This window comes from Neolewinella persica DSM 23188 (assembly GCF_000373105.1).
GTDB classification, from domain to species: Bacteria; Bacteroidota; Bacteroidia; order Chitinophagales; family Saprospiraceae; genus Neolewinella; species Neolewinella persica.
On the sequence record NZ_KB890420.1, the window covers coordinates 1 to 57671 of the forward strand.

Consider the following 57671-nt stretch of genomic DNA (forward strand, 5'->3'; position numbering starts at 1 on the left):
CTGACTTACACGCTGACGGCGGGTGAGTTCACCGCTTCTAAGAAGATGGTGGTGGTTAAGTAAACTGCACATACCGGACGCTCAAAGGTCCCCTCGGGCCGCTTTGAGCGTCCTTGTACCGAAGCCCCGCTGCTCCTTGATGGAGCGGCGGGGCTTTTTTGTTTAGCTTATTGACCTTTACCGGATTCTTCAGCACTCGGGCTGAAGAACGAAGCCCCGTTACTCTGGAGAAGTAACGGGGCTTTATTCAGTATTGTACAGGTCAATGCATATCACATGCTATCAACCGTACTGGCCTGGACTTTATTAACGTAATCCCAGAAGGCGGCAACAGTAACGATTTTCCAGTGGCCGTCCACTTTTTCCATCAGTCTGACTTCCTGACTGATTTGGTAGGTCTCTTCTTTTTCATCGCTGTTATACTGCTCCCAGGTTAGGTGAGCTACCTGATTGCCGTAAAAGCGTTTTCGCAGGTTAAGGCGATTAACCTTAGGGTGTCCTTGAGTGCCTCCCAAGGTACTGGTGTTTTCCTTAATGTAGTTTCCGACGCGCCGGTCCACTTCACTCCAGCCAACTTTAGCGTCATAAGTTCCGTCCTGGTTGTTCCAAGCCTGAAAGGCGTAGTCTTCGTCCACCCAATTTTCCTTCCAGCAGTCGTAATCTCGGGCAAAGAAACAGGCAGTTTCGTTTTCGATTACTTTCATGATCGCCTCCAGCTCTGCTTCTTCATCGAAGGAAGCGTCGGCGGTCAGTTCTCCGGAAGCGGTCTTCGTGTCCTGGCAGGATGGGAAGCACAGGAAACAGAAGAGGGGGAGTAAATAAAATAATCTTCTCATGATACAGGATTTATTTTACTACGAAAAAATGTCAGATATGCAAGCGAGTTAGCGTTTAATATAGTCGGTTAATCGCATAATTGCAAATTAGTGCGTGGTTAAGGTTCCAAACTTTGGAAGTCTCCACCAGAGGCAATTCAGGGAAGGTGCATACCCGGGGGGAGGTCTTTGAACCATATGTACCCTAAAACCAGTCTGTACCCGAATTCTGCACCTGCGGTCGCGCCACTATAAATTGGAGCTGATGCTGAATGGAAAGCAGTAAGTTGATCTTCTGAACTATTGGGGGTGTCGAAAGATATTTAAAATTGGTTAACCAAAGCTTGGTTAACCAATTTTTAAATGTTAGATTTGTTTCGTGTTCAGGCACTTGGACGCCTTATGTCGATCGTTATGCTAGAAAATTTCAGTGAAATTAAAGTTGAGAGTCCGGTAGATGTGATCATCCGACAAGTTCGGGCACTGATTACTTCTGGGCAATTGGCCCCTGGCGACAAGCTACCGGCAGAACGTAAAATGGCGGAACGACTTGGAGTAAGCCGTGGCCATGTTAGGGACGCTTTACAGAAACTGGAATTTTATGGCATTCTTCGGACCCTCCCGCAAAGCGGTACCGTTGTTGCGGGAATGGGTATCACTGCGCTTGAGGGGCTGATAACGGATGTCTTGCAACTGGAAGAAAGTGACTTTGGTTCTTTGGTAGAAACCCGGGTGATGCTGGAGGTGCAGTGTGTTAAGCTAGCTGCTGAACGCCGTACGTCTGTCGATCTGGTTGAAATCCAGAGTGCTTTAGCTGCATATGAGGATAAAATCAAAGGTGGAGAATCTGCCGTTGAGGAAGATCTTATGTTCCACCTAAGTCTTGCAGATGCGAGTAAGAACGGGGTACTGAAATCCCTGATGATGGTCATTGCACCTGATATCATAGCAAGTCACACAAAATATAAGGTCTGTGACGAAAGAACTGAGTTAAAGGCCTTTTATGAGCACGAAGAAATACTTCGCTGCATCCGCAACCAAGACGTTGCTGCTGCAGAGAAAGCGGTGCTTCGGCATTTGAGAAATGTTACGGAATTCAGCGAAACGCTCCGTAATTCATAAGTTTTAAATCCGATCAACTTTTAAAATGAATTTCCTGATTCTCTGCAAAGGAGTCGAGTTCAAAAGACTGTCCGTAAAGCACAAGTGAATTCAAAGCTCCGGACTACAACTTTAAACAACTAATCAAATTTTTAAGTAAATGCAAAAAGCGATTATTATGCAAAACATGACAACTACGGTCAGCAAGCACATCATTCTGATGATGTCCCTTTTCTTGTCAATCACCATGATTTCATCTTGCGGTGAGGATGATGAAATGCCTGTAACGCCGACTCCTGACCCTTCAAGCGTGGTCGCTAATTTCACCTCGCAGGTTGATGCTGACAATTCATTGACGTACGCTTTCACGAATAACTCTGTGGTCAACGGAATTACCAATACCTCTTACACGTCTTCCTGGGACTTTGGTGGAGATGGAACTTCTTCTGAAGCCAGCCCTTCCTACACCTTCTCAGGAGAGGGTACTTATACGGTTACATTGACGGTAACCGCAACAGATGGAGAAACGGGTATGACGAGTGAAACAATTGAGGTTACCGCACCTAAGAACAGGTACGCTGTTATAGCTGACTTAGCCGACGATGATACTGGTGAGCTTCGGTATGTAGCGATGGATTCAATTCGCACAGGTAGAATCACATTCGACTATAGAGTAGCCCTAGGTGCTGCGGACGGTTTTATTAATGTTTCCGGCCCTTCAACAACTGGTGATTTTGCCCTTGTAGAAGTAAGGATCAAGGACGATGCCCCGCATGAATACCGAGAAGGAGCATCTGACGCTACTATTGCAAGTGCCACCTTTCCTGATCCAGTAGTTGATGTATGGGTTCCCGTTGAAGTAAGTTGGGTTGCCTCTGCTGATGGCTTGACCCCGCCAACGTTTAGCCTTTCAATGAACGGTCAGGTGGTGTCCACCGATGCGCTAAGTACTACTAACGGTGGTGCCGATGATGTAGCTCCTCATTTAGAGGCCACCAAAGATGGTGGTTACAACTTCCAGTGGAAATACAATTCGACTTCATCCACCTCTGATCAAGTTTTTCACGTTGATAATATCGTAATCTATTCTTCTGATTCAGGAACTGAGCAGGTAGCTTTCAGTGATGACTTCCAGGGCTATTCAGCAGGTGATAATTTGGATCCTGCGGATGCTGATGGAAATGTAATAAATGCTGAGTCCGTATACCATCCTAATTGTTCAGAAGTCACAGTGGGTGAAGATGATTAAGCTCTAATTAGCAGAATGAGCTATTTATGAGCTATTAGTTCATACAGTAAAGTGAGGAGCGTCTGGAAAGACGCTCCTTATTTTACACTGTGCTCAATGCCTTTTTCATATTGAAAGCTATCATTCGAACTAAGGGGTTGGTCCCAGTTATTAAAAGAAGTTTTACTGAGGCGATTATGCAATCGAAAACCCAGTCACTATTTTTTAAAAAAATATTTTATGAATTACTTTTCACAAAATTTTGCTGGGCGCACCAACAGGGTGCTATGCCTCCTTTTCATGTTCATGTGCTTGGCTACAACTGGTACTTATGCACAAGGAACCGTTAGTGGTACAGTTACCGATCAGGATGGTGAAACTCTAATTGGAGTTACTGTAGTGGTGCAGGGAACATCCACTGGTACAGTTACTGATTTCGATGGAACTTTCAGCTTAGAGGTTCCGTCCAATGCGGTTTTGGTATTTTCGTATACCGGATTTGAATCGCAAATTGTTCCTGTTAGCGGACAAACTCGCTTCGATATTACACTAAGTACAAGTTCAACGGTATTAGACGAAATTGTAGTAGTTGGTTATGGAAGTGTTCAAAAGAGTGACATTACGGGTAGTGTTGCTTCCGTAAAGGCTGAAGACATACAAGCTTTTCCCGTATTAAATGCCGGTCAGGCACTTCAAGGCCGTGCAGCCGGGGTGTCTGTTCAAACACAGAATGGTGGAGAGCCTGGAGCGGGTATTTCAATTCGAGTACGTGGTGGCTCATCACTCAATGCAAGCAGTGACCCACTTGTTGTGGTGGACGGTTTTGTTGGTGCTTCATTTCCACAACAAAACGATATAGAATCCATAGAGATATTGAAAGATGCATCTGCAACTGCAATCTATGGCTCAAGAGGGTCTGGAGGAGTTATCCTGGTTACTACCAAGAAAGGTAAGTCCGGAAAAGTAACCCTTGAACTCAATTCTAATTATTCCTTTCAGGAAACGACAAACAGGCTGGATTTGCTGGATGCCAGAGGATTTGCTCAATACCAAAACATGATCCGTACCAATGCGGGTGATGTCCCTTATTCTCAGGGATTAGCTGATACAGATTGGCAAGACGAAATTTACAGAAATGGAAGTACACAAAACCACCAGTTTTCTGTTTCCGGAGGAGGTGATAATGTTAATTACTACGTGTCTGGTACTTATTTTGATCAGGAGGGAATCGTTGTTAACTCTGACTTTCAAAAGATTCAGTTTTTAGCTAATGTAGATGCAAAAGTCAGTGATAGGTTGAAAATTGGATTGAACACTGTTTCTAGTCGAAGTGAGCAAAATGGTGTATCAACCCAATCGACGGGAAGTGATGCTATTGGTTCTGTAAACGGAGGAGGAGATGATGTTGTAGCCCTGGCTTTCAGGTTCTCACCGGATGTGGGAAGGTTCGATGAGAATGGAAACTTTTCTCAAAATACGGTGGGAGATGATATAGAAAACCCATGGGCGGTTGCTACACAAATAACCAATGAAACCAAAACAGATAACGTAAGAACCAACCTGTATGCTGATCTTCAGATATTTGATGGCCTGAGTTTTAAAACTACCTTTGGTTACAGAACTCAAAATAGTACGGAAGGATATTTCAAGCCACAATCTTTTCAGCTTTCTGCTGGTGGAGCGTTTTTGGAATCCGTAAAAAGAACAAGTATTCTTAACGAGAACTACTTAACGTATACCAAACCAGTCGGGAAAGGTAATTTAACCTTATTGGCTGGGCATTCCTATCAAAAAAATACTACAGAGGGACTTGAGGCCGGTGCCCGAGAACTACTGAGTGATGTGTTCTCATTCTACAACCTGGAAGCAGGTCAGATTGATCAGCGTACCGTTGATTCTCGTTTCTCAGAGTCTGAAATTGAGTCGGTTTTTGGACGATTTAACTTTGACTGGGATAACAAATATTTGCTTACCGCTACCGTTCGTAGAGATGGTGCATCAAACTTTGCTGCAAACAATAAGTATGCAATTTTTCCATCTGTCGCTTTAGGCTGGAAGATTTCGCAAGAAAGCTTTTTGGTTGACAACCCAACGATATCCAACCTCAAATTAAGAGCTAGTTACGGACTAACGGGTAACCAAGCCATCGGGCCTTACGAGTCACTTGCTATCTATCGTGTTCAGCCACCCACGGAAGTTGACGGTGCTTTTGGTGTAGATCTCGCTCGTGAAGCCAATCCGGATTTAAAATGGGAAACTTCATACCAGACAAATATTGGATTGGATCTAGGCCTGTTTCAAGGCAGGATAGCGATTAGTGCAGATTATTACAACATTGATACGGAAGACCTTTTAGCCGTAGACAGAGCTTCAAGTTTTTACTTAGGAACATCTGACCTGGACGTCCTTAGAAATGTGGGTTCCATCAATAATAATGGGTTTGAGTTTTCTTTGACTTCAACCAATATCAACACGGCAAACTTTAACTGGAAGAGTAATTTTAACGTGTCGATAAACAGGAGCGAGGTGGTGGAATTATCTTCCGGAACGGAAATCCTGGGCACCGGTGCTCCGGGTTACTTTGCTGGTGGTAACACTTACATACTGAGAGAAGGAGACCCCATCGGCCTTTTCTGGGGATTGGATTACCAAGGGGTATACCAGGGAGGGGATATTCCCGCAGGAACGGCTTTAGAAGGCAGGTCTTTCGACGGAAACGGGAACCCAATTCCCGGAGAACCATTATTCGCGGAGGTAGCGGATGAAGATGGCAATTTTGACGGTGTCATTAATGACAATGACAGACAGGCTATCGGTGATCCAAATCCTGATTTCACCCTTGGCCTTAGCAATAGCTTCTCTTACAAAGGCTTCGATTTGAACATCTTCTTCCAGGGGTCCTTAGGTGGGGATATTTATAACCTTACCGCTGTTCAATTGTACAATGGTGACAGTAATGCATTGACCGATATATTGAACTCCTGGACGCCAGAGAACACGAATACAGACATTCCTCGGGCCGCGGTCAGAGGTAGAGAGCGTTCCTCTCGCTTTGTAGAGGATGGAAGCTATTTAAGACTCAAGAACGTTGCCCTGGGCTATAATTTGCCATTGGCGGCTATCCAAAAGCTGGGATTCAGTTCTGCTAGACTTTCGGTAAGTGCACAAAACCTATTAACCTTCACCGGTTATTCTGGATTGGACCCTGAAGTAAGCTATTTTGGAAGCGGTGGCGAAAGCAGCGGAGATGATAACATCATTCAAGGGCACGATTATGGGAATTACCCCAATTTGAGGTCAGTAACGGTTGGTGTTAACTTGAAATTCTAAGGGACGTGAAATAAGCAAAACGTGTTCTTGATAAGACACTTTTTATCCTCACCGTTCTTAGGTTTTTTGCGGAGCACCGCTACGGAAAAAATTTTAAGGACGGTGAGGGCAAGACAGGACAGTCAAAAATGACGTTTTGTTTGTTTCGCGTTCACAAGTCAGATCAGTAATTAAAAGATAATTAAGATGAAAAATACTATAATTTTATTCGCACTGATATTTGGTCTATCAATTACGGCGTGTTCAGATCTAGAAGAAAACGCAATAAGTCAACTGGAACCGAGCGAACGGAGTATTGATTTAGCGACGGTAGAGACTACCATTAATGGTGCCTATGGCAATCAATCGGCTAGGGCACTCGAGTCGCGAGGAATGGGCTTGACGCTCATGTTACGTTCAGACATGGTAGCTATAGGAAACCCCACTACAGCAGCCGAAAGAATTGAGCATGATCAATTCACAGTCTCAGCTACTAATCCGTTGATATTAAATCCTGCGAACCCTGAAAGAAGTTTCTGGCCACGCCTCTATCAGATAATCCGGGGAGCCAACGAAACCCTTAGGGAGTTGGAGTTTGTTGAGGGAGAAGATCCTGTTGTTTTGGATGAGGTTGCTGGTCGGGCACGCTTCCTCAGAGGTTATGCATACTACCATTTGGTAAGACTCTTTGGAGATGTCCCTTACCTGGATGAGCAAACTACTACCGTTGAAGCATCAGTTGCGCCAAGAACACCTGTGGATGAAGTGTACGCAGGCATCATTGCGGACTTTGAATTTGCTAAATCGACTTTGCCGAATGTGCGAGTGGATAAATCGCGTCCCAGCAAATCGACGGCAGGTGCCTTTCTTGCCAGTGTTCACTTAACTCGTGGAGAATACCAATTGGCCTATGATGAAGCGACTGACGTCATTAATAATGCAGGTACATACGACTTGGCACTGGAGCCCGATTACCGTAATATTTTCCATGGCGTTAATTCCGATTTTTCGAAAGAGCCAATGTTTATCATTGATTTTGTAGCCACCAATATTAATGACGAATCAAGAGATTATATCGCCGCTTTTACCGGTTTTTATGGCCAGGCGACTTACTACGCCACGGGTGGATGGTCCGTTATGGTACCGTCTCAGGCGGTTTATGATACCTGGGAGGCGGGAGACTACCGGAGAGATGTTAATCTCGATGCAGAAGCTATTACTAACAATGGTACCGTGATTCCTTTCACAAGTTTTTCTAGCTTGGATCCTCGTAATACGAACCGCCCACATATTTCTAAATACACGGCTATGGCGGGTGATACGCCTCCGGCAAATACCAGCGGCCGGGATTCTGATTCTAACTACCAGCTAATGCGTTACGCCGAGGTGCTTTTGATCGCAGCTGAAGCTGCCATTGAACTTGGTAGAACCTCAGAAGCAGATGCATGGATCAACATGGTCAGAGAAAGAGCACGGAATGGCGACGGATCTAGTGCGCCTAGTGCGCAACCCGCAAACATTAGTGGGGCTACTATTGATGATGTGCTGGAAGAAAGAAGGTTAGAACTTGCCTTTGAGTTCAAACGCTGGTATGACATTGTCAGAAGACAATTAGGTGGCGAAGCGTTTGGCCCGAATGGTCTTGAATCTGAACTTATCGGTGCGCGGAACTTTGACCCATCCAGGGATTACTTGCTGCCAATTCCTCCCCTGGAAATTACGAATAACCCTAGCTTGACACAGAATCCTGGTTATTAGTCAAAACATTAATCAACCCCACTAGCGGTCAAGTTCATAAGCCTTCGAAGATTTAACGCTGGCAGCGTGGTGCTGGATCACTAACTAAAAGCCGATCATAGCCCCATAGCTACGTGAGGTTTTTAGTTGGGAAGTACAGCGCCGCGACGGCAAGTTAAATGGATGAATATTTATGAACTCGACCACCAGACATTCATTTGTCGAACTCCCCTAATACCGAAGGGGAGCCGCCCGTAATAAGCGGTCCCCTTCAGGGGTTAGCTGCGTTACTGCCTATGGCGGTCAGGCGAGTTAATCGTATTTTGTCTAGTAGCATAAATTATAAAATTTCCATTTATGAAAGCGCCATCTAACTATCGATTTCTAGGCTTTGAGTTAAAAGGTTGTTTTTTTAAACCTTTTTATTCTCGATGCATACTGCTGTTTTTTGCCTTGACTACATTCAGTTATTCCGCTACGGCACAAGATTTAGATCCTAACCTGCCACCAAGTGGAAATTTTGATCTTTCTTATTGGAAACTCACCCGACCGAATCAACAAGAAATAGGTGAGGACAACTTGTCAAACGGATTTGTAAGAGATGGTGAGTTTTACACTGACCCTATTACCGGAGCCATGGTGTTTTGGTGTCCTAACAATGGTAGTACTGGTGGCAGCACATATCCGAGGAATGAGCTAAGAGAAATGATTCGGGCTGGAAATACCAGCATTGCCACACAAGGAATAAATGGAAATAACTGGGTATTCTCTTCTTCCTCCATGGCAAATCAAGAAGCTGCCGGAGGGGTAGATGGAGTTATGACTGCCACTGTGGCGGTGGATTACGTGTCTGAAACTTCTGACGAAAGCCGCAAAATAGGCCGGGTTATAGTCGGACAAATACACGCTTCTAATGACGAACCCTGTCGAATATATTACCGCAAATTACCCGGGAATACAAAGGGTTCCATATACTTTGCACATGAGCCCACCACGGGAGCTGAGCAATGGTACGAAATGATTGGCAGCAGGGCTGACGGTGCGTCCGATCCGGAAGATGGAATTGCCTTGGGGGAAAAGTTTAGTTACGAAATTAAGGTGGTTTTCAATACCCTCACGGTAACGATAATGAGAGAGGGTAAGCCAGACGTTGTGCAGGAAGTGGACATGACAAATAGTGGATTTGCTGATGATTGGATGTATTTCAAAGCCGGAAACTACAATCAAAACAATGCTGGAGACCCTGATGAATACGCCCAAGTGTCGTTTTTTGCTTTAGATGTTTCGCACTCAGGTCCCGTCCCGCCAACGGGATATGATGCTCCAACTGACATTCCGAGGTTCCAACCTTTCTTAGCGGAATGTAAACTACAAGCTCCAAACAGTTCAACACTTCGTGCTCAAGATGCACTTGATGGCTACACACACCCTGATTGGTTCTACGTAGTTGATGGTGATAAGATACGATTCAATCAAACTGGTGAGAGCATGCGAACAGAACTCCGGTACGAAGAAAATTATGACGTCAACGAGGCCAATCGTTCTATGCATGCGAGACTTGATATTGCAGAGCAGACGTGTGAGCAGGTTACCGTATTGCAAATACACGACGATGCAAATGCAGGCCCCGGACCTAATAAGCCACTGCTAAGAATTTACAAGCACCAGGGTAGAATACCGACCAACCATTTATGGGCGGCCATCAAAACAGATGCCGCAGGAATAAATACGACCCATGTCGATCTTGGTGAGGATCCGGGAGGATATTTCACCTGTGCTATCCGATTGGTTGATGGAAGGATGATCATCGATTACCAGGGCGAGGAAAAGGCGAATGTGGATGTCTCATTCTGGACTTACCCCAGTTATTGGAAAGCAGGTGTTTACCTTCAGGATAATGGGGAGGCAACCGCTCATTTTGATGAATTGTTTGAGGGCGATGGTTCGCCACAAAACTATGTCCCATCGGTTAGTATTACATCTCCCGCTAATGGCACAAACTTTACACCAGGAAGTGATGTCGATATTTCCGTAGATGCAACTGATTCAGATGGTACAATTACAAAGGTTGAGTTCTTTGAAGGTAATACGTTATTAGGAGAAGACGCTACGGCTCCTTATTCATTTACCTGGTCAGGTGCAGCTGAAGGCGCGTATTCCTTAACGGCTAAGGCAACCGATAACGAAGGAGGGGCAAGGACAACCTTGAGTACCGAAATTACAATTAGTGAACAGGTCGATGTAACCGGAGTAGACCTGGTTGGGTCTTCTTCCGCAGTTATAGTTGGTAGTTTCCTGCAGTTGGAAGCAGTCGTTTCTCCCGCAAATGCAACAAACCAAAATGTTGTGTTTATCTCTGATGATCCGAATATAGCTACAGTGGACGAAAACGGCTTGTTGACCGGAGTTTCAGAAGGCGTAGTGACGGTCACGGTGACGACTGCGGAAGGAGGATTCGTCGATTCAGGTTTGGTGTACGTTGTGACTCCTTCAACGGAGTTTAACTGGGCACTGAATCAGCCAATTGCGGGTACAGGTACTCCCGACGGAGCAAATACTCCTGATAAACTTGTGGATGATAATACCAATTCTAGATGGTCCGTACAGGACTTTCCGCAATCAGCCACAGTTGATTTATGGCAAGATATTACGATAACTCAAATTGAAGTTACCTGCCATGAAAGCAGAGCGTACCAGTTCATTGTTGAAGGAGCTTTAACTGCAGATGGGCCTTTTACCACCATCGTTGACCGGTCAAATAATACCACACCAGGTGCTCCCACCGCACCAATTATTAATATCGTTGACAGCATTGAGGCCAGGTTTGTAAGAATAACCGTATTGGGTGCAGATGTGTACATGGGTCCGTGGGTTAGCCTTACTGAGCTGAGAGTATTTGGTGAAGGCGATGAGCGTATTGTAAATACAACAGAACCGTTGCTCAATCCGATGCAATTAATTCCTAATCCTGCAACGTCCATCGTGACGATCAATGGAGCGGAAGAATACCAAACCGTGTCGGTTTATGATCAAACCGGAAGAATAGTCATTCATCGAAGCATTGATAATGAAACATCACTAGATGTAAGTGGTCTTAAAGCTGGTATGTATTTCATCAAACTTGAGGGTAATAGCAGACCTCAGGTCTCCAAGCTTATCAAGCACTAGTGCGAAAGATTTTACCATTTCTTAGGCTTGAGCTACCTGCAGGCTGTTGCAGGAGGCTTTTTCCAAAGTGAAATACTACGAATTAGAGGTAAGCCATTAACATCGGCTCCCTGCTCTTACACCTTTCCCCTTCGGGGACCCACGCCTGCGGCGTGGGCAGGGCCCTTGCACCTGCGGCCGCGCCCACCCAGGAAGAGACCGCCGGAGGCAACCACGAAGTGCACCAGCGAAGCTAAAAAGACTAACGAGTTTAGTATATACATTTCAGGAGGGGTACCCAATGTTAATCCTGCCGGTACCTGCTCCTGCTTTAAACTTTACCACCTAACTATGTTGAGATACACCACCTTCCTGATACTGTCCTTGTTTCTAACCGGCTGCGGTGAAGAAGGAGGTACCGTAAACGACGCCGAATCACTGGCCGCTGCCATTAAAGCCGCCCAGCCCGGTGACGTGATCAAATTGGCCAACGGTACCTACAACGGCCTGGAAGTGATTTTCACGGGCGTAGGCACGACGGATGCACCAATTACACTTACGGTGGAGGAAAAAGGCCAGGTCTTTCTGGAGGGCCAGTCTTTCCTCCAGATGTCAGGCGAGCACCTTAAAGTTGAGGGCCTCGTTTTCCGTAACGGTTTTACGCCCGTCAGCGAAGTGATCTCCTTTCGTACCGGTAAAGAGGACATTTGCAATAATTGCCGGGTAACGGAATGTGTCATTGATAACTACAACCCCGCTGAACGTTTCGACTCCGATCTTTGGGTGGCCCTTTACGGTAAAAACAACCGTTTCGACCATAACCTGCTGACCGGCAAGCGTAACCAGGGCGTTACCCTGGCCGTACGGCTGGATACGGAGGCAAGCCGGGAGAATTTTCACCAGATTGACCACAACTATTTTGGCCACCGGCCGGTACTTGGCTCGAACGGCGGCGAATCACTCCGGATCGGTACCAGTCATTACTGCGAGAGTAACTCCAATACCCTGGTGACCTCCAACTACTTCTATCGTTGTGACGGGGAGGTGGAGATTATCTCCAATAAGTCCGGCCAGAATATCTATCAGGGAAATACCTTTTTTGAATCCAAGGGCACCCTCACCATTCGTCACGGCAACGAGGTAACCATTAAAAACAACTTCTTCTTCGGCAACGGCGTAGAAAATACCGGAGGTATTCGCATCATCAACGCCAAACAGACGGTAGTAAACAACTACGCCGAAGGCCTGACGGGTTACCGTTTCCGAAGTGCGCTGACGGTGATGAATGGCGTACCCAATTCTCCGCTTAACCGTTATGTTCAAGTGACGGATTCGGAGGCCAGCAATAATGTATTCATCGATTGTGACAACATCCAGTTCTGTGTCGGCAGTGATGAAGAGCGGTCCGCCGTACCGGAAAACTGTAAGGTGGCAGATAACGTATTCGTGAACCGGAAGCCAGGAAAGATTTTCTCCGTGTTTGATGACATCAGCGGCATCACCTTTACCGGTAACCTCCTCAGCCCGGGCATCGAGCCGCTACAGACGGAAGGGTTTACCACCCGGGAAATTGAATTGGAAGAGGCGGCTAACAGCGTTGAGATTCCATTGAATACAACCGCAGGAGACAGCGTTCGTGCGGGCATCCCCGCTATGGCTACCCCTGAGAATACCGGTGTAAGTTGGTATCCCCGCCCACAGGAAGAATTGTTCTTTGGTGGCGGTAAAGTGATTGAAGTACAGGCCGGAACCAACACCCTCTGGGAGGCGGCTAAAAACGCAGGTACCGGCGACATTATTCGTTTGACCGAAAGCGGTGAATACCTGCAAACCAAAAGTCTCGACCTGACGCACCCGATTATTGTGGAAGCGGCACCCGGCCTTACCGAAAAGCCAGTGCTGCTGTTCGAAAAAACAACCCTCTTTAACATCGAAAATGGCGGTGGCCTTACCCTACGCGGCGTTAAGGTCGATGGGCGCGAATGCAACGACCGCCCGCTCAACGCCGTGGTACGCACAAGTCGCTATTCGATGATCCGGAACTATAAGCTTTTTATCGAGGATTGCGACTTCGTCGACCTTAACATCAACCATAGTTTCAACGTGCTCCAGGTGTTTAAAAATACCATGGCAGACTCGATCGTGTTACGCAACTCCAGCTTCCGCAACATCACTGGCAGCGTATTGGCGCTGGATAAGGAAACGGACGACATTGGCGTTTACAACGCCGAAAATGTTGTGGTAGAAAACTGCCTGTTCGATGACATCGGCCAGGCTGCCATCGTCCTGCACCGTGGCGGTAGTGACGAGAGTACGCTTGGCCCGAGAATAACCGTCGATCACTGCACCTTCGATGAGATCGGTAGTGATAAAAAGTGGAACAAGAGCGGAGCCGCCATCCGCCTACATGGCGTACAACTTGCACAGATCCATAACTCAATTTTTGACGACTCCGCGCCCTTTCAGCTGCATCTTGTAGTAGGCGAACCAGTGGTGATGTTAAAAAACACCGTATTCTCCGGAGGAACAAAGCTGGAAGATAATGGGGAACCTTACCGCACCGAAAATCTGCTGCTGGGCGCACCGGAACCGCTGACTAAAATGGCCGATGGTACGGCTATCGGAACCAAATTAAGCGAGTAAACTAATGCGGAAATACCTCCTGCTTTTCTTTGTGGTTATTGGTATGTGGTCTTGTACTGGCAAGTCGGCAGAATCGGTACATCCCCCGCTGTTTGCGGAGGAGTTGGCGCGCACGCAGGTGCAGATCGACGGTTTTATGGAGCAGGGTTTTGAAGTCCCGACGCCAAAGGATATGGCCGGAGGCTACACCCACGAAGTCCACAAACAAAACTGGAAGACGCTACAGGGAGCAGCAGCCCTTTACCGACATACGGGGGAAGAACGCTACGCTGAGTTCGTTCGGGATATTCTGTTGGAATACGCTGCTGTCTACCGTTCCTGGCCGATCCATCCTACCGATCGTTCTTACGCCACGGGCAAAATCTTTTGGCAATGCCTCAATGACGCCAACTGGCTGGTATACGTCAGTCTTGCTTACAACGATATCTACGATTGGCTGGATGAAGCCACCCGGAAGAAGCTTAACGAAGAACTCTTCCGACCCATGGCGGACTTCCTCTCCGTCGAGAACCCGCAGTTCTTCAACCGTATCCATAACCATAGCACCTGGGGGAACGCTGCCGTAGGGATGATCGGGTTGGTGATGGATGACGATGAGTTGGTCCAACGTGCTTTGTACGGCATCCCCGTTGATCAATTACCTGATGATCTGCGCGACGACGATGCAGGGCTGATTAAATCCGAAACCGGCCGCGCTGGGTTCCTCGCTCAACTGGACTTATCCTTCTCGCCAGACGGCTACTTTACCGAAGGGCCATACTACCTGCGTTACGCGCTGTCGCCCTTCCTGCTTTTCGGCCGGTTGCTGGCCGATAAACGGCCCGACATAAACGTGTTGGAATACCGCGACGGTATCCTCGGCAAAGCCATCTACGGTATGCTTTCTCAGGCAGGCCCTCAGGGAGATTTCTTTCCGCTGAACGATTCCCAAAAGGGGATGTCTGTTTATGCTCCTGAGGTGGTAAAGGCAGTAGACTACGGTTACTTCTATTACGGTAAGGACCCGGAGTTGCTCTCCATTGCTGCCCGGCAGGGCAGTGTAACGCTTGATGCCGCCGGTCTGGCAGTAGCCGCTGCCATCGATGCAGATAAGGCCCAACCTTTTCGCCCCGCTTCAGTAGCTTATACTGATGGCCCGGAGGGTACCGAAGGTGGTGTTGGCGTACTTCGGGCCGACGGCGTGGATGGTCAAACCTCTACCTTGGTCATGAAGTACTCTGCGCAGGGGATGGGACACGGCCATTTTGATAAATTGGCGTACTCTTTCTACAATGAAACTGGTGAGGTCATTCAGGATTACGGCGCGGCGCGATGGGTCAACATCGACCAAAAAGGCGGTGGCCGCTACCTGGAGGAAAACAACAGCTGGGCCAAACAGAGCGTGGCGCACAATACGCTGGTCATCGGAGGAACCTCTCATTACAACGGAGACATTCGTATCGGAGAGAAATTCCACCCGGATCGATACGCTTTTGTTGCGGATGATGCAGGTTTACAGCTGATCAGCGCAAAGGCTAACAACGTTTACCCCGGGCGCGAGCTACACCGTAGCCAATGGCTGCTGGCCGATCCGGCCTTTGCTCAACCGCTACTGATCGATGTTTTCCGGTCTAAGGGTTCTGTTGCTGCCACTCATGATCTGCCTACCTGGTACCATGGGCAGCTGCTGCAAACGAATTTCCCCTACGTCACCAGAAATACCCTGGTTTCGCTGGGCGAGAAACATGGTTACCAGCACCTTTGGACGGAAGCTTCCGCACGGCCGGATACCAATGTATTACGGATAAATTTCTTCAACGAAGGTGTTTTCTACACCCAAAGCTCCGTTGCCCGGCCGGGGGATGAAATGCTGTTCGTCAGGCTTGGTGCCAACGATCCGGAATTCAACCTGCGCAGGGACCAGGCATTTATCCACCGACGGCCAGGCGTAAGTACTACAACCTTCGTTTCCGTACTGGAAACCCACGGTGACTATGATCCCCGGGAGGAGGTAGCCAGAGATCCTTACGGTCACGTCACGGAGGTAAGCCTGCTGGTCGACTCCGAAGCCTACACGGCAATCTCCTTTAAGCATGAAAATGGGACGACGTGGCGTCTCCTCCTGGCGAACCAGGATGCTACTGGTAACGCAAACCACGAACTTACCATTAATGGAACGGCCTACCGCTGGTCGGGCGTTCATCACCTGATAAAAATCGATTAATGCAAGCAAGTAAAGAATTCATCTTTGGCCAGGACATTCCCTGGGAAGAAGTTGGCCCTGGCCTGAAACGGCAGATTATGGGATATGACGATAAGATCATGCTGGTTAAAGTGGACTTCCAGCCGGGGGCCGTTGGGCAGCTGCACGAGCACTACCATAGTCAGGTAACTTATGTTGAAAGCGGTGCTTTTGAGATGACGATTGGCGACGAAACGAAAATCATCCGTGGCGGTGATTCCTATTATATCCCCCCTCACGTGATGCACGGCTGTGTATGCGTGGAAGCAGGTGTACTGATCGATGTATTCAGCCCACACCGGGAAGACTTCATGGATGCAATTCCGAAAACATGAAATTAAGCGGACTCAGATGGTGGGTAGTAGGGCTAATCGCTCTGGCCACCGTCATTAACTACATTGACCGACAGTCACTTAATGTGCTCTGGCCGGAAATATCCGTTGATCTTTTTCCGGATAAAACGGACGATCAGCGCAAAGAGATATACGCTTTCATCTCAGTGGTTTTTGTGTTTTCCTATGCCTTCGGACAAGCGCTGTTTGGTAAGATCTTCGACTGGATAGGTACGAGATTTGGCTTCGTCTTGTCTATCGGGGTCTGGTCATTAGCTACGGCCCTGCATGCAGTTGCGTCTAGCGTAGCGAGTTTTGCCTTCTTCCGATCTATTCTCGGCATAGCCGAGGCTGGTAACTGGCCGGGAGCCACCAAGGGGAATGCGGAATGGTTTCCGACTAAGGAGCGTGCGCTTGCTCAGGGGATTTTTAATTCCGGGGCGGCCATTGGAGGCATTATTTCCATTCCACTTATCGCCTACCTCTCCATCCACTTCGGCTGGAAGACCATTTTCGTCCTCGTAGGACTTGCAGGTTTATTGTGGCTGATCCCGTGGATGGTACTGGTGAAATCGCCGCCAAAGTCACATCCCTGGATAACGGAAGAGGAGCGGCAATATATTCTCACCGGGCAGCAAAACCAGGACCTTGACGAGGATGGCGACTTCGACGAAGGGTACAACCCCGATACGATCACCATGCTCTCTCACAAGGAAAGCTGGGGTGTCATTATTGCTTCGGCGGTAATTGATCCTATCTGGTGGTTATTCGTTTTCTGGATCCCCATTTATCTCTCTGAGGTATACGGTATGGATGTTAAGACCATTGGTATTTACGGATGGGTTCCTTACGTGGGAGCTATGTTCGGTGCCTGGTTCGGGGGGCTTTTGGCCCAAAACCGGCTTAGAGCTGGTTGGAACGTAGACCGAACCCGTAAACTTGTCATCACTCTGGGGTGCGTCATTATGCTGCCAGCCCTGCTGGCGATGTCGAATCCAGGCGCTCCGGTTACCGCCGTATTGCTTATGGCCACCATTCTTTTTGGTTTCCAAACGGCGATTGGTAACGTACAAACTTTGCCCAGCGATCTATTCGGTGGCAAAACAGTGGGAACCTTGGCCGGGCTGGCAGGTATGGCTGCTAAGCTGGCTGTTGCCGCACTGACTTCATTAGTTCCCTGGTTAACTTCTGGAGGAAACTATACCCCTGCTTTCATTATCGGTGCGGCCCTGGCCTCCATCGCCATTGCAAGCGTCTGGATTCTATGTCCTAGAATAGAACCTTTAAAACCATTGAATACTTAAAAATAGGATTATGGATTTTTCAGGAAAAACAGCCATTGTAACCGGTGGCGCCCGTGACATTGGTCGCGCAATCTCTCTCAAACTAGCCAGCCACGGTGCCAATGTGGTTGTCAACTTTTTTAACAAATCCTCTGATGCTGATGAAACCATTCGGCTTATCGAAGCGGCTGGTGGCAAAGCCATTGCTGTGAAAGCAGACATGACTAAGTGGGAAGACTGCCAACAACTGGTAGCTGCTGCCCGCAAAGCTTTCGGTGAAGAGATTCATTACCTGGTCAATAACGCCGGTGGGCTCGTCGCCCGGAAGAAACTTATGGAAATGGACCTGGAGTTTTGGGATACGGTGATGGACCTCAATTTGAAGTCTACCTTCATGATGCATAAGGCAACGGTGCCGTACATGCCACAGGGTAGTGCTATTGTCAACCTCGCCTCTCAGGCGGGTCGTGATGGTGGAGGCGGCGGGTCTGCCGCTTACTCTACTTCGAAAGGAGGAGTGATGACTTTCACCCGGGCCATGTCTAAAGAATTGGGCCCTGATGGCATTCGCGTCAACGCCGTTTGCCCGGGAATGATCGATACTACTTTCCACGATACCTTTACCACAGACGCCGTCCGGACCATGGTAGCTGGTAATGTGCCACTGCGGCGGGAAGGAGCTGCCAGCGAAGTAGCTGGTGCTGTTGCCTCCCTGCTGTCTGAAGATACCTCCTACATCAACGGTGCAAACGTGGACATTAACGGAGGTCTGGCTTTCTCATAAACCTCAACTATCCACCTCAAAATAAAAATTATGCCACGTATTGTCACCTTCGGCGAAATCATGCTTCGTCTAAGCCCTCCCGGTTGGAAACGATTTTCTCAGGCCGACACTTTCGACGTCATTTATGGCGGTGGAGAAAGTAACGTAGCCGTAACCCTCGCTAATTACGGAATGGACGCCCGGTTCGTCACCCGGATACCAAAAAACGACATCGGCGACTGCGCCATGAATGCACTTCGGGGCCGTGGCGTTGATTGCAGTCATGTTGTACGCGGCGGCGACCGTCTGGGGATATACTTCCTGGAAACCGGTGCGATGCAACGTGGTTCTAAGGTCGTCTATGACCGGGATCATTCGGGGATGGCTACTATCGAGCCAGGGGAGATTGATTGGGACGCCGTATTCGAAGGGGTTGACTGGTTTCACTGGACGGGGATCACCCCGGCGCTGAGCCAGACAGCTGCCGACGCTTGCCTGGAGGCTTGCCAGGTTGCAGCAGCCAAAGGGATCACCATCTCTACCGATCTGAACTACCGCAAGAAATTGTGGAACTATGGTAAATCACCACAAGAGGTTATGCCCGCCCTGGTGGAACACTGCGACATTATCCTGGGGAACGAGGAAGACGCCGAAAAGCATTTCGATATCCATCCGGAGAGCGTCGATGTCACCAAAGGAGATACCATGGATCCGGAAGCCTACCTACCGGTTTGTAAGGCCCTGATGGCAAGGTTTCCGAAAGCGAAAAAAGTTATTACCACACTACGTGGTTCCGTCTCCGCCAGCCACAATACCTGGTCGGGCGTGATGTGGGACGGAGAAAAAATGTATACCGCACCAACGTACCAACTGAGCCACATCGTGGATCGGGTAGGGGGAGGCGACAGCTTCATGGGCGGCCTTATTTACAGCCTCCAGACCTGGCCAGACGATGACGCTACGGCCCTGCGTTTTGCCGTGGCTGCCTCAGCTCTTAAGCACTCTATCTTCGGAGATGCCAACCTCGCTACTGTAGAGGAGGTGTTGGCGCTGATGGACGGAGATGGATCTGGGCGGGTGAGCAGATAATGTGGTTCTCCCGGTATCTCAAAGAGGCCCCGTTGCTCCCGAATGGAGTTGCGGGGCTTCTTATGTGGCAAAAAATGACCTATCCCCGTCGCGCCGTTCTGGTCATAAGTTACCTCCCTTCCCGTATCTTTCCCACCTTCCGACAACCCGGAAAGCTTACATGGAGACCTGTGAGAAACCTGATTTTATTGCTGCTGCTGATTGGTGCCGGACAGCTTACTGGCCAGAATTATTATGTGATGATTATTAAAGGTAAGGTAACCTACGAGGGCAAAGAGTTGCGACCCAAGAGTAAGATTACCACAAAGGGGCAGTCGCGCTTGATCGCTTTAGGTTCCCAATCGTAGCCGCTCCGTCTTATGAGGCGTTTGCCGATTTATCACAGCCGCCCATTGATTTGCCGCGGAGAATGGCGATGTAGTTGAGTGTAGACAATAATTCTGTAAAAGTAATACGGCGCGTGGTATTCCGTAAAGCGTTGGGACTGGGGGAGGAGTATAGAAGGTGGGCGAGGCCGCAGGTGCAATGAAAAGGATAAAATAGCATTCGGTCCATTGTCAAATCCCCGGTTGAGGGCTGGAAGATGCTTAACGGGACATATTCAGGAGGGGATAGCTTCAACTGGATTTTGCAACCTAAAACCCCCTAAGTAACATTACCTTTGCACCCGCAAAGATTGATACCCCATGAAGTTCGACGTTAACACCATTGATAAGAAGTGGCAACAGTACTGGAAGGAACATAAAACCTACCGTACCTCCACAGAGACCACGAAGCCTAAGTTCTATGTGCTTGATATGTTCCCGTATCCTTCCGGAGCGGGGCTGCACGTAGGGCATCCGCTGGGGTACATTGGTTCTGACATCGTGAGCCGCGTGAAGCGGCAACAGGGCTTTAATGTATTGCATCCGATGGGCTTTGACTCGTTCGGCCTGCCGGCCGAACAGTACGCCATCGATACTGGCGTACACCCAAGTGTGTCTACGGCGGTGAATACCAAAAGGTACCAGGAGCAGATGGAATCCCTGGCCCTGAGTTTTGATTGGGACCGTGCCGTTAATACCTCCGATCCGAACTACTACAAATGGACACAGTGGATCATCACCCAGGTATTTGAAAGCTGGTACGATCAGGCGGCGGATAAGGCCCGTCCAATTGCTGAACTCATTGCTCATTTAACCTCCCATGGCACCCGCGATCTCGCCGCCGCACAAACTGAAGCACTTGACCTGACGGCTGAACAGTACAAGGCGATGTCTGCCAAAGAACAGTCAGACGTACTGATGAACTACCGCATGGCGTACCGCGGTGTCAGCTTCGTGAACTGGTGTGAAGCGCTGGGAACAGTACTCGCTAACGACGAGGTAAAAGACGGTCGCTCAGAACGCGGTAACCATCCCGTGGTCCAAAAGCCGATGGTGCAGTGGAAACTCCGCATCACGGCCTACGCCGACCGGCTGCTCGCCGGCCTCGATACCGTTGATTATTCCGATGGACTGAAAGCTCAGCAACGTAACTGGATCGGCCGTTCTACCGGTGCCCAGGCGTTCTTCGATATCGAAGGCACGGATAAGAAACTGGAGGTCTTCACCACCCGTCCGGACACCATCTTCGGAACTACCTTCATGGTTGTTGCGCCAGAGCACGATCTGGTGCCGGAGTTGACTACCACCGAACAGGAAAAAGATATTGCTGACTACCAGGCCTACGTCGGTGCACGAAGTGAGATCGACCGGCAGGCGGAAACCAAGGTGACCGGTGCTTTTACCGGCAGCTACTGTATCAACCCCTTCACCATGAAACGGGTGCCGATCTACATTTCTGAGTACGTACTGAAAGACTACGGTACCGGCGCCATCATGGCCGTGCCGAGCGACGACGACCGGGATGAGCGCTTTGCCAATAAGTTTGGCATCGAGATCATCGACGTGATCGATAAAAGTAAGTACCCGGGGGCGACCAATAAGGATAAAGTCGGCATCATGATCAACTCCGATTTTCTCAACGGAATGGAGGTGCCGGATGCGATTAAAGCAGCTACCGACAAGCTGGTTGAAATGGGCCGCGGAGAAGGACAGGTTAATTTCCGCATTCGTGACCTCCTCTTTAGCCGCCAACGCTACTGGGGGGAGCCCTGGCCCATCATTTACGATGTCAACGACATCCCCCACGTTGTAGCTACTGAAGACCTCCCGGTGGAACTGCCACCAATGGAAGACTTCCGTGCGGAATCCGGCGTATCCCCTCTGGAACGCGCTACGGAATGGAACGTGACTCCGGCCGGCCGCCGGGAAACCGACACCATGCCAGCTACCGCCGGCTCCAACTGGTACTACCTCCGCTATATGGACCCGACCAACGATAAAGAATTCGTTGCCGGTGAGGTGGTGGACTACTGGCAAGACGTTGACCTCTACGTAGGAGGTGCCGAGCACGCCGTCAGTCACATCCTTTACAGCCGGCTGATCCATAAGTTCCTTTTTGACCTGGGCAAAGTGCCTACGCGCGAGCCCTACAAGAAACTGTTGAACCAGGGGATGATTGGGGCGCCGATTGTAAGCATCCACCTGGGCATCATGCTGACCGAAGATGGACAGCGGCACCCCGTTTGGGTCGGTGACCATATTGCTGAGAATACACCGCTGGAAGTGGATGGCCTGGGCAAGGGCCATCTGGTGCTTGATGAATCTTCGGGTACGCGGAAAGTTCCGTTACGGATGGTCGAAGAGACCAGCGTGGACAACGAGCCCAGCTACCGTATTTACAAAGAAGCTATTGACGCCCTGTCGGCTGATGAGGCCCAGGATGCCGCTTACTTTCGTACCATTCTCCAACAGGCAGATACCTTCCTTTGGGAAACCGATAAGGAGGGGAAACAGTACCTGGAGCTTAGTTTCCAGATGGGGAAGATGTCGAAGTCGAAGTATAACGTTATTACTCCCGACGACATCTGTGCCCGCTACGGTACCGACTGTTTCCGGATGTACGAGATGTTCCTCGGCCCCATCGACCAGGCGAAGCCCTGGAGTGTGAGTGGCATCGATGGTGTTTACCGTTTCTTGCGCCGGTTCTGGAACCTGTTTGTGGACGATAACGACACACTGAACGTCTCCAACGACACAGCCACCAAGGAAGAGATGAAGGTGCTGCACACCCTGATCAAGAAAGTGACCGAAGACATCGAGAAGCTGAGCTTCAATACCTGTGTTTCTGCCTTTATGGTGGCTGCCAACGACCTGAGCAAAGGAAAGGGCAAATGCGATAAGCGGGCAGTCCTCGAACCGATGGTTCGGCTGATCGCGCCTTTCGCGCCGCACATTGCTGATGAGCTTTTTGCTGCGCTTGGCGGAGTAGGAAGCGTTCATCTTGCACCGTTCCCCGAAGTGGAAGAGAAGTGGTTGGTAGAAGACAGTTTCACTTACCCGATTGCCTTCAACGGCAAGACCCGGTTGACGCTGGATTTTCCCGCCGGAGCTTCTAAAGCAGACATCGAGGCGGAAGCTAAGGCACATCCCGACGTGGCTAAGCACCTGGATGGAAAGACCATTCGCAAGGTGATTGTGGTGCCTAAGCGGATGGTGAACTTTGTGGTAGGATAGAGAGGTAGACGAAAACTTGCTTCGCTCGTTTTCTTTTAGACGGCCTTCGGCCTTTTAGACTACCGCACGGCTATGCTCTCTCCGCTCGTGGGGCTGGTTACCCGGAATTATTGATTTTGCAAGAGAGAACCGGCTCTATACTGGACTTAACCCCTGTGGATTTATCGTTGTTATTTGGAACGCACTACAAGCATAGACAACTCTGTGCTCCCTCTGTGCATCCCTCCGCGCTTTCCTCTGTGAGAACTATCAGCTGCGTAGCAGCCTCTGCCATAAGGCTGATTCATTTACTCAAAATCAATAAGGCCGCACGAGCGAAGCGAGCTTACCCATGCGGCAGCACTGCCAGACTACTAAGCGCGCCTAACTATCGTTATAACAGTTTTTTATCAGTAGAACCGTAGCTTTGTTACGACCGAAGCCTGTGGTAATAAGCAATATTACCTTGCCCGAACTACCCAGGCCCTATTCCCGTTCCAAAAGAGCTGCCTGATCCGGACAATCATCCCCCGGTGGTAGTATAAAGATGCTGAAGAAAATACTCCGGTGGTTATTAATACTCCTGTGCGTTGTGGTCCTGCTGGTGGTCATTGCGGTGGGTGCGCTGGTGTGGTATGTGAATGCCAACCAGGATAAGTTTGTGGAGGATTTGTCTGAAAAGACGGGATTGGAAATTTCACTCCGCAAAGCTGAGTTTAAAGTGTTTACTACTTTCCCCCGAATAACGGTCGGGATCGACAGCCTGGTCGTCAGAGATCCGAACCGGCCGGCAACGGAGCCTGCCGTCATCTCCGCTGGTCGGTTGAGTGGAACCGTATCGGTGAGGAAGCTGCTGCGGGATACCCTGCAACTCGAGCATTTCGAACTTCACAATGGGGGTGTTTATGTTTACCGGGACTCCTTAACAGGTTTCAACTTTGGTGACCTGCTGAAACCCAAAACGGGCAAAGAACCTAAAAAGCGTAGTCCGCTAAACCCCACTTTTGATTGGAATGGGGTAGGGGTCGCGGTGTCCAATGTCTCCCTGAGTTATTTGTACCCCCACCGCTTTAAGTGGATGGCGGTTGACGTGGATTCGCTGCATACCACGGCCTTTAGAAATACTGCAGGGCAGCTGACTTTTGCCACAGACCTCGAAACCAATATTAAAGGCATTGCTTTCAATACCCGCCTCGGGGCCTACCTGGTTGATGCTCCGGTGAGTGGACAGCTGGAAATAGTTCGGCGAGACTCCAACTGGTCTGTAGCCCCCGTGGAAGTTCAAATAGGTAGCCAACAGCTTACCATTTCCGGAGAAATCGGACGGAAGGGAAATACGGATATTCATCTGTTTCTGGACAATGAAGCACTGGATTATGAGGCAACCCGTGCTTACCTCCCGGAAGTGCTCCGGGAGCGGTTGGGGCAATACCACGTCTCCGGCCCCTTTGCGGTCAGGACCGAAATACTGGGCGGGCCCCGTATCGGCCTGGACCCGGAAATCACCGTTGATTTCCGACTTGACGGCGGAGATTTCCATTTTCAGAAATTCAACTTTTCGGGCGTTCACACTTCGGGAACTTTTGTCAACCGCCTGGAAGAAGCCGAGGGAGGTATTCCCGGGAGTAAGAAAAACTTGCGCATAGAGCTTGATTCCACCAGGGGCTATTTAGGGCAACTGTTGGTGGAGGCACCACATGCAATCCTGCGAGGGACGGAAGGAGACACCCGCCTGACGGCACCCATGCATTTTAGCGGCCCCACTTCAGTGATTAACGATCGGGTAGGTACCAGGGATTTTTTCTTTAACCGGGGCCGGTTCTCTCTTGATACTCATATTGATGCTTCGTTAAATTCACCGGAAGAGATAATTACCACCAGTGATGGCAGGCTCTCCCTCCGAAACCTTAACGTGCATTACCGGCCTGCGGGCCTGCGGTTCCCGTTTCAGTCGATTGCCCTAAGCAAACAGGAGGATGACATCCGTTTTAAACTGCAGAGTGGTGTATTGAAGACCGGATTCATTTTTGGACTGGAGGGCACCCTGGACAACCTGTTACCGCTTTTGCTCGATCGCCCGGCAGACAGCATCCGAACAGACGTTTCGCTGGTCGCTCCGCGACTCGATTGGACAAACTTCCTCGCGATATTCGGGGAGGAAGGCTACTTTGAAACGGCAGGAACCGGGGAGAGGACAAACAACCTACCACAGAACGAGTCGATGAAGACGGCACTGTTGGGATTACAGCGCACCTTCCGGCCACGGATTAAAGCACATTTCGATACCGTCGCCTATTATGACGTCTTTGCCTTAACCGACTTTACCACCGGACTACATTTTTATCGGGATACCCTTATTTTGGACAAAACAACCTTTGCCTGGGAAGACAGTGAACTCGCTTTCGGTGCGCGCCTGGGGTTAGGACAAAAACAGGAGACGCCTTTCCACCTGAATGTGCAGGCTGAGCACCTCAACCTGAACCGACTCCGGCCCAGCCTGGAGTATTTTGGGCTGAGATTGCCAGCCGGGTTGGACTCCTTGCCGCAGGACCTGAACATTGATTTTGTCCACCGGGGAATCATCAGCGATACCATTGGTATAAAAGCTGGCTCCAATGTTGGGGAGCTAATCTTTGATGATGGCGCTGACGATCTGTTTACTGGCACACTGGGATATGCTCCCGGTCCGGAAGGGCTGCAGTCTCGTCTGGAATTGGGCGGCGACCCTCAACTCGTCAATTACCTGTTTGCTGCAGAGGACTTCTTCTTTGGTACCGGTAGGTTTAAGATCGATCTGGAAATCACGGGCACACCTAAAACCTTAGGTAAACTGATCGAGAAATCATCGCTGTGCCTGGAAATCGATAGTAGCCAGGTTATGTATGTGCCATCGGGTGTTTACCTGCCGGTTCAGAAATTCGTGGTCAACGCAAACAGCGGACACACAGAATACGACCTGAGGCTATTCTCGGAGGAGGCCAGGAAAACGATTTCCGTAACCGGGACGATGGACCGGTTGGCGGCCTTTCTGTACCCTGAAACGGGCCAGACCTTCCGGATGAAGACTGACGCCAGGGCACATAATCTGTTGTGGTCTGATATCCAGTATTTCATTTATCCGGGGGATAAAGATCCGGAGATTTATGGCAGCACCGTACGGTCTGTCACGGCTCCACAGAACAGCGATGCTTCATCAGTGGATACTTCAGCGTTTGACCCTCAGGACTATTTGTCGGCGACTGAAGGGATCTTTAATTCCTTTCGGCCGGACCTTAGTTTAGCAATCGACACCTTCTGGACGGATGAGGAAACGAAGTTTACGGACGTACATGCCGGTCTTCACCTCAGGGATTCTACCCGATTAATCCTGGAGGATTCTGGTTTTAAACTGGGGGACGGCCAGGTAGGCTTTTCTGCCGTTTACCAGTTGGACAAGGAGCTTCAGTCCCCCTTTTCAATTAAGTGGAAAACGGACAAACTCGACCTGGAGGAATTGACCCGGGCATTGAGTAAAATGGAGATCCCTGCATTGAAGGGACTGGGGGATTTACGTGGTACCCTTACCATGGATGGCAAGGTTGATGGCATGATGGATGAAAAAGCTCGCCAGCTCGTGATGGACAGTACGCAGGGGAACCTTAACCTGTTACTGACCGATCTGGAATTAAACGATTGGCCGCAGCTCCTGGAAATTGGTCGCAAAGCGAAAATGAGAAAACGCTTTAACCGTGTTTTCTTTGGCCCGACGAGCTTTCAGGTAAAACTGGATAGTGGACGGGTTTGGTTGCCCAGAACCGAAATCCAGTCTACCCCGCTTCATTTATTTGTTGAGGGGGTAATTGATACTGCGACGGGGCCAGACTTACTGGTTTCTATTCCGCTGCGGAATATCGGGCGTGGCGTTTTGCGTGAAGCACCAGCGCCTACGGGTTACGCGCACGCCGGTTGGCGGGTGTACCTGGTGGTTGAGCCCGGCAAGGACGGGCAAAGCAAGGCTAAGTTTCGCCTGGGGCGGAGAAGATTCTTCCGGGAGCGGGGCCGGCTTGAGGAATTTTTGGAGCACAAGCAGTTGATGAAAGAAGAAAGAAAGGCGGCAAGGCGCAAACGACGCAAGCGATAGGTTGCTGTAGTTACCTTATTTGGGCGGGGCCGCAGGTGCAAAGAAAAGATATGGGCAAAGTGCGGTTTAGCCTTGCTCTTTTAACCATTGTGTGGCACCTGCGTCCGCGCCTCATCAACCCTCTTTAGTAACCAATCTTTATCCATCAGAGCGGAAGGCTTGCTGGTAATGTTTTCCTTTAATTTCTCAAGCCGCTGTTGGAAAACCTTCGGAGGCAAACTTAGTTGTTCCTCTTTTAGCTGGATCAACATCTTCAGCAAAACAACAAACCGTTTGCCTAATTTGCTGAAACTGGTAGCTTGTCTGGAACGCATGAGGTACAAACGAAGGTTCTCCAGGTTAGATTCCAGTAGTCTTTGCTCTCCGTTTTCATAATAAATCTTGAGCTGGAATACCCGGCAATTCAATTGGTAAAACGGATTGATGAATCTTACTTTGCCGAACAGTAGCAATGCCTCGTCAAATCGCTTTTCAAAAAATCTGACTTTAGCGAGGTTGAAAGAATATGCACTTTTTGCTCCTTCGGGAAGCAGGTGCTGTTGGTATTCCTCAACAAAGTTGTCCGCCCATTCAAGGCTGCCCAACAAGCAGGCCAGTGAGGTGATGTTGTTATACGTTATCTGCTGAATATATCCACGTTCCAGAATCAATTTGCTGGCCGCTAACTCCTGGTAAATAGCAAACATCTCTTTACGGTACTTCAACTCATTCCGGTTAACCCGCTTGGCGCAATAGTTGAGCAAATGCCGGTGTATTCGTTTCTGGTCAGTAACCGGTAGGGAGTCCTCGTGGGTTTTCAGTAAGCTTCTAAGGTCAAAATAGTGTGCTTCTTCCTGGGGGTCCGTCATCGTAAGGAGGCATTTTTGGAAGAGCAGTGCCAGCGGTTCTTCCTCAGGAAGATCCAATTTGGTGAGTTCCAGAATTTCAGGAGTAGGCGTGAGCTTATCCTTACCGGCACCGGAGAGGGCCATTAGTTCACCGGCTTTGTCGAGCTTCTCTACCAGCCACCAATTCTCTAAAGAGCGCAAGGCACGGCTCAGGCTCTCATCTGCCTTGAAACGGTCTTCCCAGCGAAAGGTGTTGTGCCGAAGATTATTCAATTGGTACTCCCGGAGCAACTGTTGGGCACCTCGTTTAGCGAGTCTGTTTTTGGGGGAGATAGCTTTCTTGAAAGTGCTATCGACCAATTTTGTCATTTGGCGGTAATGGGCTGCCTGAAGCAGATAAATATCCTGCTGATCGGAAACTTCCAGGCCAAGCTGCGTAAGAAATTTTTCCAGCAACTTCATCAGGTAGCTCATCACATTACTTACGGCTGGTTCATCCTCAGGCCGGTCGGGGAAAAGTAAGTGACTGAGTTTTGATTTAGTCAGTTGTTGCCAATCCTCGAATTCAACCAATAGTAAATGGGCAAGCCGGCGTGTTGGTTGATGGGTATTGAAAAATGGGGAGTTGACGAAGTCGAGAAAACGAGCCTTTTCTTTTCGGGAAAGCTTAGCGAGATTATGGACCAATTTGGAGGAGGTAATGCTTGTCATGCTCTAAAATATGTGTCTTATAAGTGTTTTAGGTAATTGAAATTCAATGTTTTATATATTTTTTGATTCATTTTTAACAATAAAAATACGACAAATTGTACTTGTTGGCCCGAGCCTTTCGAAATATATTTACTCTAGTTATACGCTCAGTCTTAAATCAACCCAAATTCAAAATGACTAAATTTTACCTCCTATTTCCACTTTTTTGCTTTATCCTGAGCGGCAGCATATTGGCCCAGGACGGCCAGTTGGATTCTTCTTTTGCCAATAACGGTATTCTGAAGATGGATTTTGTCCAGGGCAATGAAACGGTCAATGATGTGATTGAGCAACCCGATGGTAAACTCCTGACAATCTTTGCCGGTCGTTACCCAAACCCGGAGACTTTTGACATCGTGGTGATGCGGTTTATGCCAGATGGTTCGGTTGACTCCTCTTTTGCCGTTAATGGTCTCTTCCGCAATCAGAATGATAAGGGCAGTGACCTTGGTTATGATTTGCACCTGTTTGATGATGGGAGTATTCTGGCCTGTGGATCTTTTTCAAACGACGACCCCAACGATACTGATTTTAATGTATTCAAGCTTACCCCGGAAGGTGAGCTGGACTCTATGTTCGGAACTGACGGGAGTACGGTCGTGAAAATTGACAGCAGCCAGGATTATGCCCGCTCCATCGCGGTCGCTGACAATGGCGATATTTACCTGGGAGGAGACAGTAAGGTGTTGGGGTTTGGCTTTGATCGAAGCGTTATCCTCAAATTGACGGCCACTGGTAAAGTAGATTCTACCTTCGGTAACAACGGGGTTTTTATGTGGAATACGGATGTTCCTGATGGCGTAAGTACTAGCAATGTCCGCCGTTTGTTGATCGCCCCGGACGGAAACCTGTTGACTTCTGGAAGGACGAAGCCCAACAGTAATGACCGCATCTCCTTATATAAGGTCTTACCTGATGGTTCAGGGCTGGATACTAACTTTGCCGACCGCGGGGAACTTTTACTTCCCCTTCAGGGCTCTGGATATGGACTGGCCATTCACCCCGATAGTACGATTCTGGTAACTGGAAACAATCTGACGACGGACGGCTTTGACCTTGTCGTCGCTGCCTTCGATCAGAACGGCGTAGAAAAAGATGACTTTGGTGTCTTTGGTGTAGTCACCATTAATCCTGGCCCCAACGATGTTGGCCTTGATATCGCGGTGCAGCCTGATGGTAAAATTGTTGTCGGTGGTGAAACCGGCGGCAATATTCGGACGGGCCCTCCGCGTAAGTTCCTCGCGGCTCGTTTGGACATCACCGGAAAGATGGATTCTACCTGGGGAGACGCCGGAATAGTAACAACGATGACCTCCGACTTCTTTGCCTTCCCCAACGCCATCATGGTACAGCGCGATGGCAAAATAGTACTCGGCGGCGGCTCTGCTACAACTACCTCTGGTAATGATCTGACCCTGGTTCGCTACAACAACTTTATTGATGCCGATGGTGATGGCTACAGCATTGTGGATGACTGTAATGATTTCGTTTTCGAAATCAACCCCGGTGCCTTTGATATTGCCGATAACGGTATCGATGAAGACTGTAGTGGTGACGACAGCCCGGTCGCCGTCCGCGAAACGGATCTTTCCGCAGGCTTTGTGGTTTTTCCTAACCCGGCCAATAATGAAATTACCCTGCGGTCAATGGACCTTTCCCTGGCCCCACACCGCATTGATGTCTACCACGTCAGCGGGCAATTACTCCGGTCTTATCTGCCAAGCCTGCGGGCGGAAGTACAGACATTATCGCTAGCCGGGTTACCGGCAGGGATGCTGGTATTACGCCTGGAAACGAAGAATGGAACTGCAGTAAAGAGAATTGTAAAGCGGTAATGTTTTTACGCTTTTGTTTTATGACAGCTTGGTTTTAACTACTCTTAGCCCCCCTCTTTTCTCATTTACGTGAGGAAGGAGGGGATTTAATCTTACGCTTTATGGCAAGCAAATATGGAAACTATCTGGCCATGTTCCTGGTCATGTTTTACCTGGGGTCGGCTACCGGGCAAAATATCGTAACCGATCCCGGTTTTGAAGGCTGGACCGGCTCAAACGGTGGGGGAAATACCCTGGATGGAATGACGGATTGGTACAACGCCAACGGAACTGCCGATTTGCACCACACGAGTCGGAACCCAGGCAGTAACCTAACGGGATTGAATCCCTGCCCTCTGGGAGACGGGCGTACAGATTGCGGTTTCCCAATTGCCGGAGAAGGCGTAATGGGCTGCTATAAAGGGAATGGCGAAGATGGTTCTAAAGAATGGGCGGGTATCCGGTTGCTGGAGCCCACTGTACCGGGAGACTGCTACGAAGTTTCGTTTTGGGTCCAGAATAAGAAAGACCGCCCAGGCAGTGAATACGTCACCAACCAATGGGGAGTATTCTTTTCTGAAACGGAGTTCCCACAGTTTAATCCCAACCTCTTCGATTTTGATCGGGTGGCTTCTCAGTGGGTTGCGACGGAGGAAGTCATCGATGGAAGCGATTGGCGGTTTATCGAGCTTAATTTTGAGGCTGACCGGGCTTATGAATACCTTTTTGTTGGCTTTATGGGTAACGTAGCTGACGCTACCCAGCGCATTGCGAACGACGACGGATTCCTCGGGTGCTACGTCTTCTTTGACGAACTATACGTCAATCATGTAGATGTGGACGTTCCTCCAACCATTACCATCTGTGCGGGGGAAGAAGCTACCATAAACTTCGTCTCGGACTTTTCTTTAAACTGGACGGACGGAACCACTACGGATACTACCCGGACGTTTGTCGTTGCCCCGCTAACGACAACTACCTATTACGTAACGGCCACCGGGAACACCGGCTGTACCAAAATGGACTCCGTTGTGGTAGAGGTGGAATTCCCTACAAGTTCCACGTTGCCCGATGATCTTTGTATCTACTCCGAGCCCATAATTGTAGACGCTAACGTAAGTAACGGCCGCTGGGCCGGGCCAGGAATAGAGGATACGGATACTGGCCGCTTCTCTGCCGCACTTGCCGGCCCGGGACAACACACGGTATTCTTCCTCTCAGATGCCGGTTGTGCGGCCAGTGCCAGTTACACCATCAATGTGCTTGATATTGCGCCTCCTGAATTGACCGTTGATGCTTTGTCGGGTTGTACCCCCCTGACGGTATCGACAGGGCATTCGAATGCCGCTGCGCCAGCAACGGAATATCGTTGGACATTTGGCGACACGACCATTATCTCTACAAATCCTGATGCCACCTATACTTTCTATAAGGGTGGAGAATATGAGGTTTCCGCTGATCTCGTTTTTTCCCCTTCCTGTATCGTTACCACCACCTTGCCGGCGGCCATTCAGGTCAACCAAAGCCCGGTGGCCGATTTCATCACCGCTGGCCGGCTGACGAACCTCGACGGTGGCGCTACTTTCCGTGATCGCTCGGTGGGAGACATCGTCGGCTGGGATTGGGACATTGCCGGTTTAGCTACCGATAACCGCAACGAAACTTATTTTGAATTCGACGAAGCGGGGGAGTACGAAGTCTTTTTAGAGGTGATCGATCGGGAGGGCTGTACGGACACTACCCGGCAGATCATTACGGTCATGTCTGATGCAAAGATCTACGTCCCCAATGCCTTTTCTCCCAACGGAGATGGCATTAATGATCGCTTCGAGTTAGGCTTGGCGGGCAGGTTAGGCGACTTCCAGTTGGAAGTCTACAATCGCTGGGGAGGGCTGTTGTTTCAAACTACCGATCCCGAAACAGCCTGGGACGGAACGGGAATCAACGGCGAGCCCGTTGAAGTAGGAACGTACCTGTACATTTTGTCTTACGGATTACCTGCCTCGACTTCAGCAGAGGAACAAGCAACCAGAAACATTTCAGGCAACCTGAACCTGCTTAGATAAAGGCAGGCCGGGAAAAGCCAGTGAGCCAACCAGCCAAATTAGCGCCAAAATATATATTCATTTACCCACCAATCACTTTTCTATGAGATCATTAATTTTTACTCTTTTCGTAGCCTTTGGCTGCGCTGGTTTATCGGCCCAGGCTAGCCTGATTAAGGATATCCGGAGTGGAACCAGCAGTTCTTCTCCCAAAGAGTTTGCCATGCTGAACGGCAAACTATATTTTTCTGCATCGAGCGACTCCCTTGGAACGGAATTATTTGTTACCGATGGAACAACCGAAGGCACCGAACTCTTCAAAGATCTGTTGGAAGGCTCCAGCAGTGGAAGCCCGGCGAATATTACGGTGTTCAACGACAAACTCTACTTCTCCGCTAACACGGACACACTTGGATCAGAACTCTGGGTTTCTGACGGAACCAGCGAAGGCACCCGCCTGCTGGCTGATGTTAATCCTGGTACGGATGGTTCCTTTATTCGAAATTTTGTCGAATTTAAGGACCGTCTATATTTCTCGGCGGCCGATACCCTCCTGCCGGGCTTCAGGCCATCACCCAAGTTCGAGTTTTACCGCCTTAGTGAGGATGGAGAAAGCGTAGAATTCTTCAAGGAAGTAGGCGACAGCACGAATTCCGGTTCACCCGGTAATTTCCTTATCATAGATGATTTACTTTACTTTTCGGGTTACGCAGGAGTGGACATCCACCCCGTATTTGGCCCACGCGCCTTTTCCGGGCTCTGGGTCAGCGACGGAACAACGGAGGGGACCAGGGCGATTACCGAACAGCCGGAAGTAGTTACCAACCCAAGTAATTTTGCTGCCTTAAACGGACAGCTTTACTTTCAGGGAAGCACAACGCAAGGCGGGAATGAGTTATACACCTTCGATGGAGATTCAATACGGTTGATTTTGGATTCCCGACCCGAACCAGGGTCAAGTACCAGTCCGGCAGGGATAACTGCTTTTGGCGACTATATTTTTTACCAGGGTGCCTCTGACTCATTCGGCGTCGAACTGTACGTAAGTGATGGTACTGCCGAAGGTACCCGATTACTTGATGTCAACCTGGGGCCGGGAACAGGTTCCAGCCTCAACGGCGACAGCCGGCCTCATGATTTCCTGGTCCTGAAACAGCTGAATGGTGAGGATGCGTTATACTTTGTAGGACGGGATAGTGTGCTCCGTGATCAGCTTTTTAAGCTTACCCTGGATGAAACCGGTGAGCCGGTAATTACCTCCTTCTTTGACCTGTACGGCGTATCGCATACTAACGTAGATGAGTTAACGTCGACTGGTTCCGCGCTGTATTTTGAAGCGAATACGCCTGAATTTGGTGCCGAAATCTACAAGCTGAGTCTTGTTAATGATGGACCACCCACTCTTGTAGCTGATATAAACCCCGGGTCGTCTGGTTCCAGCCCCGCCAATCTCACGCTCTTACGGGATAAGATTCTGTACGCAGCCAGAGCGGATGTGGGCACTGAACTGTATGGCATTGATGTTGATCGTACGGACTTCGAGATCAGTGTAGTTGGAGAAGGAGTTATCAGCAATGGGGCAATCATTGACCTGGGAACGATTTTCATCGGGGAGTCTTCCGATGAGGAAATTGTAGTACTGAATACGGGGGTCGGACCAAATGCCGGCGCTATCCTTAATCTGGAAGATTTGGGATCAACGTACACGGTTGAAACTGCCGCTAACCTGGACAATATTGCCGAAGGGCGGTTCAGTACCGTGTCCCTGAACGTGGCACCAACTGTAGAAGGTATGATGTTGGATAGTCTGGTGCTCTCCGTATTTGGTCCCGACGGTCCGGAAGCGTTTAAGGTGTACCTGATGGCCACTGCCGAACGCCGTACCGGTGCCTTATCCGCTACTGCTGCCGGGACAATGCTTACCGGCACGGAAGAGATCAACTTTGGCGATGTCCTCGCCTGGCAGGATTCCACCATTACCATTGCGCTGGAAAACACCGGAAACGGTCCGCTTCAGTACCTGCCTAGTCTGATGGAAGGCACGAAGTTCACTGCCGATGACCTCTTCGGCGCTACGCTGTCGGCGGGAGGGAGCGATGCCATCTCCATCACGTTCTCACCGCAGTCAGTCACCACATATGAGGATACCCTGGTGATTACCCTTTTCCTCAATGAGGTGACTACGGATGAATTGATTATTCCACTGGCGGGCAATACCATTGTCAACAGTATCAATAACTTCGGTATTGAGGCGGTACGGGCTTTCCCAAATCCGACGACCGATCAGCTGTACATTGAGCTGAGCGAACCACTATTGGCTGGATCAACCCGGATCTTTGATGTAAATGGCCGGATGGTCCTGGAAGGTGTCTGGCCACGGAACGCACGCACGCATGCCATCACTATGGGTTCACTTCCTGCTGGAAGCTATACCGTTGAAGTCCTTGATCGTCAGGGGCGCATGGTGATCGAAGTCATCAAGCGGTAAGATTCATTCGGATTATTCCTACGGGTACTTCACTTTGAGGGACTTGTAGTACTGCCCGAGAATTTAAGGAACAGGGGAAGCAACGGTGCTTTCCCTGCTCTTTTATTTTCAGGCGCGGCCGCAGGTGCAGGGGAGGTTTAAGGGCGATGTGGCTTGTTAGCGGAGTCAGCCCCTTTTACCTCGGATAAAGGTTTCGGTTTTATCATCTTTCCAATTAGATCCCAACCGGTTCACCGTCTGACTTGCCTTGCGCCCTTACTCCTTTATCCCTTCCCCCGCACCTGCGGCCCCGCCCCACTGCTTCAAAAATACATTTACCACCATGCTTCCCACAATCAATACAATGCCCAGAAAGCTAAGGAAAGTATAACCTTCCCTGAAAAACAAGAAACCCAACAAGAGGGAGTAAACCACTTCCAGGTACCGGAAAGGAGCAATGCGGCTGGCGGGTTCAATTTGCAGCGACCGCGTCATGAACACCTGAGCGAAATAGCCCAGGGTCCCCATACCCAACAGTGCGGCCAGTTCAGGTAAATTCGGTGTCCGCCAGTACGGAATCATGGCGAGGCCGGCCAGAACACTCGCGGTGAACATGAAATAATTGATGATGACCATGGAATGTTCTGACGACCCGATCTTGCGGATAGTGACGTAGACAAGACCTGCAAAAACGGCGCCGGTAACGCCCAGGAACAGGTTAAAAGGATCAATTCTGAAGTCGAAACCCTTGAGGATGAAGACACCGGCAAAGGCTACTCCAAAGAGTAACCACTGGATAGGGAACACCTTTTCCTTGAGCCACCAAACCGCAAAAGTAGCGGTGAAAACAGGGGATAGGTACTTCAGCGATACAGCGGCCCCCAGCGGAATCCGCTGGATGGTGGCGAAAAATAACGTCATGGCAATAACCCCAAACAGCGCCCGGAGAATTAGCAACCTCTTCTTGTTTCCTAATATGGGAATGTTGTGGCGCTTCAGGTAAATCATGGCCACCATCGAGGTGATGGCGGAACGGAAAAAGACAATCTGAAACAGGTGAAACTGGGTTAGTTCTTTAATGATGATCTGCATGACCGCAAAAAACAGGCCGGCAATGATGATGTAACGGATGCCGGGCGTGAGGTAGTCAGGTAGCTTATTCATGCAGAGGGGGTTCAGTACGTTCTACGCATCGTTGTAAGCGGCCTTATTACTGCCTCACCACTCGGCGTATTCCCCTGCGACCATCAGTTGCCTCAAGGTAAACCAGATAAGTTCCTTTGACTTTGGGGAGGAAGGTAGCAGAAAGTGTAAGGTTTCGCTGACCGGTAGCAGTCATCGTATTGATTTCGCGCCCGGCCAGGTCGTAAATAGTGATGTGGCGAATACCGAAATTTCCGGAAGTTTCTATTGACAGCTGCCCCGTCACTATCGTAGGGTACACCTTGAATTCACCTTCGGAAAGGTTAGTGACTGCGGTTAAATCGTCGACTATAAACGAATCCTGGGTTATGCAATTGTTATCATCCGTTAACGTGAGGTAGTAAGTGCCAAAATCGAGGTTTTTCCGAATGGTGTTAGTGAGGGAAGTGTCCGCCCAACTAATACTGTAAGGAGGGGTGCCGCCGGTTGGCATAAGCTCAATCGTTCCGCCTTCAAAACTGTTTTGACCGGTAAGTGTGGTGGCGACTAATTCGAGGGCGGCTGGCTCGGGAATCTCGAAAGTAAAGTTGGCGGTGCTGTCGCGGCTGTCGGTGACCGAAATGGTTATTGGCCCTGCTCCGAGGCCGAATAAACTTACTTGTCCGGATGGAGAAGATTCACCGTCAATGAGGTAGGGTGGGCTGCCTCCGGCAACCTGAAGGAATAGCGAGCCGTCGTTTCCGCCATTACAAAGGGGACCAAATATTTGCTCCGATTCCAGGCTGATCAAACTGAGATCTTGCACGACAAAGCTATCGCTTACCATGCAGCCGTTGTTGTCCGTAAGGGTGGCAAAGTAAGTGCCCGCCGCAAGGTCACCTCTTATGTTGGACGTTAGCGAAGTGTCTCCCCAACTAAAGCTGTAGCGTGGGGTGCCTCCTACGGGAAACAGGGAGATGGAGCCACCCTGGTCTGCCGTTTGCGGATTGATTCGATCGGCAAATAACTGAAGTCGATTGGGCTGACTGATGCTGAAGCTGATTATAATAGTACTATCCAGCGCATCAGTTACTATGAAGTTGTATGCGCCAGAAGCCAGATCTGTAACCGTGAAAATTCCTGAATCATTAGATTGGTCGTTGAAACTATAGGGAGGCGTGCCTCCGGATACGGTAAAGCTGGTAGCGCCGTCTGTTCCTCCGGAACAGCTGACATTAGTCATAGTCGTAATTTCTACTATCAGCGGCTGGGATCCTGAAAGCACGTAAAGTTCCTGACCGTCATCTCCGTTATCAGCAAAAAAGAAGAGCTGCTCCCCCACGGAAACAAAATTATTAGGGTCGGCATCGGAGAAGCCATCGTTTATGTCCTTTACGAGAAAGGTTCCCTCCTCGGTACCGTTGCTGATGTAGGGCTCAATTCCGGTGGAGCCAAAACCATCGACCACATCACCTTTGGCCCCGAAGAAGAGGTTGCCGTTGTGTGCGTGGAAGAAGGTAGGAAGGAAAATGGATGAGGAAAAGCCTTCGTCGAGGTCTTTTACCATAATGGTACCTTCGGTGGTACCATCGGTACGCCAGAGTTCGATTCCTTCCGCTTCGGTTTCATCTTTATAAAAGACATGGTCGCCAACGGAGACAAATTCCTGGGGGGTGTAACCTCCAAAGGAGACTTCCGGATTGTCCAGCAGCACGCGGGTACCGGCTTCCGTTCCGTCGCTGATCCACAGATCGGCACCATTGCCGTTCTCTGCGGCAAAGACGACCTGGTCGCCCAAACGAGCTATGGGGGAGCGGGAAGTATTTGTGCTGAGTTGGGTGCCGCGGCCGGCGAAGTCGAATACCCGTTGAACGCCGGTGCCGTCCAGATTGTAGGCGTACAGGTCGCCAGCGGCGAAGCCGTTGCTGGCCAGGAAAAAGAGTTTACCGCCGGCTTCCGTAATGCCCTTTGGATCGCCGTCGGACCCGCCGGAATTGGTGTCCGTCAAACGGAAGGTGGCGGCAGGGTTACCGTTGGTTTGCCACAGTTCATTACCGTTGGTACCATTATCTGCGGCAAAGTAAAGCAGCCCGCCAGCTACGGTAAAATTCTCCGGGAAGCTTCCCTGACTACCGGATTGAAACTCTCGTACCAAAAAGGCATTTGCTCCGGCTGCAGACCAAAGTTCTACATTGTTACCATTAGCTGCTGCGGCAAAATAGAGACGGCCGTCATAGGATACAAAAGCCCGGGAAGTTTCATTTGGAATGCTGGAACCGGTACCCGGTTGGATGTCGGCAACCAGGACGGTACCAACGGCCGTACCGTCGGTCCGGTAGAGCTCCCGGCCAGTAGCTGCGGCTTCGGCAGTAAAGTAGAGTTGGTCGTCTACCACAATCAGGTCTGCAGGGTTGCTGCTGCCGGTACCGGGTACAAGATCCGTCAGCAGGGAGGTGCCGGCATCGGTACCGTCACTTACCCAGAGTTCGGTGCCACTGTCTGCCGCCGTTGCCGGGAAATAGAGCAGGCCCCTGAAAGCTGCACCGGGAGCGGAAGTGCGCGAACCGGTCGTACCGGTATTGATGTCCATTACCTGAGTAACGTTCAACTGAGCAAATAGCGTGAAGGGAAGTAAAAGGAGTAGGAGAGAAAAAATTCTCATATCTGTAATAGAGGTTGATGAATAATAGGGGAGGTGAATTATTGGGCGGGCGAAGGTAATATGTTTTTCTTTGTTCCCTGAAGCCTTTACAAGGCACCTGCGACCCCGCCTGAAAAGAACAACAAGAATGGGGTTGTTGTAAGATGTTACAACAAAAAAGAACTATATTTGGGCCGCAAGGCTCGGATTACACAATGTTGAAATAGCATATTATGCTCCGGTTTCCCCCTTTTTAATTCAGATTGTACACTTTTTACCACTTTGTATAGTCCTTCAAAGAAGTTGAAAAGGAGGCGAAGGAAGTATTTGGGATAAAATAACCTGCTTTAAATGTGTTCTATTTGGTGTTGAATTTTGTTTTTAAATCTTTTATGGTGACAAAGTTGTCCCGAAAAGCTCTCTTTAGCTTCCTCCTGTGAAGAAAAAAGTGAAATAAAGTGGGCAAAAGTGGGAATATGTGGTAAACGTCTGTATTTTTACAGTCCGGAGAGATAAGTATATCTCGTCGGAACCGCTTATGGTACTTGAGTATGATCTTATTGGCGAGTATGATGTGACCCTTGACAGCAAGGGCCGCTTTCGTATTCCCAGTGGTTTGCTCAAAAAGCTTGGAAATCGTGATGAGCTGGAGTTTGTAATTAATAAAGGCTTCGATAAGTGTCTCACGCTTTACCCCAGACCTGTTTGGAAAGAGGTGAAGAAAGAGGTGGATGCACTCAGTGAACTGAGCCCCAAGCACAAAACCTTTAAGCAGATTTTTTACAACGGCGCTAACGAGATTAGCCCTGACTCTGCCGACCGGATTCAGCTGCCCAAGCGGTTGCAGTCCTACGCAGATGGCCAGAAAAACCTTGTGCTCGCCGCTCGTAATGATAGAATTGAAATTTGGACGGAAGCCGAATACAACAAACTGATGGAGGTGTCACCTGAAGAGATGGCAGCACTGGCGGATGAGTTGTTCGGTGATTCGGCGGGGACCGTGAAAGGAGGCATTTAATGTCTGACTACCACATTCCCGTACTGGCCCACGAATGCGTGGACTATTTGAATCTCCGTCCCGGAGGAATTTACGTTGATGTAACCTTCGGCGGAGGCGGCCACAGCCGCCTCATCCTTGAACGTGCCGGTGATATGGATATCCGGCTGTTTGGTTTCGACCAGGATGAGGAGGCACGTGCCAATGCCCTCGACGATGAACGCTTCACTTTCGTAGCCGCCAACTTTCGCCATTTGCGCAATTACCTACGCCTGCATGGAGTGGACCAGATTGATGGTCTGCTTGCTGACCTGGGGGTTTCCAGCCACCAGTTTAACCAGGCAGAACGGGGGTTCAGCTACCGGTTTGACGCCGAACTGGATATGCGCATGGGTAAAACTGCCGACCGCACCGCCGCCGACATAGTGAACAACTATGAAGCCGACGATCTGCAGCGGGTGTTTGGAGAGTATGGTGAAGTCCGAAATGCTAAATCGCTGGCCCTCGCAATAGTGGAGGCACGCGAAAGAGCACCCATCGTAACCATCCAGAACTTTCTGGATGTCTGCGATCCTTGGGTGCGCGGCACACGGCCACGCTACCTGGCACAAGTGTTTCAGGCGTTACGGATAGAAGTAAACGACGAGATCGGCGCACTTAACGATTTAATGGCCCAGGCCACCGACTTACTGATACCAAACAAAGGTCGACTCGTTGTTATGTCTTACCACTCGCTGGAGGACCGCATCACCAAAAACTTCCTCAAAACGGGTAATAAGGACGGTATCGTTAGCAAGGATTTTTACGGGAAAATTGACCGTCCCTACAAAATCCTGACGAAAAAGCCCGTATTGCCAAATGCTGAAGAAATTCAGCGCAACTCCCGGGCCCGCAGCGCCAAGCTGAGGGTAGGGGAAAGGATACTTGATTCTTGATTGATGATTCTTGATTACTAATTGTTGATTGTTGATTTTGATTTAGTATCCCTAATTGATTTTTTAGCTCTCGGGCTTGTGTACCATACGAAACGATTGACCCTGTCCATTCCTGGATTTGCGTGACGTATGCTGGCAATTTGCAACCTGCAATTTGTAACCTGCAACCCGACTTAAGGTGTGATAAAATGGCAGCGAAACGCAGCAGTGGGATGGGTATAGACCCTTCCGCTTTCATTCTGGAAAACCTGGGCTTTCTCGTCTTTCTCGGCGGGCTGGCCCTGCTGTATATCGCTAATGCCCATTACGCTGAATACAACGTCCGCCGTATCCAGGTACTTGAAGACGAAATCAAAGAACAACGCTGGCTATACATGTCGCTACAAAGCGAAAACATGTACAACGGATTACGCTCCGAGGTCGTAGAAGATGTCCGGGATAACGGACTTCGAATGCACCGCGGAAAACCAAAGAAACTCGCAGTCCCCCCTTCAAAGTAACCCACTACCCACTCCAACCACCCTCTACTTACGCCCACTATCTACTAGCAATGTCATCCGTAAACTTTAAAGACGAAGTCCTTATCCGCATCTACGCCATTCTGGCGTTGATCGTGGTGCCGGTGGCCCTGGCCCTGGTGTATCGGACCGTTGACATTGCGGTGATTAACCAGGCGTATTATCAGGAGTTGGGAGCCAAGGATTTTCAGACCAGAGAGGTGACGGCGGAGCGAGGCAATATTTTCAGCCGGAACAATAACCTGCTGGCCACCTCCGTGCCCTACTTCAGCCTGCACTTCGATCCTTTCGTCGCCCCACCTAAAGCCTATTACGACAATGTCGATAGCCTGGCGGTATTGCTTAGCCTTCACGTTAATAATAATTTCACGCCCGGAGTTTGGCGGGATAGCCTGACAAATATGCGGGATAGCTTCTCCAAGCCCGCTAAGCACTACTACAAGCTGGCCGAAAGCGTGAGCTACCGGGAACTGCAGCAAATCAAGCGCTTTCCCATCTTTAATCGCGGCCAATATGGTGGGGGCCTCATCATCACTAAACGGGATGAGCGTAAGCGGCCCTTCGGTTGGCTGGCCCGCCGGACAATTGGCAAAGTAGACGGCAATAAAGTAGGGATAGAAGAATTCTACGATGAAGAGCTCGCAGGCAAAAGCGGTAAGGCCGAAATGTTCCGCATTGACCGGGACCTTGACCTTTGGTTGCCCACGAATAACCTGACCATTGTGGAGCCCACCGCCGGAGCCGATGTCTACACCACCATCGACGTGAACATCCAGGATATTGCTGAAAATGCACTGTACCGTGCTGCCCGTAAACATCGGCCAGATTGGGGGGCGGCAATTGTCATGGACGTGAAGACCGGTGCCATCCGCGCCATTGCTAACCTGGGTAAGAACGAGGACCGGACAAAGTACTACGAACACTTCAACTATGCCATCGGAAACGCTACCGAACCAGGCTCTACCTTCAAACTAGCCACCATGATGGCCTTGCTGGAAGACAATAAGGTTTCTCTTGATGATGAGATCGACATCGAAAACGGCAAGAAAGAATTCTACGATCAGACCATTACAGATTCCAACCCCTTAAGTAAGCGCTGGAACAACATCACCATTCGTCAGGCCTTCGAACAGTCTTCGAATGTGGCGATGGCTAAACTGGCCGACAGCCTTTATAAGGACAACGAGTTTGCGGCTAAACTTCAATCATTTCACCTCAACGAAATGACCGGGCTGGAGCTTACCGGAGAGGGTATGCCTTTTGTAAACGACACCAGCTCCGGCTACTGGTCAGGTATCTCAAATGCCTGGTTGGCCTTTGGCTACGAAAGCAAATTGACGCCACTACAAATGCTGACCTTCTTCAACAGTGTTGCTAACAATGGCAAAATGATGAAACCGTACCTCGTGGAGGAAGTACGGCGCGATGGAAAAGTACTGACGGATTTCCGTCCAACGGTACTGGACCCCCAAATCGCCCGCCAGCGTACCATCGAGCAATTGCAACAACTGCTAGAGGGCGTAGTGGAACGCGGTACTGCAAAAAAGCTTAAGACCGATCAATACAGGTTTGCGGGTAAGACCGGAACCAGCCAGCAGGGATACGGAAAGCGACGTGGTAAGAAGCAGCACCAGGCCAGCTTCGCCGGCTACTTTCCGGCAGATAACCCAAAGTATAGCGTCGTCGTCGTCATCTTCAACCCTACGCAGGGAGGCTACTACGGTGGTGAAGTGGCGGGGCCGGTTTTCCGGGAGATTGCCGACAACATCTACAACAGTATGATTGAGGTCCACGAGCCACTGAATCAGGGGCCGAGACCAGTACTTTATGCCGGGCAACTCCCAGATCGGGATGCTGGCCATCTTGGTGAAATAGCGGATGTACTCAGCTACGTCAACGTAGACATCGACCTGGACAGCCTTCCAACAACGGAATTAGCAGTGGTAGATGCTGCGGACGAGCGGGTAGATATTAAACCATGGAACCCGCTGGCCCAGAAATGGCCCAACGTACGTGGAATGCGCCTGCGGGATGCCATCTATGTATTAGAAAACGGCGGCTATATCGTCCATCCGAAAGGCGTGGGGCGGGTCGTCGATCAGCAATGGCACAAGGATGGAAGAGGCCAGCGTGGGAAGGACGTTACGCTGATACTCAACTGACCAATCGCCCATAAGGCATAACCCAAAAGACTAATAAGAGCTTCATTTTATCAATCTGAGATTTATTTTTTTGCAACCATTTTTTCTGATTTACTGATATCAAATATTTTTAAAACTATGCAACTCACTAAGCTACTTACCGGTATAGAATCGACCTCCGTTGGGGGCGGCTCGTTCGGTCGTAGTGTGAGTTGCGTGGTTTTTGACTCAAGAAAAGCCGTGCCGGGCTGTTTGTTTGTCGCGGTGCGCGGCACCCAGGCAGACGGGCATGATTACATCAGCCAGGTGCTTGATGCTGGTGCTGCAGCTGTTATTGCTGAAGATTTTAAGGGCGCGGTCGCAGGTGCAAAGAATGTTAAACGAGGCAAAGGAGCGCCGGTACTACTTACTGTGGCGAATTCAGCCAAAGCCTTAGCCATTGTCGCTGAGAACTACTACGGCCAACCTAGCCAGGACCTCACGTTGGTTGGCATCACCGGAACCAACGGTAAAACTACCGTTGCCACCTTACTTCACGACCTCTTTACCAAACTCGGTTACAAAGTTGGCCTGCTTTCTACCGTAGAACTTCGCATTGCCTCCAGCGTGCGCGCCGCTACCCACACAACACCGGATGCCGTTGCGATCAGCGAAACACTGGCCGAGATGCGGGATGCAGGTTGCGAGTACGTTTTTATGGAGGTTTCCAGCCACGCTGTAGCCCAGCAGCGCATCGCAGGTCTGACTTTCTCTGGCGGAGTATTCACCAACCTCAGCCACGATCACCTCGACTACCACGGAACCTTCGCAGCTTACCGTGATGCCAAAAAAGGCTTCTTCGATCAGCTGCCAAAATCTGCCTTCGCTCTCGTCAATACCGACGATAAGAACGGCGATTTCATGCTCCAGAATACCAAAGCCACCAAGCGCCGTTATAGCCTGCGCAAAATGGTGGATTACCGGGCAAGGGTCCTCTCTAATTCGGCAATGGGCCTTCAATTGGAACTGGACGGTACCGAACTATTTACACGATTCATCGGTCGCTTCAATGCCTACAACCTCCTCGCCGCCTTTGGTGTCGCCATGGAGTTGGAGAGGGAGCGTGATGAGGTCCTGGTAAGTCTGAGCAGCCTCTCCCCGGCCGCCGGCCGGCTGGATTATGTCGGTGACCCCACTGGAGGAATTACCGCAGTCGTAGACTACGCCCACACCCCCGATGCGCTGGAGAATGTACTCGATACCCTCCGTGGCCTGCTGGCACCGGAGGCCCGGTTGCTCTGTGTGGTCGGTGCCGGAGGAGACCGGGACAAAACCAAACGTCCAGAAATGGCCCGCCTCGCTGCGACCATCGCAGATCAGGCCATTCTGACCAGTGACAACCCACGTTCCGAAGACCCCGAAGCTATCCTTAACGATATGCAGGCTGGCCTGGACACCCCACAATTGGTGGCCAAGACCCTGCGTATTACTGATCGCCGCAGTGCCATCCGCACGGCCGTTCAATTGGCGCGTAAGCAGGACATCGTCCTTGTTGCCGGCAAAGGACACGAAACCTACCAGGAAATCAAAGGCGAACGCTTCCCCTTCGATGATAAGCTGGAATTAGCCAACGCTCTAAACGCCCGCAGCCATGTTAGTTAGCTTACTCGAGTGGCTGGAATCCATTCTGGGAGATTTTCCCGGCAATAACCTGCTCGACTTCCTGAGCGTCCGGGCTGGTATTGCCATCATCCTCAGCTTGCTGATTAGTATGGTTACGGGTCGACGGATTATCCGTTACCTGCAGCGGTTGCAGATGGGCGAGTCTGTCCGTGATCTTGGGTTGGCCGGCCAGGCCAAAAAAGCCGGCACACCTACCATGGGCGGTGTCATCATCCTGTTGGCCATTGTGGTCCCCTGTTTGCTCATGGGGCATCTCACGAACATCTACCTGATCACCATGCTGATCGCTACCGTCTGGATGGGAGCTATCGGGTTTACTGATGACTACCTGAAGATCAAGCATAAGAATAAGGACGGTCTGGCGGGCAAATTTAAGATTGCCGGACAGGTTGGCCTTGGCGTACTGATTGCTTTAGTCATGTTGTTCAGCGAACAGGTGAACGTTCGTATGGACGTGAAAGAAGCTGCCGCCATCGGTCTTACTGAAGGCGATCGGGTAGGGGAGGTAACTTCAACGGTACTGGCCAACGGTACCATTGTTAACCGCGCAAACTACCACACGACCCTGACGAATATCCCCTTCGTGAAGGATAGCCAAATGGCCTATGAAAACATCTTCAGTATCGGCGCATCGCTGGTCTGGATTCTTTTCGTGCCGTTCATCGTCTTTATCGTTACGGCCATTTCTAATGCGGCCAACCTCACGGATGGCCTGGACGGATTAGCCACGGGAGTATCTGCCATCATTGCCGCAGTTCTTGCCGTTTTCGCTTACGTCAGTTCTAACGCCATTGCAGCCAATTACCTCGGCGTCCTGCACTTGCCAGGAACGGAAGAACTGGTGGTTTTCAGCGCCTGCCTGTTAGGGGCCTGCCTGGGTTTCCTGTGGTACAACGGATTTCCCGCTACGGTATTCATGGGCGATACGGGGTCATTGGCCCTGGGGGGCATCATCGCCGCCCTGGCGATCTTACTGCGCAAAGAACTTTTATTACCGCTCCTCTGCGGAATTTTCGTAGTAGAAAACCTGTCCGTAGTCATGCAGGTCACCTACTTCAAATACACCAAAAAGAAATACGGCGAAGGCCGCAGGATCTTCCTGATGTCTCCGCTACACCACCACTTCCAGAAAGCCGGAATGCCGGAAACGAAGATAGTGATCCGCTTCTGGATCGTCGGCCTTCTTCTGGCAGTCGCCACCATCCTAACCTTAAAACTAAGATAATGAGACTAGATCCCGGAGGGATCAAATCGCTTTAACCCCGGATGCAGCAAGTGGCGCAGCCACGAGCGAAATCCGGGGACACTCCCAAAAGAGACCGTGCGCAGCACGAGCAAACAAAAAATATGAATAACCAGAAGACCATAGTAATCCTAGGAGCCGGAGAATCCGGAGCAAGTGCGGCCCGCCTCGCACAGCGGGAGGGCTATGCCGTCTTCGTATCTGACGCGGGACCGGGTAGTCCCCGATACCTCACGGAACTGGAGGAAGCAGGCATCGAGTTCGAAACGATGCAGCACACCGCAGATCGCATCTACGCTGCCGACGAGGTCGTCAAAAGCCCCGGCATCCCCGATTCGGTACCGATGATCGTAGAATTGCGTAAACGAGGCACCCCGGTCATCAGCGAAATAGAATTCGCCTTCCGCTTCACGCCGAAGGGCGCGGAAATCATCGGTATTACTGGCAGCAACGGTAAGACGACAACGACGATGCTGACGCATCACCTGCTCGACTTCGCCGGCGTCAACGCCCTGGCGGGCGGAAACCTGGGCGATAGCTTCGCCCGCCTCCTGCTGGATAACGAACCGGCGGACGTCTACGTATTAGAACTCAGCAGCTTTCAGTTGGACGGTATGGTGGATTTCCGCCCGTCCATCGCTGCCGTACTCAATGTTACGCCTGATCACCTGGACCGCTACGAATACAACCTAGACTTGTATGCCGATAGCAAAGTGTCCATTGCCAGGAGCCAGCGACTCAATGATCGCCTGTTGGTCCTTGCTGATCAAGAAGTCATTGCACCTGCGCTGCGCCGCCAAAAAATCGACACTCAGATCACAACGATCTCTTCCGACGACGTCCGTGATGGCGGGATCTTTGTCGATGGCTATGAGTTTTCCCTCGGTGCGGGGCAACTACGTGGCCGGCACAATGCATTGAACGCGCTATTTGCCGTGCGCATCGCCCTGCAACTTGGCGTCAATGAAAAAGAAATTCAGCTGGCTCTCGACAGCTTCATCCCCGCACCACATCGCATGGAATTGATTCCGACAGCCGATGAACGGACGTGGATCAACGACAGCAAAGCTACTAACGTGGACGCTACCTACTTCGCACTGGAGTCGATGACCGGATCAACGGTCTGGATCGCCGGTGGGACGGATAAAGGCAACGACTACGATGTGCTCATGCCATTCGTGCGGGAGAACGTCCACACCCTGATCTGCATGGGCGTTGACAATACCAAACTGGTGGAGGTATTTACCGGGCAGGTAGATACCCTGCTGCAATGCAGCAGTGCGGCCGCCGCAGTCGTCTTTGCGCATCACCGGGCTAAAAAAGGAGATACCATCCTGATGAGCCCCTGCTGCGCGAGCTTCGACCTTTTTAAAAACTACATCGACCGCGGGGACCAGTTCCGCACGGCCGTTAAAAATCTAAACGCATGAACCTGTCAACGCGCATAGCGACGGAGTTGCGGGGTGACCGCGTGATCTGGGCCATCGTGGTCCTGCTGGCCATCATCAGTATGGTCTCCGTATTCAGTTCTGCTTCCACCCTTGCTTACGAAGAACGGAGCGGAGAAGTCAGCTATTACCTGATCAAGCACGGGGTGATCCTCGGTTTTGGTATGGTGGTGATCTATATCTGCCACTTGCTGGCCTATACGAAGTTCAGCCGCTGGGCACCGGGACTGCTGGTGGTTGCATTCGCGCTACTGATCTTAACTATGTGGCTGGGGGTGGACATCAATAACGCTAAACGGTGGTTGGCTATCCCCGGTGTGGGGCTGACCTTCCAGAGTTCGGATTTTGCCAAGCTCGCCCTCATCATTTTTGTCGCCCGCTCCATTGGTTCCAAACAGGATGTGATTAAGGATTTTAAGGAAGCTTTCCTTCCCATCATCGCTCCCATCATCGGCATTTGTATGCTGATTGCGATCAATGACCTCTCTTCCGCCCTGATGCTTTTCCTGATCTGTTTGCTGATGATGATCGTTGGCCGGGTAGCGATGCAGTACGTTGTGATGCTGGTACTGCTGGGCGTCTCCGTATTTAGCCTGATGGTAATGGTTGGCGCTAAATACCCGCAGCTGATTCCCCGGGCTGCTACCTGGGAAAAGCGGATTGAGACTTACATCAATCCGGAAATGGCCTCGACGGATGATCGATACCAGATCACGAAGGCGCAGATCGCCATGTCCAATGGTGGCATCTTCGGCGTCGGTCCCGGCAACTCTACTCAAAGAAATTACGTGCCCAGCCCGCACGCCGACTTTATTTATTCCATCATCGTGGAAGAGTATGGCGTCTTGGGTGGGGTAGCGGTCATCTTCCTGTATGTGCTGCTGTTTTTCCGCATTGTCAGGTTGGTTACCAAAAGTTCGAAAGCCTTTGGGGCCATGGTGGCCTTTGGCATTGGATTGTCGCTACTTCTGCAGGCCTTTTTCAACATTGCCGTAAACCTCGACCTCGTTCCCGTCACCGGACTTACCCTGCCCCTGATCTCCATGGGTGGTACCTCCGTATTGTTCACCTGTATTGCGTTCGGCATCATCTTGTCCGTTTCGAAATACATAGAAGCCGTCACTGCCGATGCGACCTGATCAGGGACATAGCACGAGCCCCTTGCGTATAATCGTAAGTGGGGGCGGCACCGGCGGGCACATCTACCCGGCCATCGCCATTGCGGACGAGCTGAAACGGCTCCGTCCCGATACCCGGTTCCTGTTTGTGGGGGCTGCGGGCAGGATGGAAATGGAAAAGGTACCGAAAGCGGGCTATGAGATTAAAGGGCTATGGATTTCCGGCCTGCAACGGAAGCTGACGCTCGATAACCTGAGCTTCCCCTTCAAGGTCATCCACAGTCTTTGGACGAGCCGGAAGATCATCAAGGCCTTTAAGCCCGACGTGGTGGTGGGGACCGGTGGTTATGCCGGTGGCCCCGTACTCTACGCAGCGGCGAAGATGGGCGTACCTACCCTGATCCAGGAACCGAATGCCTTTGCTGGTCTGGCCAATAAGTGGTTGGGTAAGCACATGGATAAGATCTGTGTCGCCTTCCCGGGTATGGAAAAATTCTTCCCGAAGGAAGCACTCGTGGAAACGGGTAATCCGGTGCGGGAGGAGATGCTGGAGCGGGTAAGGTCGTCGGCTGAGGCGGCGCTTGCGCCTGACTCGTCCGCTAACCTGGGTGTTAACCGCTCGGCGGACGAGTCAGCTCTCTCGTCGCGCCTCGGCCGACGAGCTAACATCCTCCTGATGGGCGGCTCCGGCGGCGCAAGAAGCATGAACGAAGCATTGCGGGACAGCACCAGGATTTTAGGGGCGCGGCCGCAGGTGCAATGGACGTGGCAATGTGGTACCGCCTACTATGAAGCTTTCAAAGACTGCGCTTCCGCGCAGCTCCCCAACGTCACCATCTCCGCCTTCATCGACGACATGGAGCAGGCTTACGCCAAGGCTGACGTCGTGATCGGTAGGGCGGGTTCTACCACCATCGCCGAAATCCAATTCCTCGGCAAGCCAACCATCCTGGTGCCCAGCCCCTGGGTAGCGGAAGATCACCAGACGATGAACGCCCGGGCACTGACTGAGCGGGACGCAGCCGTATTGGTGGCCGACAAAGACTTAACCGAAAAACTGGTGCCCACCGTCTACGAACTCCTCGACGACGAAGCACGCAGAAAAGAACTAGGCCAAAACGCACGTGCTATGGCCCAAACCGGTGCCGTAACCCGCATCGCCAACGAAGTACTGAACCTTATTTCCTCCTCCCAAAAATCCGCCAACTAATGCAGTTAGCTGACCTTAAACAAGTCTACTTTATCGGTGTAGGTGGCATCGGGATGAGCGCCATCGCCCGCTATTTTAATAGCCGCGGACTGAAGGTTTCCGGATACGACAAAACAGAAACACCGCTGACCCGCTCGCTGGAAAGTGAAGGCATCACCATTCACTATGGTGCCGCCAATGTGGCCCTGGTTCCAGTATCCGCCGATGATCTGCTGGTGGTCTGGACGCCGGCCATCCCGGCCTCCTTTGCCGAATTGGCGAAGGTGCAGGCGGGAGACTACACTTTGCTGAAACGTTCCCAGGTGCTCGGCCTCATTAGCCGTGGCATGGATTGTGTCGGCATCGCAGGCACCCATGGTAAGACAACAACTACCACCATCACGACCCACCTCATGAACGTTGCCGGTCTGGAACCCTCCGCCTTCCTCGGCGGAATCCCACGGGATTTCTCCAGCAACTACGTACATGGTACTTCCGACTGGGTAGTGGTGGAAGCGGATGAATACGACCGCAGCTTCCTGCAGCTTGATCCGGCGATTGCCGTCGTTTTGTCTTGCGACGCCGACCACCTCGACATCTATGGTGATCACGCCAATATGCTGGAAACTGGTTTCCGGGCTTACGCCCGTAAGATCCGGGAAGGTGGTAAACTACTTATCCGCTACGACCTGGCCGATCATTTTACGGAGATTGATCACGTTACGACCATAACTTTTGGCATCGGTGCTGGCGATTATAACGCACACAACATCCGGGTGGAAGACGGTGCTTTCCACTTTGACCTCAAGGAACCGGATGGTCATCTGATCACCGACATCCGTACGGCACTGCCCGGTCGGCACAACATTGAGAATGCCCTGGCTGCTAGTGCCGTAACCCGCATTGCAGGTGGGAGCGAAGCTGCCCTGAAAGAAGGCCTCGCGACTTTTAAGGGTATTGCCCGAAGGTTCGAGACGAAGCTGAAGACGGATAAGATCGTTATCATCGATGATTATGCACACCATCCGACAGAGCTTACCGCAGCGATCTCTGCCGCAAAAGAACTGTACCCGGATAAAACGATCCGTGGCGTTTTTCAGCCCCATCTCTTCAGCCGTACACAGGACTTCGCCGCAGGTTTTGCGCAAGCCCTCGATCTGCTGGATGAGGCAATTCTGATCCCGATATACCCAGCGCGGGAAGAGCCCATTCCGGGGGTCACCAGTCGTTCGATCTATGGGAAAATGAATTCTACAAATCGCAGGTTGCTGTCCGATGAACAGTTGCTGATCGCAACTGCGGAACTTGCAGACGGCGTGCTGCTGTTATTGGGTGCCGGCGATATTGACGCACTGGTACCGAAAATAGTTGCTCAACACCAAAACACCCTGACCCATGGCTAAGACACAACCAAATAAGCTGGTCGCATTGGCCCTCAGCTTCGTAATGGGCGTACGTGCTTACGGATGGATCGTTATCGCGATTGCCATTGGGGTATTGGCTATTTCTGCCATCTCTGCCCGGGAGGCTTCCCACGTGAAAACGGTTGCGCCAGTTATCCTTCCGCTGGAAGATGGGGAAGCGCTGGTAACCGAACAGGAGTTGCTGGACCGGCTTGCCGCCAGCTTTACCAAGCCGATGGCGGAATTGAGCCTAAGCGATATTGATGTCGAACGCGTAGAAACGGTGCTCGAAGGCCAGGCTTTCGTAGCGGATGCCGATGCTTATATCGACGATGACCTACAACTCAACATCACCGTAACCCAGCGGGTACCCCTGCTTCGGATCATTGCCGAAAGTGGACAGAATTATTACTTCGACGAAGTCGGCGCCCGGATGCCACTCAGCGAAAGCTACACCGCCCGGGTACCCGTGGCAACGGGGAACATCGTCTTGTGGTCTGATAACTTCATGGCGGACAAAGACCACCAACTCCGCCAACTGGTGGAGCTGGCTCAATACCTCCGTGCAGATGATTTCCTCGGCGCGTTGGTGGAACAGATTTACGTAAACACAAAGGGCGAGCTGGTGCTCGCTCCGAAAGTCGGTGACCAGGTAATCTACCTCGGTCGCTACCACGAAACAAAGACGTTGGAATGCCTCCGTCGCTTAAAGATCTTCTATCGTGAAGGGCTTCCCTACGAAGGGTGGCGCAAGTACAAAAGCTTTGACTTGCGCTTCTCGGATCAGGTGATTGCTCGTAAACGATAGGAGTGACTCACCAACTCATTAACTCAATAACCGTCTTCGGACCAGACTAATGACCCTAGTCCCGAAGACCATTTACTAACCCTTTTTTTTTAATTTACCGGATGTTATTATGACTGATACCACTCAAACTCAAATTATTGCCGCTTTAGATATCGGCACCACCAAAGTGTGCGCCCTCGTCGGACGGCGTGACGTACACGGACGGCTGGAAATCCTCGGCACCGGCAAGGTCGAATCCGAGGGCGTCATGCGCGGCGTTGTCTCCAATATCGAGAAAACGGTCCGTGCCATTAGCGAAGCCCGTGCCCAGGCGGAACAGTCCTGCGGTATGTCCTTCGACGTCGTTCATGTCGGCATTGCCGGCCAGCACATCAAGAGCCTGCAGCACCGCGGCATGTTGGTGCGGGACAATGCGCAGTCGGAGATCAGCCAGCGCGACATTGATCGGCTGATCAGTGATATGCACAAGCTGGTGCTGCCTCCGGGCGACAAAATTCTCCACGTAATTCCTCAGGAATACACCGTGGACAGCGAACAGGGGATCGTGGATCCCATCGGCATGTCGGGCGGTCGCCTGGAAGCCAATTTCCACATCATCACCGGCCAGATCACGGCCAGTAACAACATCAGCCGTTGCGTAGAGCGCGCGGGACTGGAAATGGCCGGCGTCACGCTGGAGCCCATTGCCAGCTCAGCTTCTGTGCTGTACGAAGACGAGAAGCAGGCCGGCGTGGCCCTTGTCGACATCGGTGGTGGTACTACTGACATTACCATTTTCCAGGACGGCATCATTCGCCATACGGCAGTGATTCCTTTTGGTGGTAACGTCTTCACAAAAGACATCAAATCGGGGTGTACCGTAATGGAGCACCACGCTGAGAAATTGAAAGTCAACTACGGCTCGGCCCTGGCCAGCGAAGTATTTGAGAATCGCCTCATCGTGATTCCAGGCTTGCGTGGCCGTGATCCGAAAGAGATCAGCGAGAAGAACCTGGCGCTCATCATCCAGGCGCGGGCCGAGGAGATCCTCGACCACGTCATGTGGGAAATCCGCCGTGCGGGCTTCGAAGGACAGCAGCTCATTGGCGGCATCGTGCTGACCGGTGGTGGTGCGCTACTGAAGGACCTCGACAAACTCACGGCACTGCACACTGGCATGACTGCCCGTATCGGTACACCGATTGAGCACCTCGCTCATGGTTACCAGGAGCGGCTCACCAGCCCGATCTACGCTACTGGCGTTGGTCTTTTGCTGCAGGGCTTTGCTGACCTCGATGCCGGAAAAATTTTCCCTTCCATTGCGAAGAAGAAAGCGGAGGAAGAAGCAGCAGCCCAGGCAGCAGCCGAAGCAGCAGAGCAGGCGCGGACGCAGGAGCAAGCGAAGGAACAGGAAGCAGTGGGCGCAGGCTCCACCTGGTTCGAGAGTGCCTTCAAGAAGACTAAGGAATGGTTTGAGGCAGAACCTGATAGCGACTTCTAGCGCTGCGCGCTAGGGGGAAGGGGCGAGCCCTTCCCTTACGGAAAGACCCGGATAGCACCGTACGGGCAGGGCTTGCCCCTTCCCGCCTTTGCTCCTCCAAAACCTTCCCTTGCATCCTGCGGCCGCGCCCCAAAAACGCTCCGCAAATAACTTTCAATCAAATTAACAAATACGGAGTTTCGACTTCGCTTTAGCCCGACAGACATCCGAACAAAAAGGGGTTTTCAGAGGTGTGAACCTTGCTGAGGATTTAGCGCGACGGGCGTAAATAATAGAATTATGAAAATTGATTTCCCCCAGGGAGAATCTCCCATCATCAAAGTAATCGGCGTCGGTGGCGGCGGCTCCAATGCCGTGAACCACATGTACAGCCAGGGCATCATCGGCGTAGATTTTGCCATCTGTAATACGGACCACCAGGCCATGGAATTGAGCCCGGTGCCCACCAAGATGCAACTCGGCCCGAACCTGACGGAAGGCCGTGGAGCAGGTTCCAAGCCCAACGTGGGCGCGATGGCCTGTGAAGAAAGCATTGAGGAGGTGCGCAAGTACCTCAACAACAATTGCCGGATGCTTTTTGTCACTGCCGGAATGGGCGGTGGTACGGGGACCGGAGCTGCGCCGATCATCGCCAAAACTGCCCGTGAAATGGGTATTCTGACGGTGGGAATCGTGACCCTGCCCTTCACCTTCGAAGGTCGCCGCCGTGCTACTAACGGTATGGAAGGCCTCAACGAACTGAAGGAAAACGTGGATACCCTGATCATTGTCTCTAACGACAAACTCCGGCAGATCCACGGTAACCTGAACCTGAGCGAAGCCTTTGCTAAAGCCGACGATATTTTGACGACCGCCGCCAGGGGCATCGCAGAGATCATCACCGTTGCTGGTTACGTCAACGTTGACTTCGAAGACGTCAACACCGTAATGCGCGAAAGTGGTGTCGCCATCATGGGAACGGCCAGCGCCGACGGCGACGACCGTGCGCGCCAGGCAGTAGATCAGGCACTCCACAGCCCGCTGCTGGAGGACAACGACATCCGTGGTGCCCGCCATATTCTGCTCAACATCACCAGCGGTACCCGCGAGGTGACGATGGACGAGATCTTCGAGATCACGGAATTCGTACAGGAAGAAGCTGGCTACGGTACAGACCTCATTTGGGGTAATTGCTACGACGAAAGCTTAGGCGATAAGCTCAGTGTAACGGTGATCGCTACCGGATTCGGTGAGAAGAAATCCATCTACACTGCCAGCGGAACGGACCGCAAGGTGGTTCACCTCGACGAGGACAACATCAAGCAGGACGATAAGCCACAAGCGCGCGTCAGCCTGGAGGACATCACCGGAGAGAACGACCCCGTAGGTTACAACCGCGATAATAAGGACACTACGACCTTTGAATTCGAAGACCTGGAAGAAGCCAAGGCGCGGCTGCGCCCGCGCACCCGCAACGACGAACGCAGCTTCACGAACAGCTTCCTACAGAACGAAGAAGAAGCACGCCGCGAAGCGCAGCGCCGCCAGCTGGAGGCCCGCGACGAAGAGCGTCGCGCCGCCCTGCGTAACCGCACCGAACTGCCGAAACTCAGCAACCCCAAGGTGGTGAACGAACTGGAAAGCCAGCCGGCTTACCTGCGTCGCAACATCCAATTGGACAACGTTGCCCCGAGCGATCAGGTGGAAATGAGCCGCTGGAGCATCAGCGATAACGAAGAGATGCCGCTGCGCCGGGATAACCGGTACTTGCACGACAACGTCGACTAACGTCGACGTTTGGTTGCAAGGGTTGCAGTAGTTGCAGGTGTCACGACACTTGTGATTACGGTATGCAACGCCTGCAACCCTTGTAACACCTGCAACTCTTCTAAAACATCCGATAAAATAATTAATGATTTAACTGTGCTAAGTCTGGTGCCCGATTAGGCCCCAGCCTCAGCAATCACACCTTTTTAGCTTTGGTCGCGCATGCCGGGGGGTCAATCCTGGCGTGCGCTTTTTTTGTTTACTCAACCGGCGAGGGTTTTTCAGTTCCAGGAAACAGCGAGGTAAACTAAATGTCAGGGATGTCTACTCCACCAGTACGGTAGCCACCTGATAAAATCCATCTCCTACGGCCATTTCTGGCCGGAATCCCAGGGGAACTACACCACCCTCCCGTGTCTCATCTAGTAACCGAACTTCTACTTGGTAGGTTCCAGTTGGGAAGTCTGACGGAAGGGGGAAGAAGTAGTTGATCCAGTTGATAAGGTTAGCTTCCCCTACCGTATTCAGGGACTGATCTACCCGAAATACCTTGCTGGCCGGGCCATTGAGGCGTACTTCCATGTCGTAGCGTTTACGAATGTCTGCGGGGCCGACGGTACGCCAATCCATCTGTATTTCCAGGGTATTCCCAGCTTTGATCGATTGTGGGAGAGAGAGGGCGTAGACATAGTGCCCTATACCGTCGACGGGGTTGGCGGAGGTCTGATCCGTCAGGTCAATTTCCTGACGACCGGTGCCGGAGTTGCAGGCGTTAAGGAAAATCAGCAGAAGAAAAAATAAGAACGTTCGCATACTTCCTGCTAACACGTCAGACTATGCGGAGGTTTGGAATTTACGGTATCCGGGACTGGCAGTGGGCGGCGATGATGTTGGCGGCTTACTGCGTAGTCGGGTCGTAAAACTTGGTGCACATGGTAACCTTGAGCCAGGTTGTACTTCGGACACGATACATCTGATGCGGCCAGTTTTTAACCTGGAAGTTGTAAAGTGTAACCTAAGTTTTTAGAAATTTAGAGGGCCCCAAATTTCGCGTAGCGAATACACAACAGTTACCCTGGACGAAGTCCGGGGTAACGGCCTGACCGCTAGCGGTACGACGCTAAGCGTCGTCAGATAAAAAGGGCATTTTCGTTACCTGGGACCGCGTCGTTCCTCCTTGTCCCAGGCAACTCAAGTGCAGTCGCTACGCGACGAGTAAAAAGCACCGAATACTTAGATTACACTGTAGTATTGAGTTGGCCGGGAGTAACTGTTCAAATTGACCCCAACCCGATAGAGGAGGTACTCCAACTCGAAATTTCCGGGATGAATCTATCACCTGGTCGGTCAAATTACACAATCACGGGTAGTGATGGCCGTATCTTGCAGTCCGGGTCGGTGAGCAGTAACGCCATGGATATTGCTGTGGGTGGGTTGCCTTCCGGGTTGCACTTTTTCCCTGTTGCTGACGAACACCAGTTGCTGGCAGTTCGGCGTTTTTATAAACGATGAACCATGAAACACCTTTTACTTTTAACGCTTTTCAGCTTTCTCGGATCTACTGCATTTCTGAGGGCACAGGACGAGCCTTACCTCCCTACCCCCTAGAAGAGGCCAACTGGATCATCAGAGACAGCGAAACAAGGCATTATCCCTACATCTCTTTTGTCCACAGTATTGAAGGTGATACCACGGTAGCTGGCCGCTCCTACAAAAAAGTTTATCGCCGAGTAATTGATCATATTCAAGATGAACATACCGATCCATCCTTAGTGCGACCTTACCGGGTATTTCCCGGAAGAGAACTGATCGTTTTGTTAAGAGATGAAGTGGAACAACGACAGGTTTTCGGAAGAATCAAGACTTTAAGCCCCGACATGATAATCTTCGGCCCGGATACACTACTACATGATTATTCCTTAAGTGAAGGTGACACACTTCGTGGGGTAAA

35 protein-coding genes (1 of these 35 running past the window's edge) are annotated in these 57671 nt (G+C 50.9%); 30 read left to right on the top strand and 5 right to left on the bottom strand.

Features of this window, described 5'->3' with window-relative positions; genetic code table 11:
* Window positions 1-272 precede the first annotated feature (272 nt).
* A complete protein-coding gene (locus B036_RS0106155; RefSeq protein ID WP_020567819.1) occupies window positions 273-836 on the bottom strand; it encodes a hypothetical protein in 564 nt (187 codons plus the stop codon).
* A 342-nt stretch (window positions 837-1178) separates the two neighbouring features.
* On the opposite strand from B036_RS0106155, the gene B036_RS0106160 reads away from it, so the two are divergent.
* From B036_RS0106160 to B036_RS0106225, 13 genes are all read left to right on the top strand, one after another.
* On the top strand, window positions 1179-1937 hold the full coding sequence (locus B036_RS0106160) for a FadR/GntR family transcriptional regulator (RefSeq protein ID WP_245557445.1): 759 nt from the start codon (window positions 1179-1181) through the stop codon (window positions 1935-1937).
* A 139-nt stretch (window positions 1938-2076) separates the two neighbouring features.
* Window positions 2077-3165 carry a PKD domain-containing protein gene (locus B036_RS0106165; protein WP_020567821.1) on the top strand — a complete coding sequence of 363 codons (1089 nt, stop codon included), beginning with the start codon at window positions 2077-2079 and terminating at the stop codon, window positions 3163-3165.
* A gap of 219 nt (window positions 3166-3384) precedes the next feature.
* On the top strand, window positions 3385-6474 hold the full coding sequence (locus tag B036_RS0106170; RefSeq protein WP_157472056.1) for a SusC/RagA family TonB-linked outer membrane protein: 3090 nt from the start codon (window positions 3385-3387) through the stop codon (window positions 6472-6474).
* Window positions 6475-6660: 186 nt separating this feature from the next.
* On the top strand, window positions 6661-8211 hold the full coding sequence (locus B036_RS0106175) for a RagB/SusD family nutrient uptake outer membrane protein (RefSeq protein WP_026231738.1): 1551 nt from the start codon (window positions 6661-6663) through the stop codon (window positions 8209-8211).
* A gap of 336 nt (window positions 8212-8547) precedes the next feature.
* Complete coding sequence (locus B036_RS0106180) at window positions 8548-11358, top strand: polysaccharide lyase family 7 protein (RefSeq protein WP_020567824.1); 2811 nt, start codon at window positions 8548-8550, stop codon at window positions 11356-11358.
* A gap of 330 nt (window positions 11359-11688) precedes the next feature.
* The gene (locus B036_RS28260) at window positions 11689-13980 is read left to right on the top strand and encodes a polysaccharide lyase 6 family protein (protein ID WP_020567825.1); all 2292 of its coding nucleotides are present in this window, start codon (window positions 11689-11691) and stop codon (window positions 13978-13980) included.
* A 4-nt stretch (window positions 13981-13984) separates the two neighbouring features.
* Window positions 13985-16183, top strand: coding sequence for a heparinase II/III domain-containing protein (locus B036_RS0106190; RefSeq protein ID WP_020567826.1), 2199 nt, complete (start codon window positions 13985-13987; stop codon window positions 16181-16183).
* On the top strand, window positions 16183-16536 hold the full coding sequence (locus B036_RS0106195) for a cupin domain-containing protein (protein WP_020567827.1): 354 nt from the start codon (window positions 16183-16185) through the stop codon (window positions 16534-16536). The genes B036_RS0106190 and B036_RS0106195 overlap by 1 nt, the downstream gene beginning before the upstream one ends.
* On the top strand, window positions 16533-17837 hold the full coding sequence (locus B036_RS0106200; RefSeq protein ID WP_020567828.1) for an MFS transporter: 1305 nt from the start codon (window positions 16533-16535) through the stop codon (window positions 17835-17837). Before B036_RS0106195 ends, B036_RS0106200 begins: the two co-directional genes overlap by 4 nt.
* A gap of 10 nt (window positions 17838-17847) precedes the next feature.
* Entirely contained in the window at window positions 17848-18600 is a 753-nt protein-coding gene (locus B036_RS0106205) for an SDR family NAD(P)-dependent oxidoreductase (RefSeq protein ID WP_020567829.1), read from the top strand.
* A gap of 30 nt (window positions 18601-18630) precedes the next feature.
* A complete protein-coding gene (locus tag B036_RS0106210; protein WP_020567830.1) occupies window positions 18631-19668 on the top strand; it encodes a sugar kinase in 1038 nt (345 codons plus the stop codon).
* A gap of 686 nt (window positions 19669-20354) precedes the next feature.
* Entirely contained in the window at window positions 20355-23267 is a 2913-nt protein-coding gene (locus B036_RS34505) for a leucine--tRNA ligase (RefSeq protein WP_020567832.1), read from the top strand.
* A gap of 526 nt (window positions 23268-23793) precedes the next feature.
* Complete coding sequence (locus B036_RS0106225) at window positions 23794-27366, top strand: AsmA family protein (protein WP_020567833.1); 3573 nt, start codon at window positions 23794-23796, stop codon at window positions 27364-27366.
* Between the two features lie 80 nt (window positions 27367-27446).
* On the opposite strand, the gene B036_RS0106230 is transcribed toward B036_RS0106225, so the two are convergent.
* On the bottom strand, window positions 27447-28904 hold the full coding sequence (locus B036_RS0106230) for a hypothetical protein (protein WP_020567834.1): 1458 nt from the start codon (window positions 28902-28904) through the stop codon (window positions 27447-27449).
* A gap of 173 nt (window positions 28905-29077) precedes the next feature.
* Between B036_RS0106230 and B036_RS0106235 the strand changes: the two genes are divergently transcribed.
* The 3 genes from B036_RS0106235 (at window position 29078) to B036_RS0106245 (ending at window position 35290) form a co-directional block, all read left to right on the top strand.
* Window positions 29078-30778: a T9SS type A sorting domain-containing protein gene (locus B036_RS0106235; RefSeq protein WP_020567835.1), complete on the top strand. Its 1701-nt coding sequence runs from the start codon at window positions 29078-29080 to the stop codon at window positions 30776-30778.
* Window positions 30779-30879: 101 nt separating this feature from the next.
* On the top strand, window positions 30880-32823 hold the full coding sequence (locus tag B036_RS0106240; protein WP_020567836.1) for a T9SS C-terminal target domain-containing protein: 1944 nt from the start codon (window positions 30880-30882) through the stop codon (window positions 32821-32823).
* 82 nt (window positions 32824-32905) lie between these two features.
* A complete protein-coding gene (locus B036_RS0106245) occupies window positions 32906-35290 on the top strand; it encodes an ELWxxDGT repeat protein (protein WP_020567837.1) in 2385 nt (794 codons plus the stop codon).
* A 255-nt stretch (window positions 35291-35545) separates the two neighbouring features.
* Here B036_RS0106245 and B036_RS28265 read toward each other — a convergent pair whose 3' ends face one another.
* Both B036_RS28265 and B036_RS0106255 read right to left on the bottom strand, forming a co-directional pair.
* On the bottom strand, window positions 35546-36433 hold the full coding sequence (locus tag B036_RS28265) for a DMT family transporter (protein ID WP_020567838.1): 888 nt from the start codon (window positions 36431-36433) through the stop codon (window positions 35546-35548).
* A gap of 46 nt (window positions 36434-36479) precedes the next feature.
* A complete protein-coding gene (locus B036_RS0106255) occupies window positions 36480-39053 on the bottom strand; it encodes an ELWxxDGT repeat protein (protein ID WP_026231740.1) in 2574 nt (857 codons plus the stop codon).
* A gap of 457 nt (window positions 39054-39510) precedes the next feature.
* Here B036_RS0106255 and mraZ point away from each other — a divergent pair, with 457 nt between their 5' ends.
* The 13 genes from mraZ (at window position 39511) to ftsZ (ending at window position 55741) form a co-directional block, all read left to right on the top strand.
* Window positions 39511-40050, top strand: coding sequence for a division/cell wall cluster transcriptional repressor MraZ (gene mraZ / locus B036_RS0106260; RefSeq protein WP_245557446.1), 540 nt, complete (start codon window positions 39511-39513; stop codon window positions 40048-40050).
* Window positions 40050-40964 carry a 16S rRNA (cytosine(1402)-N(4))-methyltransferase RsmH gene (gene rsmH / locus B036_RS0106265; RefSeq protein ID WP_020567841.1) on the top strand — a complete coding sequence of 305 codons (915 nt, stop codon included), beginning with the start codon at window positions 40050-40052 and terminating at the stop codon, window positions 40962-40964. The genes mraZ and rsmH overlap by 1 nt, the downstream gene beginning before the upstream one ends.
* Window positions 40965-41152: 188 nt before the next feature.
* On the top strand, window positions 41153-41464 hold the full coding sequence (locus B036_RS0106270; RefSeq protein ID WP_020567842.1) for an FtsL-like putative cell division protein: 312 nt from the start codon (window positions 41153-41155) through the stop codon (window positions 41462-41464).
* 50 nt (window positions 41465-41514) lie between these two features.
* Entirely contained in the window at window positions 41515-43644 is a 2130-nt protein-coding gene (locus tag B036_RS28270; protein ID WP_020567843.1) for a penicillin-binding transpeptidase domain-containing protein, read from the top strand.
* 117 nt (window positions 43645-43761) lie between these two features.
* Window positions 43762-45264: a UDP-N-acetylmuramoyl-L-alanyl-D-glutamate--2,6-diaminopimelate ligase gene (locus B036_RS28275; protein ID WP_044101974.1), complete on the top strand. Its 1503-nt coding sequence runs from the start codon at window positions 43762-43764 to the stop codon at window positions 45262-45264.
* Complete coding sequence (gene mraY, locus B036_RS0106285; RefSeq protein ID WP_020567845.1) at window positions 45254-46510, top strand: phospho-N-acetylmuramoyl-pentapeptide-transferase; 1257 nt, start codon at window positions 45254-45256, stop codon at window positions 46508-46510. Before B036_RS28275 ends, mraY begins: the two co-directional genes overlap by 11 nt.
* 122 nt (window positions 46511-46632) lie before the next feature.
* Window positions 46633-47958 carry a UDP-N-acetylmuramoyl-L-alanine--D-glutamate ligase gene (gene murD / locus B036_RS0106290; RefSeq protein WP_026231741.1) on the top strand — a complete coding sequence of 442 codons (1326 nt, stop codon included), beginning with the start codon at window positions 46633-46635 and terminating at the stop codon, window positions 47956-47958.
* Entirely contained in the window at window positions 47955-49115 is a 1161-nt protein-coding gene (locus B036_RS0106295) for an FtsW/RodA/SpoVE family cell cycle protein (protein WP_020567847.1), read from the top strand. Before murD ends, B036_RS0106295 begins: the two co-directional genes overlap by 4 nt.
* A gap of 22 nt (window positions 49116-49137) precedes the next feature.
* Window positions 49138-50304, top strand: coding sequence for an undecaprenyldiphospho-muramoylpentapeptide beta-N-acetylglucosaminyltransferase (murG, locus tag B036_RS0106300; RefSeq protein ID WP_245557447.1), 1167 nt, complete (start codon window positions 49138-49140; stop codon window positions 50302-50304).
* On the top strand, window positions 50304-51686 hold the full coding sequence (murC, locus tag B036_RS28280; RefSeq protein ID WP_020567849.1) for a UDP-N-acetylmuramate--L-alanine ligase: 1383 nt from the start codon (window positions 50304-50306) through the stop codon (window positions 51684-51686). Before murG ends, murC begins: the two co-directional genes overlap by 1 nt.
* Window positions 51679-52494 carry a cell division protein FtsQ/DivIB gene (locus B036_RS31720; protein ID WP_020567850.1) on the top strand — a complete coding sequence of 272 codons (816 nt, stop codon included), beginning with the start codon at window positions 51679-51681 and terminating at the stop codon, window positions 52492-52494. The genes murC and B036_RS31720 overlap by 8 nt, the downstream gene beginning before the upstream one ends.
* 109 nt (window positions 52495-52603) lie before the next feature.
* Window positions 52604-53974, top strand: coding sequence for a cell division protein FtsA (gene ftsA, locus B036_RS0106315; RefSeq protein WP_020567851.1), 1371 nt, complete (start codon window positions 52604-52606; stop codon window positions 53972-53974).
* Window positions 53975-54253: 279 nt separating this feature from the next.
* A complete protein-coding gene (gene ftsZ, locus B036_RS0106320) occupies window positions 54254-55741 on the top strand; it encodes a cell division protein FtsZ (RefSeq protein ID WP_020567852.1) in 1488 nt (495 codons plus the stop codon).
* 303 nt (window positions 55742-56044) lie between these two features.
* On the opposite strand, the gene B036_RS0106325 is transcribed toward ftsZ, so the two are convergent.
* Window positions 56045-56533 carry a hypothetical protein gene (locus B036_RS0106325; protein WP_020567853.1) on the bottom strand — a complete coding sequence of 163 codons (489 nt, stop codon included), beginning with the start codon at window positions 56531-56533 and terminating at the stop codon, window positions 56045-56047.
* A gap of 695 nt (window positions 56534-57228) precedes the next feature.
* Here B036_RS0106325 and B036_RS0106330 point away from each other — a divergent pair.
* Window positions 57229-57671, top strand: the start of a protein-coding gene (locus tag B036_RS0106330) for a T9SS type A sorting domain-containing protein (RefSeq protein ID WP_020567854.1). Its footprint extends 487 nt past the window's final position; the window shows 443 of its 930 coding nt (coding positions 1-443); the start codon lies at window positions 57229-57231; its stop codon lies beyond the right edge, outside the window.

Coding starts and splice junctions, on each gene's coding strand:
- B036_RS0106195 (WP_020567827.1), top strand. CDS start 16,183: ATGCAAGCAAGTAAAGAATTCATCTTTGGCCAGGACATTCCCTGGGAA.
- B036_RS0106165 (WP_020567821.1), top strand. CDS start 2,077: ATGCAAAAAGCGATTATTATGCAAAACATGACAACTACGGTCAGCAAG.
- B036_RS0106240 (WP_020567836.1), top strand. CDS start 30,880: ATGGCAAGCAAATATGGAAACTATCTGGCCATGTTCCTGGTCATGTTT.
- B036_RS0106205 (WP_020567829.1), top strand. CDS start 17,848: ATGGATTTTTCAGGAAAAACAGCCATTGTAACCGGTGGCGCCCGTGAC.
- B036_RS0106180 (WP_020567824.1), top strand. CDS start 8,548: ATGAAAGCGCCATCTAACTATCGATTTCTAGGCTTTGAGTTAAAAGGT.
- B036_RS0106225 (WP_020567833.1), top strand. CDS start 23,794: ATGCTGAAGAAAATACTCCGGTGGTTATTAATACTCCTGTGCGTTGTG.
- B036_RS0106270 (WP_020567842.1), top strand. CDS start 41,153: ATGGCAGCGAAACGCAGCAGTGGGATGGGTATAGACCCTTCCGCTTTC.
- B036_RS34505 (WP_020567832.1), top strand. CDS start 20,355: ATGAAGTTCGACGTTAACACCATTGATAAGAAGTGGCAACAGTACTGG.
- B036_RS28275 (WP_044101974.1), top strand. CDS start 43,762: ATGCAACTCACTAAGCTACTTACCGGTATAGAATCGACCTCCGTTGGG.
- B036_RS0106255 (WP_026231740.1), bottom strand. CDS start 39,053: ATGAGAATTTTTTCTCTCCTACTCCTTTTACTTCCCTTCACGCTATTT.
- B036_RS0106325 (WP_020567853.1), bottom strand. CDS start 56,533: ATGCGAACGTTCTTATTTTTTCTTCTGCTGATTTTCCTTAACGCCTGC.
- B036_RS0106245 (WP_020567837.1), top strand. CDS start 32,906: ATGAGATCATTAATTTTTACTCTTTTCGTAGCCTTTGGCTGCGCTGGT.
- B036_RS0106200 (WP_020567828.1), top strand. CDS start 16,533: ATGAAATTAAGCGGACTCAGATGGTGGGTAGTAGGGCTAATCGCTCTG.
- B036_RS0106235 (WP_020567835.1), top strand. CDS start 29,078: ATGACTAAATTTTACCTCCTATTTCCACTTTTTTGCTTTATCCTGAGC.
- B036_RS31720 (WP_020567850.1), top strand. CDS start 51,679: ATGGCTAAGACACAACCAAATAAGCTGGTCGCATTGGCCCTCAGCTTC.
- B036_RS28270 (WP_020567843.1), top strand. CDS start 41,515: ATGTCATCCGTAAACTTTAAAGACGAAGTCCTTATCCGCATCTACGCC.
- B036_RS0106295 (WP_020567847.1), top strand. CDS start 47,955: ATGAACCTGTCAACGCGCATAGCGACGGAGTTGCGGGGTGACCGCGTG.
- mraY (WP_020567845.1), top strand. CDS start 45,254: ATGTTAGTTAGCTTACTCGAGTGGCTGGAATCCATTCTGGGAGATTTT.
- murD (WP_026231741.1), top strand. CDS start 46,633: ATGAATAACCAGAAGACCATAGTAATCCTAGGAGCCGGAGAATCCGGA.
- B036_RS0106210 (WP_020567830.1), top strand. CDS start 18,631: ATGCCACGTATTGTCACCTTCGGCGAAATCATGCTTCGTCTAAGCCCT.
- B036_RS0106170 (WP_157472056.1), top strand. CDS start 3,385: ATGAATTACTTTTCACAAAATTTTGCTGGGCGCACCAACAGGGTGCTA.
- ftsA (WP_020567851.1), top strand. CDS start 52,604: ATGACTGATACCACTCAAACTCAAATTATTGCCGCTTTAGATATCGGC.
- B036_RS0106230 (WP_020567834.1), bottom strand. CDS start 28,904: ATGACAAGCATTACCTCCTCCAAATTGGTCCATAATCTCGCTAAGCTT.
- B036_RS28260 (WP_020567825.1), top strand. CDS start 11,689: ATGTTGAGATACACCACCTTCCTGATACTGTCCTTGTTTCTAACCGGC.
- B036_RS0106175 (WP_026231738.1), top strand. CDS start 6,661: ATGAAAAATACTATAATTTTATTCGCACTGATATTTGGTCTATCAATT.
- murC (WP_020567849.1), top strand. CDS start 50,304: ATGCAGTTAGCTGACCTTAAACAAGTCTACTTTATCGGTGTAGGTGGC.
- B036_RS0106160 (WP_245557445.1), top strand. CDS start 1,179: ATGTTAGATTTGTTTCGTGTTCAGGCACTTGGACGCCTTATGTCGATC.
- B036_RS0106155 (WP_020567819.1), bottom strand. CDS start 836: ATGAGAAGATTATTTTATTTACTCCCCCTCTTCTGTTTCCTGTGCTTC.
- ftsZ (WP_020567852.1), top strand. CDS start 54,254: ATGAAAATTGATTTCCCCCAGGGAGAATCTCCCATCATCAAAGTAATC.
- rsmH (WP_020567841.1), top strand. CDS start 40,050: ATGTCTGACTACCACATTCCCGTACTGGCCCACGAATGCGTGGACTAT.
- B036_RS0106190 (WP_020567826.1), top strand. CDS start 13,985: ATGCGGAAATACCTCCTGCTTTTCTTTGTGGTTATTGGTATGTGGTCT.
- B036_RS28265 (WP_020567838.1), bottom strand. CDS start 36,433: ATGAATAAGCTACCTGACTACCTCACGCCCGGCATCCGTTACATCATC.